The sequence below is a fragment of the Pseudomonas sp. NFACC24-1 genome (assembly GCF_900115235.1).
Classification (GTDB): Bacteria; Pseudomonadota; Gammaproteobacteria; order Pseudomonadales; family Pseudomonadaceae; genus Aquipseudomonas; species Aquipseudomonas fluorescens_AA.
On the sequence record NZ_FOVS01000018.1, the window covers coordinates 1 to 57,671 of the forward strand.

Annotated in this window: 48 protein-coding genes, 1 tRNA gene and 7 pseudogenes (1 of these 56 running past the window's edge); 21 read left to right on the forward strand and 35 right to left on the reverse strand. The window is 56.5% G+C overall.

Annotated elements, in window-relative coordinates; genetic code table 11:
* From BM317_RS31160 to BM317_RS31170, 6 genes and pseudogenes are all read right to left on the reverse strand, one after another.
* Positions 1 to 207 (reverse strand): annotated as a pseudogene (locus tag BM317_RS31160) (IS4 family transposase); the annotation flags it as partial.
* Between the two features lie 605 nt (positions 208 to 812).
* Positions 813 to 1,043: pseudogene (locus BM317_RS31355) on the reverse strand (DNA polymerase V subunit UmuC); the annotation flags it as partial.
* Between the two features lie 30 nt (positions 1,044 to 1,073).
* A complete protein-coding gene (locus BM317_RS17405) occupies positions 1,074 to 1,634 on the reverse strand; it encodes a plasmid pRiA4b ORF-3 family protein (RefSeq protein WP_256572757.1) in 561 nt (186 codons plus the stop codon).
* A 27-nt stretch (positions 1,635 to 1,661) separates the two neighbouring features.
* On the reverse strand, positions 1,662 to 3,167 hold the full coding sequence (locus tag BM317_RS17410) for an IS66 family transposase (RefSeq protein ID WP_092475423.1): 1,506 nt from the start codon (positions 3,165 to 3,167) through the stop codon (positions 1,662 to 1,664).
* Positions 3,168 to 3,202: 35 nt separating this feature from the next.
* Positions 3,203 to 3,547 carry an IS66 family insertion sequence element accessory protein TnpB gene (tnpB, locus tag BM317_RS17415; RefSeq protein WP_092143378.1) on the reverse strand — a complete coding sequence of 115 codons (345 nt, stop codon included), beginning with the start codon at positions 3,545 to 3,547 and terminating at the stop codon, positions 3,203 to 3,205.
* A gap of 197 nt (positions 3,548 to 3,744) precedes the next feature.
* Positions 3,745 to 3,933, reverse strand: a pseudogene (locus tag BM317_RS31170) (transposase); the annotation flags it as partial.
* Between the two features lie 602 nt (positions 3,934 to 4,535).
* Here BM317_RS31170 and BM317_RS17425 point away from each other — a divergent pair.
* Positions 4,536 to 5,261 (forward strand): hypothetical protein, encoded by a 726-nt coding sequence (locus BM317_RS17425; RefSeq protein WP_092475425.1) that lies wholly within the window; start codon positions 4,536 to 4,538, stop codon positions 5,259 to 5,261.
* A gap of 626 nt (positions 5,262 to 5,887) precedes the next feature.
* On the opposite strand, the gene BM317_RS30185 is transcribed toward BM317_RS17425, so the two are convergent.
* Positions 5,888 to 6,088 carry a hypothetical protein gene (locus BM317_RS30185; RefSeq protein WP_139236041.1) on the reverse strand — a complete coding sequence of 67 codons (201 nt, stop codon included), beginning with the start codon at positions 6,086 to 6,088 and terminating at the stop codon, positions 5,888 to 5,890.
* 1 nt (position 6,089) lies between these two features.
* Positions 6,090 to 6,821, reverse strand: a complete 732-nt coding sequence (locus BM317_RS30190; protein ID WP_139236042.1) for a hypothetical protein — start codon at positions 6,819 to 6,821, stop codon at positions 6,090 to 6,092.
* 1,017 nt (positions 6,822 to 7,838) lie between these two features.
* On the opposite strand from BM317_RS30190, the gene BM317_RS17435 reads away from it, so the two are divergent.
* The 4 genes and pseudogenes from BM317_RS17435 to BM317_RS17450 all read left to right on the forward strand — a co-directional run.
* On the forward strand, positions 7,839 to 8,171 hold the full coding sequence (locus BM317_RS17435; RefSeq protein WP_256574161.1) for an IS66-like element accessory protein TnpA: 333 nt from the start codon (positions 7,839 to 7,841) through the stop codon (positions 8,169 to 8,171).
* Positions 8,168 to 8,503: an IS66 family insertion sequence element accessory protein TnpB gene (gene tnpB / locus BM317_RS31175; RefSeq protein ID WP_139236043.1), complete on the forward strand. Its 336-nt coding sequence runs from the start codon at positions 8,168 to 8,170 to the stop codon at positions 8,501 to 8,503. The genes BM317_RS17435 and tnpB (BM317_RS31175) overlap by 4 nt, the downstream gene beginning before the upstream one ends.
* A 61-nt stretch (positions 8,504 to 8,564) precedes the next feature.
* Positions 8,565 to 8,945: pseudogene (locus BM317_RS17445) on the forward strand (transposase); the annotation flags it as partial.
* A gap of 3 nt (positions 8,946 to 8,948) precedes the next feature.
* Positions 8,949 to 9,613 (forward strand): annotated as a pseudogene (locus tag BM317_RS17450) (IS5 family transposase); the annotation flags it as partial.
* Between the two features lie 402 nt (positions 9,614 to 10,015).
* Here BM317_RS17450 and BM317_RS17455 read toward each other — a convergent pair.
* From BM317_RS17455 to purU, 16 genes are all read right to left on the reverse strand, one after another.
* Positions 10,016 to 12,166 carry a methyl-accepting chemotaxis protein gene (locus tag BM317_RS17455; RefSeq protein WP_092170163.1) on the reverse strand — a complete coding sequence of 717 codons (2,151 nt, stop codon included), beginning with the start codon at positions 12,164 to 12,166 and terminating at the stop codon, positions 10,016 to 10,018.
* Between the two features lie 178 nt (positions 12,167 to 12,344).
* Entirely contained in the window at positions 12,345 to 13,298 is a 954-nt protein-coding gene (locus BM317_RS17460; RefSeq protein WP_092170167.1) for a PDR/VanB family oxidoreductase, read from the reverse strand.
* 84 nt (positions 13,299 to 13,382) lie between these two features.
* A complete protein-coding gene (locus BM317_RS17465; RefSeq protein WP_092475428.1) occupies positions 13,383 to 14,351 on the reverse strand; it encodes a SphA family protein in 969 nt (322 codons plus the stop codon).
* Between the two features lie 83 nt (positions 14,352 to 14,434).
* On the reverse strand, positions 14,435 to 15,670 hold the full coding sequence (locus BM317_RS17470) for a cytochrome P450 (protein WP_092170175.1): 1,236 nt from the start codon (positions 15,668 to 15,670) through the stop codon (positions 14,435 to 14,437).
* A 99-nt stretch (positions 15,671 to 15,769) separates the two neighbouring features.
* Positions 15,770 to 16,936, reverse strand: a complete 1,167-nt coding sequence (locus tag BM317_RS17475; RefSeq protein ID WP_092170178.1) for a serine hydrolase domain-containing protein — start codon at positions 16,934 to 16,936, stop codon at positions 15,770 to 15,772.
* Positions 16,937 to 16,980: 44 nt separating this feature from the next.
* Complete coding sequence (locus tag BM317_RS17480) at positions 16,981 to 17,790, reverse strand: SDR family NAD(P)-dependent oxidoreductase (protein ID WP_092170182.1); 810 nt, start codon at positions 17,788 to 17,790, stop codon at positions 16,981 to 16,983.
* Positions 17,791 to 17,911: 121 nt separating this feature from the next.
* The gene (locus BM317_RS17485) at positions 17,912 to 18,838 is read right to left on the reverse strand and encodes an MBL fold metallo-hydrolase (RefSeq protein ID WP_092170186.1); all 927 of its coding nucleotides are present in this window, start codon (positions 18,836 to 18,838) and stop codon (positions 17,912 to 17,914) included.
* Between the two features lie 92 nt (positions 18,839 to 18,930).
* The gene (locus BM317_RS17490; RefSeq protein WP_092170190.1) at positions 18,931 to 19,758 is read right to left on the reverse strand and encodes an SDR family NAD(P)-dependent oxidoreductase; all 828 of its coding nucleotides are present in this window, start codon (positions 19,756 to 19,758) and stop codon (positions 18,931 to 18,933) included.
* 37 nt (positions 19,759 to 19,795) lie between these two features.
* Positions 19,796 to 20,974, reverse strand: a complete 1,179-nt coding sequence (locus BM317_RS17495) for a cytochrome P450 (RefSeq protein ID WP_092170195.1) — start codon at positions 20,972 to 20,974, stop codon at positions 19,796 to 19,798.
* Positions 20,975 to 21,072: 98 nt separating this feature from the next.
* Complete coding sequence (locus BM317_RS17500; RefSeq protein WP_092475429.1) at positions 21,073 to 22,713, reverse strand: GMC family oxidoreductase; 1,641 nt, start codon at positions 22,711 to 22,713, stop codon at positions 21,073 to 21,075.
* A gap of 44 nt (positions 22,714 to 22,757) precedes the next feature.
* Positions 22,758 to 24,185, reverse strand: coding sequence for an aldehyde dehydrogenase family protein (locus tag BM317_RS17505; RefSeq protein WP_092170202.1), 1,428 nt, complete (start codon positions 24,183 to 24,185; stop codon positions 22,758 to 22,760).
* Positions 24,186 to 24,256: 71 nt separating this feature from the next.
* Entirely contained in the window at positions 24,257 to 25,246 is a 990-nt protein-coding gene (locus tag BM317_RS17510; protein ID WP_092475431.1) for an aminopeptidase, read from the reverse strand.
* A gap of 182 nt (positions 25,247 to 25,428) precedes the next feature.
* On the reverse strand, positions 25,429 to 26,217 hold the full coding sequence (locus BM317_RS17515; RefSeq protein ID WP_092170208.1) for a glucose 1-dehydrogenase: 789 nt from the start codon (positions 26,215 to 26,217) through the stop codon (positions 25,429 to 25,431).
* Positions 26,218 to 26,269: 52 nt separating this feature from the next.
* Entirely contained in the window at positions 26,270 to 27,145 is an 876-nt protein-coding gene (gene folD / locus BM317_RS17520; RefSeq protein WP_092170212.1) for a bifunctional methylenetetrahydrofolate dehydrogenase/methenyltetrahydrofolate cyclohydrolase FolD, read from the reverse strand.
* A 13-nt stretch (positions 27,146 to 27,158) separates the two neighbouring features.
* Positions 27,159 to 28,436, reverse strand: coding sequence for an aminomethyltransferase family protein (locus BM317_RS17525; protein WP_092170215.1), 1,278 nt, complete (start codon positions 28,434 to 28,436; stop codon positions 27,159 to 27,161).
* Positions 28,437 to 28,469: 33 nt separating this feature from the next.
* On the reverse strand, positions 28,470 to 29,333 hold the full coding sequence (gene purU / locus BM317_RS17530; protein ID WP_218189425.1) for a formyltetrahydrofolate deformylase: 864 nt from the start codon (positions 29,331 to 29,333) through the stop codon (positions 28,470 to 28,472).
* 261 nt (positions 29,334 to 29,594) lie between these two features.
* Here purU and BM317_RS17535 point away from each other — a divergent pair, with 261 nt between their 5' ends.
* From BM317_RS17535 to BM317_RS17550, 4 genes and pseudogenes are all read left to right on the forward strand, one after another.
* Entirely contained in the window at positions 29,595 to 30,551 is a 957-nt protein-coding gene (locus BM317_RS17535; protein ID WP_092170218.1) for a LysR family transcriptional regulator, read from the forward strand.
* Positions 30,552 to 30,565: 14 nt separating this feature from the next.
* A complete protein-coding gene (locus BM317_RS17540; RefSeq protein WP_092170222.1) occupies positions 30,566 to 31,171 on the forward strand; it encodes a TetR/AcrR family transcriptional regulator in 606 nt (201 codons plus the stop codon).
* A gap of 139 nt (positions 31,172 to 31,310) precedes the next feature.
* Positions 31,311 to 31,517, forward strand: coding sequence for a hypothetical protein (locus BM317_RS17545; RefSeq protein WP_092170225.1), 207 nt, complete (start codon positions 31,311 to 31,313; stop codon positions 31,515 to 31,517).
* A gap of 154 nt (positions 31,518 to 31,671) precedes the next feature.
* Positions 31,672 to 32,668 (forward strand): annotated as a pseudogene (locus tag BM317_RS17550) (transposase); the annotation flags it as partial.
* Between the two features lie 332 nt (positions 32,669 to 33,000).
* Here the strand turns inward: BM317_RS17550 and BM317_RS17555 are convergent.
* The 7 genes and pseudogenes from BM317_RS17555 to BM317_RS17585 form a co-directional block, all read right to left on the reverse strand.
* Positions 33,001 to 34,841 (reverse strand): annotated as a pseudogene (locus tag BM317_RS17555) (tyrosine-type recombinase/integrase).
* 222 nt (positions 34,842 to 35,063) lie between these two features.
* A tRNA-Gly gene (locus BM317_RS17560) sits at positions 35,064 to 35,139 on the reverse strand.
* A gap of 63 nt (positions 35,140 to 35,202) precedes the next feature.
* The gene (gene pgsA / locus BM317_RS17565; protein WP_092475433.1) at positions 35,203 to 35,763 is read right to left on the reverse strand and encodes a CDP-diacylglycerol--glycerol-3-phosphate 3-phosphatidyltransferase; all 561 of its coding nucleotides are present in this window, start codon (positions 35,761 to 35,763) and stop codon (positions 35,203 to 35,205) included.
* A gap of 32 nt (positions 35,764 to 35,795) precedes the next feature.
* Positions 35,796 to 37,619, reverse strand: coding sequence for an excinuclease ABC subunit UvrC (uvrC, locus tag BM317_RS17570; protein ID WP_092475435.1), 1,824 nt, complete (start codon positions 37,617 to 37,619; stop codon positions 35,796 to 35,798).
* 2 nt (positions 37,620 to 37,621) lie between these two features.
* Positions 37,622 to 38,263, reverse strand: a complete 642-nt coding sequence (gene uvrY / locus BM317_RS17575; RefSeq protein WP_003182764.1) for a response regulator transcription factor GacA — start codon at positions 38,261 to 38,263, stop codon at positions 37,622 to 37,624.
* Positions 38,264 to 38,389: 126 nt separating this feature from the next.
* Positions 38,390 to 38,824 carry a GNAT family N-acetyltransferase gene (locus BM317_RS17580; RefSeq protein WP_092475437.1) on the reverse strand — a complete coding sequence of 145 codons (435 nt, stop codon included), beginning with the start codon at positions 38,822 to 38,824 and terminating at the stop codon, positions 38,390 to 38,392.
* A 7-nt stretch (positions 38,825 to 38,831) separates the two neighbouring features.
* Positions 38,832 to 39,593, reverse strand: coding sequence for a carbon-nitrogen hydrolase family protein (locus tag BM317_RS17585; protein ID WP_092475439.1), 762 nt, complete (start codon positions 39,591 to 39,593; stop codon positions 38,832 to 38,834).
* Between the two features lie 614 nt (positions 39,594 to 40,207).
* Between BM317_RS17585 and BM317_RS17590 the strand changes: the two genes are divergently transcribed.
* A complete protein-coding gene (locus BM317_RS17590) occupies positions 40,208 to 41,278 on the forward strand; it encodes a 3-deoxy-7-phosphoheptulonate synthase (protein ID WP_092475441.1) in 1,071 nt (356 codons plus the stop codon).
* A 157-nt stretch (positions 41,279 to 41,435) separates the two neighbouring features.
* Here the strand turns inward: BM317_RS17590 and BM317_RS17595 are convergent, their stop codons facing one another.
* Complete coding sequence (locus tag BM317_RS17595; protein ID WP_256574162.1) at positions 41,436 to 42,497, reverse strand: hypothetical protein; 1,062 nt, start codon at positions 42,495 to 42,497, stop codon at positions 41,436 to 41,438.
* A gap of 323 nt (positions 42,498 to 42,820) precedes the next feature.
* Between BM317_RS17595 and BM317_RS17600 the strand changes: the two genes are divergently transcribed.
* The 6 genes from BM317_RS17600 to BM317_RS17625 all read left to right on the forward strand — a co-directional run bounded on the left by BM317_RS17600 (position 42,821) and on the right by BM317_RS17625 (position 49,744).
* Positions 42,821 to 43,690 (forward strand): lipase family alpha/beta hydrolase, encoded by an 870-nt coding sequence (locus BM317_RS17600; RefSeq protein ID WP_092170251.1) that lies wholly within the window; start codon positions 42,821 to 42,823, stop codon positions 43,688 to 43,690.
* A gap of 96 nt (positions 43,691 to 43,786) precedes the next feature.
* Positions 43,787 to 44,068, forward strand: coding sequence for a peptidylprolyl isomerase (locus BM317_RS17605; protein WP_060738094.1), 282 nt, complete (start codon positions 43,787 to 43,789; stop codon positions 44,066 to 44,068).
* Positions 44,069 to 44,194: 126 nt separating this feature from the next.
* On the forward strand, positions 44,195 to 46,063 hold the full coding sequence (locus BM317_RS17610) for an extracellular solute-binding protein (protein ID WP_092475445.1): 1,869 nt from the start codon (positions 44,195 to 44,197) through the stop codon (positions 46,061 to 46,063).
* Positions 46,063 to 47,121: a microcin C ABC transporter permease YejB gene (locus BM317_RS17615; RefSeq protein WP_092170259.1), complete on the forward strand. Its 1,059-nt coding sequence runs from the start codon at positions 46,063 to 46,065 to the stop codon at positions 47,119 to 47,121. Before BM317_RS17610 ends, BM317_RS17615 begins: the two co-directional genes overlap by 1 nt.
* Positions 47,121 to 48,143, forward strand: a complete 1,023-nt coding sequence (locus tag BM317_RS17620) for an ABC transporter permease (protein ID WP_092170264.1) — start codon at positions 47,121 to 47,123, stop codon at positions 48,141 to 48,143. Before BM317_RS17615 ends, BM317_RS17620 begins: the two co-directional genes overlap by 1 nt.
* A gap of 26 nt (positions 48,144 to 48,169) precedes the next feature.
* Positions 48,170 to 49,744 (forward strand): ABC transporter ATP-binding protein, encoded by a 1,575-nt coding sequence (locus BM317_RS17625; protein WP_092475490.1) that lies wholly within the window; start codon positions 48,170 to 48,172, stop codon positions 49,742 to 49,744.
* A 5-nt stretch (positions 49,745 to 49,749) separates the two neighbouring features.
* Here the strand turns inward: BM317_RS17625 and BM317_RS17630 are convergent, their stop codons facing one another.
* Genes BM317_RS17630 through BM317_RS17640 form a run of 3 tightly spaced genes read right to left on the reverse strand, consistent with a single transcriptional unit; the run spans position 49,750 to position 51,970 of the window.
* Positions 49,750 to 50,613, reverse strand: coding sequence for a class I SAM-dependent methyltransferase (locus BM317_RS17630; RefSeq protein WP_092475447.1), 864 nt, complete (start codon positions 50,611 to 50,613; stop codon positions 49,750 to 49,752).
* 26 nt (positions 50,614 to 50,639) lie between these two features.
* Complete coding sequence (locus BM317_RS17635) at positions 50,640 to 51,020, reverse strand: antibiotic biosynthesis monooxygenase family protein (protein WP_092170273.1); 381 nt, start codon at positions 51,018 to 51,020, stop codon at positions 50,640 to 50,642.
* A gap of 56 nt (positions 51,021 to 51,076) precedes the next feature.
* On the reverse strand, positions 51,077 to 51,970 hold the full coding sequence (locus tag BM317_RS17640) for an NAD(P)/FAD-dependent oxidoreductase (RefSeq protein WP_092475450.1): 894 nt from the start codon (positions 51,968 to 51,970) through the stop codon (positions 51,077 to 51,079).
* A 108-nt stretch (positions 51,971 to 52,078) separates the two neighbouring features.
* Between BM317_RS17640 and BM317_RS17645 the strand changes: the two genes are divergently transcribed.
* The 5 genes from BM317_RS17645 to BM317_RS17665 form a co-directional block, all read left to right on the forward strand.
* A complete protein-coding gene (locus BM317_RS17645) occupies positions 52,079 to 52,738 on the forward strand; it encodes a TetR/AcrR family transcriptional regulator (protein WP_092475453.1) in 660 nt (219 codons plus the stop codon).
* A complete protein-coding gene (locus BM317_RS17650; protein ID WP_092170285.1) occupies positions 52,738 to 54,153 on the forward strand; it encodes a sigma-54 interaction domain-containing protein in 1,416 nt (471 codons plus the stop codon). The genes BM317_RS17645 and BM317_RS17650 overlap by 1 nt, the downstream gene beginning before the upstream one ends.
* Positions 54,154 to 54,445: 292 nt before the next feature.
* A complete protein-coding gene (locus tag BM317_RS17655; protein ID WP_092475456.1) occupies positions 54,446 to 55,837 on the forward strand; it encodes a GntP family permease in 1,392 nt (463 codons plus the stop codon).
* A gap of 7 nt (positions 55,838 to 55,844) precedes the next feature.
* Complete coding sequence (locus BM317_RS17660) at positions 55,845 to 56,621, forward strand: 3-hydroxybutyrate dehydrogenase (protein WP_092475458.1); 777 nt, start codon at positions 55,845 to 55,847, stop codon at positions 56,619 to 56,621.
* A 195-nt stretch (positions 56,622 to 56,816) separates the two neighbouring features.
* Positions 56,817 to 57,671: the 5' portion of an acetoacetate--CoA ligase gene (locus tag BM317_RS17665; RefSeq protein WP_092475466.1), read on the forward strand. The gene runs 1,101 nt beyond the window's last position; the window shows 855 of its 1,956 coding nt (coding positions 1-855); the start codon lies at positions 56,817 to 56,819; the stop codon falls past the right edge of the window.

Genomic DNA, 57,671 nt, shown 5'->3' on the forward strand with positions numbered 1-57,671 from the left:
GTCGGCGCTCATTGCCTGGGACAAAAACATGGACAGCGTTTCGGTCGGGGGAAATAGCCGCTGGCGATGCTTGGGTATCGATGACTCGACACCCCGCAATAACTCAGGATCGGAGAGCAGCTTGAAGAAAGCATGAGCATTGCTGTTCGTGGCGTGCTGGCGCATACGGTGCTGTTGATGTCGGACGATTTGGCGTCTACGATTCACTCGGGCTGTGTCCTTGCTTGATCGGTGTGTGTTCGCAACTATCACCGTAGACCAAGGCCAGCCTTTTTTCATTTTTTCGCAGTCGTATCAGCTAGTTAGCTGTTAAGTAAGTGCCATTCAGGCCGAAGCCTCTTTTTTTGGATTTCTACCTACTTCAATGGAAGTCTATAGAAAATAATTGGAGCGGGAAACGAGACTCGAATTTAGTTACCCTACGGAATATGAGGTTTCCCATTATTTGTGGGAGTAGATAGTGATTCCTAGACTTGTAGATCACGCTGTACAGGTAGCAGAGGCATTAACGGATGATCGCCTTCCTAATGCCCAGGTTCTGGCCCGATAAAAAGACCGCACGGGTTCTATGATGACACCAGCCTAAATGTCCCTCCCTCGAACTCCGTCCGCGATAAACGCTCACGCAAATCGGCATCCAATCTCGAATCTTCGGGCCGGTACAATCGAGTCCTCTTCAGCGCATCCTCCTGATCAATATGAGTGCCCAAGAAATCCCACACCACACGCGTGCATGTCGGTGCGCGCTGGTCTGTAGCCGATACGCCTAGCTTCAGTCCATTGAGCCGAGACAAACGGCTTTTGTAGCTAGGAGACACATCAGTATTGCGCAGCATCCAGTCGCGCTTGAACGAATCGCAGATATCGACCACCCCACCCGTCTGCCCCTGCAAACGCTTGGCCGTGTGATTCGCCAGCTTTGCCAAGGTCTTGGTACGAGCAATGCCAACCCCAACCGGAATTCCCGTGCAGCGCAGCACATGACTGCGGATCTTACGGCCGAGAGCATCCAGCCCCTCAATACCCGTCAGGTCCGCAAAAGCGTAAGCGTCCGCCCGACACCCTCTTGCTGATCAGGCCTTCACCTGCTTCTTCAGCCATTGGTTGACCCAATCGCAGTCAAACGCCGTCGGATCAAATCCATCATCCCCATACCACTCCGACATTTCTTCATGTTCGGGATGATTCGGATCTGCCAACGCTGCCAGAAACTCTTCATAACCAGCCACACCGCCAATATCTTCCGGCGGGCATCTATTGGCCCCATCGATGCAACACGGCACCTGCGGGAAAATAATCGCGGGCAAGGTTTTCTCGACTTTGATGCGCAGTTCCCAGTTATCGCCAAAGTCGTAGACATAACGAAACGTCTTCTTCCCGTACAACACGTTGATCAGCTTTTTACGCTGCTCAGAAATCACCGGCGGGCCCCAATCCGGGTCAGGCACACCGTAACTTTCACCATCAATTTCAAACTCATGCAGATGCGTGTCGCTCCAGCCAAACACAGCCTGGATCACCTGATGCAACTTGCTCAAGGTGATGTTTTCAGGCACTGCAACTCGACGCCAGATCGAAGGTTTTATCCATTTAAATTCGATGTGCAGCACCAGAACCTGATCGGTTTTAATCATGGACGGAGAAATCGTTTTGGGCATGAGTCAAGCAGCCTCGCTGTGTTCGAGGGGGTTAAGGGAAACGTTCCAGGGCAACAGTTCCTCTACCCGGTTGATGGGGTGCTCGGCGATTCGCTCCAGCACGTGGGTCAAATAGGCTTGCGGGTTCAGGTCGTTGAGTTTGGCAGAGCCCACTAGGCTATAAATCGCAGCAGCTCGCTCTCCACCGGCATCGGAGCCGACGAACAGATAATTTTTTCTGCCTAGCGCGACGGCGCGCAATGCTCGTTCGGCAGCGTTGTTGTCGATCTCAATCCGCCCGTCATCGCAGTAGCGCACCAGTGCCTGCCACCGATTCAGGGCATAGAAAATCGCACCACCCAATGCCGATTTTTTCGACAGCTGAGTCAGTGTTTGGCTAAGCCACACGTGCAATTGCTGCAACAGTGGGCCGGCTCGGCTTTGCCGAGCTGCTTTTCGCCGGTCGGGCGGTTGACCGCGAACCTCACTTTCAATGGCATACAACGCCGCAATTCGTTGCAACGCTTCGGCGGCAAGCGGCGAGGACTGGTCTTTGTAAACGTCGTAAAACTTACGCCGGGCGTGAGCCCAGCAGGCGGCCTCTTGAACGCTGCCCGAGCTATATAACTGAGCAAAACCAGCGTAGCCGTCCGCCTGCAAGATCCCGCTGAAGTTCTTGAGGTGAGCGCGGGGATGTTGTCCTTTGCGATCCGGCGAGTAGGCAAACCACACTGCCGCTGGCGTTGTGGATCCGGCGGTACGATCGTCGCGGACATACGTCCATAGGCGCGCCGTTTTGGTTCTGCCGGTGCCAGGTGAGAGTGCGCCAATGGGTGTGTCGTCGGCGTGGACCTTATGGGCACTCATGATGTGAGATTTGAGCGCGTTGACCAACGGCCTGAGTAACTGGCTGCTTTGGCCGACCCAGTCGGCCAAAGTCGAGCGCTCCAGATCCACGCCCTCGCGGGCGTAGATCTCGGACTGCCGATACAACGGCAAATGATCGACAAACTTCGAGACCAGCACATGGGCCAACAACCCTGGGCCTGCGAGGCCTCGGGCTATCGGACGACTCGGCGCCGGCACTTGGGCGATGTGCTCGCAGCACTGGCAAACCCACTTTGGACGGACATGGCGAATGACTTTGAAACGTGCCGGAACATACTCCAGCACTTCGGACACATCCTCACCTAAATGGCAAAGCTTCCCACCGCAGTCAGCGCATTGCGACTCGGGCTGATGGACGTGGATTTCGCGAGGCAGGTGTTCAGGTAACGGCTTGCGCCGAGGGACGGTACGAAGTGGCGGTTCGGTTGGAGGCGTTAGTGTTGTCTGGCTGACTTCCAGCTCCTCCAGACTCAACTGGAGTTGGTCGATCATGGTGTCCAGTTGCTCGGAGCTGCGACCGAACTGTGTGCGACGCAGTTTGGCGATCATCATCTTCAAGCGCTCAATCTCTGCCCGCTGGGCAGAGACCAGAACCTTCAAAGCTTGAAGATCATTGGGCATAGAGTCGGTCACGAGAGTCATGACCGCATGTTACTGGGGTTTTTCAGTGCGGCAAGTCAGACCGCAAGGACAGGTGCTGTACGAATTGGCCTGCGCCAATCAATGCCCTCCAACAGCATCGACAGTTGCGCGCTCGTCAGCGACACGCTGCCGCTGGTTGCTTGCGGCCAGACAAAGCGCCCTTGTTCCAACCGTTTGCAAAACAGGCATAAGCCGTCGCCATCCCACCACAACAACTTGATCCGGTCACCGCGTCGTCCACGAAAGGCGAAGATCTGACCGGAGAAGGGATCGGCTTTCAGCTGGGTCTGCACCAAAGCCGCCAATCCGTCGAAGCCACGGCGCATGTCAGTGACGCCGGCGGCGATCCAGATACGGGTTCCAGCAGGAGGAGCAATCATCGCAATAACTGCTGCAAGACGAGTTGCAGCGTCTGCGGATCGGGTGCACCCGTAATACACAGCTTGGCTTTTCCTACTTCAACTGCGATCTCGGAATAATGCTCTGCCGGTGGCTGGACGACTTGCGCCAGATCCATTGGCGTCTCGATCATCTGAACGGGCAAGAGCGTTATACCCTGGCTAACCGGGCCGAATAATCCCTCCTGATACTGTTGCCGCCAGCGAAATACCAAGTTGGCATTGACGTCATGTTCGCGAGCGATCAACGACACGGAGGCGCCGGGCTGGAAGGTGGCTTCGACGACTCGGCGTTTAAAGTCGAGCGGGAAGTTGGGGCGACGACCCGCTCGACGGGCTGGGGCAACCGTATCCAAGATAGTGTCCACTAAAAAATGGTGTCCACTATCTTGGCCAATTTGGAGGGCTGTCAGGAGAGGGTGCTGGGCGGACGGTTACGCAAAAGCCTCATCGATGTAAAGGAAAGATGTCAACCCATGGACATGAGTGAAACCCGCGCCGACTCTAGTTTCCCGCTGAATACACCATGGCCATGGACATCCCCCTGTGAAGGGCTTTCAGAGTCTAATTTGTCCATACCGAAATCTACTGTTGACCGCGGACAGCACAGCTCGTTGCCTAGTGGAATCATTCGTGACAGGCAGTTTTCGGCCAAAAGCGGACAGATTTAGGCTCCGGGATATAATGAAACGAAAGCTGAAGCCGGGATGCTGCCCCCCCCTCCAGCAGCGGCTGACTTCTGCGACATTGCTGCCAAGCCATAGATGCAGGTTTTATTCCACGTAGCGACCAACACATACATCTTTAAGGATATTGGACAGGACGGCGGCTGGATGTTCATCACTGGATCGTTCATGATGCAGGGCGCTGGCCCAATGTCTCTTTACATCGAACTAAAACATTGAATGGTCTGCGTTAAGATTTATATAAAACATAATATACGCACTATCAAGGATAGGAAGTAATTACTATGCCAGAGGAATTCATTGAGGACGAATTCGATATTGATGAGTCAATGCGGGAGCTTGATGCTCTAGATGCAGAAATTCAGGAGATTCTCAGATTCGAGGAAATTCAAAGCGCGGCATATGATAAAGCTTTCGCGTGGTGGGATGTAGTCGATGGATCGCCATCTATACTCAAACGTTATAAGTCAAGCATCGTATCACTGGAGAAGATGTTCCCTACGCTCAGCGATAGCCCAGAGGACAGGTTTTCACGTGGGACTCTTCTTGTAGGGTTGGTCTCGGCGTATGAGGGACTGGTTCATGATTTTTTTCTCCTTTGCTGCCAGTCCTACGCTCTTGCGACCAAGGCTGCATCAAACTTGAAGAATCTTCTGCCCGAAGACAAGAGTTATCTTGGGCTTAAGGTCGATTGCCCCCGTGATGAATTGATTTTAAAGTTGAAGAAAAAAACCTTTCATGACCCGACGCAGGTGACGCGGCTGTGCAATGTGTTGTTCGAGTTGCCACTCCCAAAGGCTCATGAGAAGGAAGTTCTTTATTACAACGCTCTATTAAAGGCCAGAAATTCTTACACGCACAACGGCGGTTATGAAGACGGCAAGGAATTCAAAGTCTCAATGAAAACTTTGCGCTTTTCTTTCAAATATTTTCACATGCTGGCTGATTCCTATGAGCGGCATATCGGTGAGCGGGCGGTAACCGCCGCAGATGAGGCAGACAAGACTTAAAACAAAGGTCTTCGTGTACATGAAGGGCAGCATCACCTGTTCAGGTGGGTAATTGCATTGATTTGACCACCTCTTGGCATTCGAATTGACCAAACATTTGCATCGGATATGACAAGCGCACGGGTAAGTCTTAGCCGCCAAAAATCGGCCCAAAGCGGTCTCTCCCAAAAGGCAGCAATCAGCTAGGTCAGTACCGGGGAAGATCCACATCTTCAGCGTAATCGGCGTGTTGCTGCGCTCGAACTTGTAGCGCATGAAGGTCTGCTTTTGGCCGACTACTGCCCTTCGTAACGGGCAGCCATCGGCCAATAGCGGTCTTTCGCGGGTGTCCGCTAAGCGACCGGACGTAAGAGGTCATGGTGCATGAGTCGGTGATTAGAGGCGATCCCCCATCGCGCGCATTAGCTCTGGCATAAAGATAGGACGGCGCTGCCGTACTCAGAGTCCTGTTTGGGGTGAAAAAACTCCTGCTTCCGCAGGAAAGATCAACTAGCGTTTTCATAGACACAAACGAAACAGGATGATATTGGAACGACGGCATTTGGTTTTCATGGCTTCCCCCTCATTGAGTGCTTGTGTCAGCGCAACCTTACTCAGCATGTGTGTAATGGTAATGAGTGATTTAGCTATTTATACACTTGCACCACCCACACACGGTCATCGCCGTCTTGGTCACCGAAGACTTCTATCTCTCCTGAAGGGGCTATCACTGAAACAGTTCTTACACTAAAAATTGGCTCAACCTTGCATCCGGCCAGGTGGTAGAAATCTGCTTGGGTTTTTGCTTGGTCTTCGGAGTCACAGATCTGTATTGCTAACTGAGTCATTTTATTGCTCTCCGCTTAGGGCGTCATTTAGTGGCTTGGCGGTTCCGTTGTATGAAAGAAGCAAAAGATCTCTAAAGTTAGGGCCAGACGTCTCCCGCAATAGCGCTTGTTTGGTATTCTCGCTGGAGAAGGTTGCCTTATTTACCAACGCATCCTTCTTCGTTTTATCGAGCTTTCCAGTTGCATCTGAAATGTTTGCCATTATTTTATTAATTACGGCAATCTGAGATTGCTGTTTTAGTCTGTTGGCTTCATGTATTTCCGGTGAGACTGAGTTGGCGGGGATGGAATTACCGGCAGTATTCACAACTCCAGACCCGCTGCCTGCGAGCAACCTTGCCGCGAAACCGGTCGCGAAATACTGCGCTAGAGAACCGCCTGCCTTTGCGTTAGGTACGGACGCGGCAGTACCTGCTTCACCAGCAGCTTCGCCTTGAAATGTTGCCAGAACAGAATATGTGTCTTCGGCATCCGGACCTGCGCCGCCGCCGCCACCACTAGTTCCGACGAACCGTTTGCAGTTTTCGCTAGAGCAGTCTTGAGGGACAAGCTTACCTCCACTTTGCTTGTTAGCGAGTAGTGGCATCCATACTGCTTCCTGGCGCTTGTACCCTAAGGTGACTCCAACGCCGTTAACGGGATCTTGGGACACGTCTAACGCGATTTTTGTGTTTGTCCCAAAAATCAGTGTATTGGAATGTTTTGGTGTGCTACAGCCAGTAGTAGCGAGCAATAACACTCCTATGTAAGTTAATGCTACTGTCGTCCCGTGCATGTTCCTTCCCTCTGAAGTTTTTCCAGCGTTTCAAGTGCCTGGTTTAATTGCTGCGTATCGTTCACTAAAATAACAAGGCGGCAATCAAATGGTATGCTTAGTATTTTTTCGTGAACATATCCGATTGCGATTCCGTTATCAGCGCGCACACCGACCCCAGAAATTTCATATGTGCCCAACCGACCGCCGTCCATTACCTGATTGGGTGCGGAGGTTTTAAAAAAACCGTAATATCGCGTGACAGGTTCGCCATCTGCTACGCCCCGGCCCTGCGACTGACACCCGCTAAATATTAATGCTGCGCACAGGATCACCCCGCATTTAGTTCGCAACTTTGCATCCTCAAATTTAGCGCCACCTAACTGCTTTCTAATGTCTCACTATTGATACACCTATGTTAATTTCGGTGGTGTACTCTAGGCAGTTTTGAGCGTAGATCTATTTGTTTTTTTTTCAATAGTATCGAATAAAAATATTTTTCTCGTTGGTTTGCACGACATAGAGGACATAGAGTCAGGTCCATCCAAAAGGCTGTAGAACAACCCTGTTTGAAAGGGTTAACTGACCGGCTAGGGAGGCGATTGCCCACGTTATTCGCAACGGCTTGTAAATACCCAAGAAAATCAGTGAGGGGTAGCTATGACTCGTTTTTTGCCCGTCGCGCAGGACGGCAACCGACCCAAAGCTGCACCTCATGGAGGGCAGGAATCGGCCAAAAGCCGCCGGTCGGGTCAGGCGACTTCCGACCCGCTTCCGTCATTCAGAACTGGCTAATTGGCAAAAGTCAGACAATTGAGCGCGTCTATGAAATCAGGGGCGATTCACAGCTTCGACGAATACGCTCAGTGGGAGAGTGAGATTTTTCATTGGGTGGTAACCGTCCGGCCAACTCACCTTCCTGACTCCGACGCCAAAGGCGATGGTGTCCACCTAATTTAGGTGGACACCATTTCTAGCCTTTTAAGCGGGTCTTTCATGCAGCCACAACGCCGATCCTATTCCAAACCCTTCAAGGCCCAGGTAGTCCAAGAGTGCGCTCAGCCCGGCGCGTCGATTGCCAGCGTCGCGCAGCACCACAGCCTTAACGCGAACCTCGTCCATAAATGGATTCGGGTACAAACGAACAAGGCCATGGAGCTGCAACCTGCTTTCATTCCGCTACCTTTGCAGCTCGCCGGAGGGCATTCCCAGGCTCCGTCATCGAGCATCTGCGTTGAAATCCAGCACTCGCGTGGCACCGTCAAAGTAAACTGGCCGACCGAAAGCGCTGCCGCCTGTGCCTCCTTTCTGCGAGACCTGTTGCGGTGATTCGAATCGATGCGATTTGGCTCGCCACCGAACCGATGGACATGCGCGCCGGCACCGAAACGGCGTTAGCCCGGGTAATTGCCGTGTTTGGTGCGGCGAAGCCGCACTGCGCTTATCTGTTCGCCAATCGCCGCGTCAATCGGATGAAAGTTCTGGTGCATGACGGCGTGGGTATCTGGCTGGCGGCGCGACGATTGAATCAAGGCAAGTTTCACTGGCCCGGCATTCGGCACGGATCGGGGGTCGAACTCGATAACGAGCAACTTCAGGCTTTGGTACTGGGCTTGCCATGGCAGCGGGTCGGTGCTGGCGGCTTGATCACAGTGCTGTAACGCCTGCCATTAGCCCATCGGTTTATCGCTGCTGACTTCCGGCTCTGGCACAATCTGCAGTATGACTTCCTCGCCCAATCTCGATCAAATGACGCCGGAACAGCTACGTGCCTTGGCCGAACAGGCCTTGCAGTTGCTGTCCCAGGTCGACTCGATGGGCCAGAAAATCCACCGCCTTGAAACGGTCAACGAGCAACTCGCTCATGAGATCGCCATCCTCAAGCGACACAAGTTCGCCAAGCGCAGCGAACAGCTAAGCCCTAACCAAGGTAGCTTGCTCGACGACCTGCTCGACACTGATATCGCGGCCATCGAGGCCGAGCTGAAGACGGTCAATCCGCCACCTGCACCGGACGAGCTACGTCAGAAACCCAAGCGTGCGCCGCTGCCACCGCAGTTCCCACGTACAGTGATCCGTCACGAGCCAGAAAACACCCAGTGCGGGCGCTTTCGTGACTGGCGCAATCGCGGGACATTCGACCGGATGCTTAAGCGGCTTCACATTAGATTGAACGAGCAAGGGTTAATTGATCTGGAGACTTGAATGATCGATTCCACGGCGGTACGCGCAACCCGGGCCTCTTCTGGTGCTGGGAAAAAAGGGGCCTGAAGAACCGCAAGACCATGCCCTCGGACGAAGCCGGGGCGGCCTGACGACGAAGATACACATGCTGTGCGATGCCAAGGGCGTACCGCTGAACTTTCTACTGTCCGGCGGGCAAGCTAGCGACATTGCCTATGCACAGCCGCTGCTGGATACCGCTCACATCCCAAGTTTGCGAGGGCGCCCTCGCAAGCGCTGCCGATGGTTGCTGGCCGACAAAGGCTACGACGCCGAAGCGTTGCGGCGCTAATGCGACCGCTATCAGATGCAGCCGGTCATCCCGCTGCGCACGATGAAGCGCAAACCCAAGCCGGGATTACCGAGACTGTTTGATCGCCCCAAATACCGACAGCGCAACATTATTGATTGAGCGCATGTTCGGCTGGCTAAAGGAGAACCGCCGCATCGTCACGCGCTTCGACAAGCTCGCGAAAAGTTATGCGGCGATGATCTCACTGGCTTGCGCCATGCGGCGTTTGAGACAGTATTTTTCGTACAGTGCCTAGGTCGGCTAGGCGCGCATACTGTCGCTATGTGACTGAAAGAGATTAGAGAGTGCATCGAAAACCGAGCGTATTCAGCAGGCAAAACTGGGTGATTACACAATCAAACTCAGATTAGCACTAGCGTAAAAGGATGCACACAATGGCAACGCACAACGATGCTACCGGCTGTCTCTTCTCCTATCGCGATATCGTCATTGGGGTGTGGTTCCACGCCATCTGCAATCACGCAAACCGCAACAGCTTCTTATAATTGCTTGCGATGAAACTCTCAGAAATCATAGCAATGATTTGGCTCGACGTTTTTACACACTCAGGGCGGAAAGGGAGGGCGCGGCTTTCACCAAAAGCTCGGTGTATTAGTATTATCTGAGAGCTTTGAAAAACTCGGCACTCCGTCAACCTTCAGACTCGGAACTGATCCATCAGATTTTGCTGATGGTTCGCCAAGCTGTCCAACGAGTGACTAATACGTGCTGAGTCTTTGGCCTGATCCGATAACAAACTGGTCAAGTCGCGAATGCTATTCACGCTGCGGTTGACCTCCTCGGCCACAGCAGTTTGCTCCTCAGCAGAACTGGCAATTTGCAGATTCATGTCAGAAATAACGGTTACTGCATCTTCGATCTGACGCAGAGAAACCACAGCCTGACTAACCTGTTCGACACTGACATTAGCGAGTATTTGAGTATGCCCCATTGCGCTGACTACAGTCTCTGTTCCTTGCTGGAGGTGCACGATAACATTTCGGGTGATTTCAACTGACTCTTGGGTACGGCGTGCAAGGCTACGCACTTCATCCGCAACCACAGCAAACCCGCGGCCGGCATCTCCCGCACGAGCAGCCTCAATAGCCGCATTGAGGGCAAGGAGGTTTGTCTGCTCTGCAATTGAGCGGATGACTTCCAGCACGGAACCAATTTTCTCGCTGCTGACCGCCAAGCTTTCAACTTGGCCCATTGAGTTCCCCATTTCCTTTGCCAACTGCTCAATACCGGCTGTAGCTCTATCAATGACTTCTAAACCCACACGCGTGGCTTGGTCAGCATCTCGGGCTGCTTGCGCAGCGAGGGCAGCGCTTCGCGCGACGTCATGAGCTGTTGCGCTCATTTCTTGAGAGGCAGTGGCAACTTGATCAATCTGACGGTACTGCCGTTCCATACCAGCGCTGGCCTGGCTGGCGATGGAAGCACATTGGGTCGCCGTCACCCTAGCATCGGCAACTTGCAGCTTCACATCCGCAATAGTCGGTTGGAGCTTGTCTAGAAACCGGTTGAACCACGTGGCCAACTGCCCCAGCTCATCCTCCTGGCTGTACCGCAGGCGTGAAGTAAGGTCACCCTGCCCGCTGGCGATATCCCTCAACATCTCAGAAATGTTGAGTATTGGACGAGTCACTTTTAGAGCCATCAGCCATATCAAACCCAGGCCAATAAATGCCACCACCATTCCGGCACCTAGCTCGACCAGACTGCCAGTTTCGTTGATCTTCAGAAGCTCATTTTTGAGTATCTCAGCAGGCTCCAGGAGAGCTTTTTCAGGAACATCCAAGAGAATCCCCCAAGGTGCTCCATCAGGAATCGGCGTGAACGGTACAAGAATTTTTAATCGCGACTGACGTTGAAGTGCAGTGATACCTTTCTCTCGTCCCAGAGCAGTAACAAGAGATGCTCCGTCGATAGCGTCAACCTGTTGAAATGACTCTCCCAGCCTCGAAACGTCCAAGCTATAACCGGCCAACTTCCCAGTAGCGCTCAAAATGCTAATTATGCTTTGTCCGTTATAGAGATCACGACTGGTTGATCGGCTTAGGTCCTGCAAACTATCCAGACCAATATCAACAGACAGTGTAGCTATTAACTCACCATTTTCAACCAATGGAAAACGAATACTCGCTATCAGAATTTTCTGCCCATTAATGACCGAAAAATAAGGCTCTTTAACACAGGGCTTAACACTTTCGCGCGAGCAAATATTAGAATTAACCACCCCAAAGACCTTTGACTCCGAATTATCGCCGGATATCTGGCTCTCAGAGATGGATCTAAATAATAACTGCCCTGTCGCTGACTGAGACCATGAAAAGGCATACCTACCAATTTCATTGCTGCCAAGCTGAGAATCACCTACAAACGAAGCATCTTTCTTATCGATTGAATCATTCTTAAATACTAAGGAAATCCCTAGCAAACCAGGATTACCCTGAAGAACGGTTCTAGTTTGAATAATTAAATTTTTACGCAGGAAAGTAGCGTCATTTAACCGAGCCTCCGAATGCTCCTGCAAGAACTGTTGCAAGTGGCGGCTGAATCCGTTCCCATATTGATAGGCATCTGTAAAAACCTTGCTTATCATCAACGTTCGCATTTGGCCTTGTGATTCGATTCGTGCCTGAGCAGCCTCTGTAAGCATACGTGCGCTGCTATCCCCTACAAGATCAGAGTTGTACTCCATTCGAAATAATGATACCGCCATTAAAAGCGCAATAACTCCGGCAAGGCTAAGCCCGGAAAGAAAAACAATCTTCCATTGGATAGATAGTTTGGAAACAAACATCGTATTCTCCCAAGATTGCGAATGTAAGGGCGCGAAGTTCCCATGCCGGCTTATTGTTGTGGTAAGGAGGCGAAAATTTAAACCAAAGAGTTACAACAGATACAAAAGTACATCGTTTTTTTTCTGAACTACCGGAACAAAGCCCGGCAGTTCTAGAAAACCAAACGCTAAAATATCCTTATAGATCTAAAACTAATTTGGCCGATTTCGCACGAGAGCAACATGGTGTAAATAGCCTCCCTGACTTTCGCTCGCTTTCACTCAGTACGGAATCCTTATGGTCTGGCTCACCCTCAAGAATATTGGTAATACAAGAACCACATATTCCTTGCTGACATGATACCAAAACCTCGACACCAGCTTCTTCCAAAACGGCGGAAACAGACTTATCAGCTGGAATAAAAAACTTCTGCCCAGTGCTAGCAATCTCCACCTCAAATCCTTCGTCCGTAGGCGCCTCGATTGGAGCAGCGGTGAAAGATTCCCGATGGATGCGATCGTTTGGCATGCATGCTTCAGCAGTGGTAAGTACCCAATTTATGAATCCTGCGGGACCACAAATATATAATCGACTCTTATCAGTCTTAACAATTTCCTCAATATTTAGCCCTGGTGTATTTGTCTCATCATCTATATGTAAGATGACGAAATCCTTGAACTCAGGGCTCTCGAACACATCGAGAAAAGCCCCGGTGCTACGGGAGCGGATGCAATAGTGCACCTCAAAAGTCCTTTCCAATCGGCGCAACTCGCGGGCCATTGCTAAAATAGGGGTTACGCCGATTCCTCCGGCCACCAAGATGAACGTGTCATCGGCATCTTCTAGCGGAAAATAATTACGAGGCTCGCCGACCAAAATCAGCATTCCTTGCTGAAATGTTTCATGAATGGCTTTTGATCCCCCACGAGACACAGGCTCATTGAGCACGGCGATAACATATCGGCTGGTCTCAATGGGATCATTACTCAATGAATATTGCCTGATGAGACCATCTGATACCTTCACATCTATATGTGCTCCAGCGGTAAAGGCTGGCAAGGCCTCGCCGTTGGGGTGACGAAGTTCGAATATACTGATTGAGTCAGTTACGTCATCACGCCTGAAGACTTCAACTTCTAACCATTTTCTCATAAAAATTTTCTCTTTTAGGCAAGAAGGCCACAGATGATATATTCGTCGCTAAGTTAAGAATTCTGCACCTAGCGACGGACGACATCACCAGATCTTCCGTCCAAGCTTCAAAACCACACCTCTTGCCGCGGCGGTATTTTCACCATCAATTCCCACCAACCCTTTGAGCGTGAGGTTCCAAGGAGTGTTGTCCACCATAAAGTCATAAGATACAACTGGACCTAGCGAAAGTGACTTCGCACGATTGCCATTATTTGAAGGAATAATGCCGTTAATATCGTCGTCTTCGATTTGAACAAAGCCAGTTCCTGCAAGACCTACTTGCCACTGGCCAAATCGCTGAGACACTGCAAAGTCCATGCTGACAATATCGCCTGTTTGGTAATTCGTATCACGATTTTCAGTGTATTTGTTATAGAAAACTCGCGCACTGAACTCTGTTGCATCGCCAAATTGATCACCCAAGATACTAGGAACAATATATGTAAGTGCCACGTTCGGAGCAAAGTCGTAGACGTTCGCGCTCACGTTGATCATTTTCGAAGAGTCATATTTACCGGTTGGTAGGGTCACGCCAAAACCAACCAAAACGTTCAAACCGTAGGGAATCCAAGGCGCTGTCTTAGATCGCTCATAACCCAGGGGAAAGTTCCTCGACCACATCAAAACGTCCGAATAGACATCCCCTTGGCCCTCGGAGCACGTCGTCTTTCCGCCCTTGAATCCAAAGCATGTGCGCTCATAGCTAGCGAAAGCAGTAGAGGCAATGTTGCCCCCAAAAACCTCCGTGTCGTAAACAATCGCACCACCAACGCCGAAAACTCGAGAACCGCCTTTGGCGTCTAAGTCTTTGTCTTCAGTCCAATACTCTGGAAACCCAAGACCAACCCCAATGCCTACGGCATACACGCCAGGAGGAGGCAATATGGCTTGTCGAATATCTGTGCCACCGATTGGACCCGCAGGTTTGATGTTTTCCGCAGCATCGGTATAGGTCGCCAAAAAAACCTGAGCTGCCAACAGTGCAACGCAAATTGCATACTTACGACTCATAGAGGATCTTCTCCATCCGTAGAACGGATGTCAGCAAGTTATTGTTTTTATTTAATTCGCTTTCAGAACAGCTTGTTACCTTGTTACCAACACACCTGTAACGACAATCGCACGGGCAACAACGCCATGGGAGCGAAATTCAATGGTTGGTCTGGTACAACTCTAAGATTTGGTAGACGCTCAAATAGCACGCGCAACCCAGTTGCCCCTTGCAGTCGTGCGAGTGGCGCACCAGGGCAGGTATGCCGACCTTTGGTAAACGCTAAATGATCCTGCGGGGATGAACGGTTGATATCAAAATCCATCGGGCAGCCAACATGTCTCGGGTCAGTGTTGGCTGCGGCCAACGACACCCAGACTGGAGAGCCTGCAGGGATCTTGACCCCACGAATCTCGACCTCTTTCGTGGTCACTCGGCCTGCAAAAGGAGCAGATGGACGACGGCGTACGGTTTCCTCGAAGACTCGAGACCAAAGGGCAGCATCAGCTTTAGCTGCAGCAAGCGCTTGGGGATGGCTATCCAAGAACAGAATAGCGTTCGCCATCATCTGCGCTGTGGTATCAGTACCGGCAAATGCAATTTCAACAAGGTGCAGGGCAATCCGCTCTGTGGTCAGCGCCGGATTCCCGCTGCTGTCCTTTTGGGATGCCATAGTCGAAATGATGTCGCGCGCTTCCGAATTCCGGCGAGCCTCTACCAATCGATAGAAGTATTCGTATCCAGAGACATACTCGTCCCATACCTTCGACTTCTCAGGCTCGTGCATCGGCTCGAAAGTACTTGCCAATACCTTGATGGAAACGTCACGGATACGCTCAAACAGGGGGCGGTCCTCAGACGGCAAATCATAGAGCGCCATCAGGGTTCGAGTCGTTAGCTCCAAGCAGTAGTTGGTCATGATATCGGTCGAGTTTTCCCCAACCAAACCGTCAAGAATGTCGTTCGCACGTGCCTCAATAATGGGCTCAAGTGGATCGATCTTCTGCTTCATGAACCCGCGCTGGATCACAATTCTGGCTTCGGTATGTCGAGGTGGATCAATTGCCACAATGGAGTCAGCCATTACCGAAGGTGCAAAGCGCCCGCGAAACTCTTCCGGCACCTCAGGGCAATTGGCGAGCGAGGAGAAGGTCTCCCACTCACTGAGCACCTTTTCGGCATCCTCGCGGCGAGTCACTATCCAGACACCTAGCGGCTGGAAAAAGAACACTGGCGTTTCTTCTCGCGCTCGCTGGCATATCGAAGCTGGATCTTTGAAACCTTGCTCACTTAACGGATTGAAATCCGCGGGCGGAGCTGGTCTATCGAGCTGTTCCATTCTTATTGTTCTCCGGTCGTGTTAAGTCCAGGCCAGCCTATTCCATCTCACTGAGCTAATAGTGAGTGATTTACTGACCACGGATATTGGCTAATTAGGTTAGAGCGCTGCTGAAGCAACCAAGTCGGATAAACGTTGGAATCTCAAAATGTTCTCGCTCTCTTCCATCACTTTTGCAGTCAGGCACACAAAGGTAATTTGCGATTCTGGATCCACCCAGAACAGAGTCGATCCCGCTCCGAAATTGCCATAGGTTCCTGAGGATGTGAGTGTCCCAAACTGAGACACCGTCAACCCATCGCCGGCCAAGGCGTAACCCAGCCCCATGTTTCCTGGCGGAACATCCCAGTGGCGCATATCTGCAAGTAGTTTGTACAAATCGTTAATCGCATTCCCGGTTTGCAGCGTCGTTGCTTTGCGGATTACAGCCGGCGAGAGAACGCGCTCACCGTTGCCAGTACCGTTCTGACGAAGCATTTCAGCAAATACAAAAACATCCGGTGCAGAAGTCATGGCACCAACCCACGGCATCTGCGAGCCTGGTGCTTCAATCGCATCAGCAACAGCCTTGATGTCAGCATTGGTCAACCAACCACCGTCTGGGAAGTTGGAAGTCAGCGGAACACGGCGCTGAGCGGTTTGGGGAATTGGTCCCAACGATGTGGATGCCATGCCCAAGCGACGGAAGAGGCGTTTGTCGAGCAGGTCAGCGAAGCTTTCTGCGCCGTGGACGCGCCGAACCATTTCACCCAACAACGCATGATTGACGGTGGGTGAATAGCTGAAGGCTTTTCCAGGTTCGCCGACCACATCCAGTTCGCAAACTGCCTGAATCGTTTCGCTCAAGACATGAAGTCGATCATAAGGAAGCGGCTGCGGCGTAGGCGAAAGACCAGCACGGTGGGTCAGCAGGTGCCCAACGTTTACACGCTCTTTTCGACCGCTGCGGAATAGATCTCTGCCCCAAAACTCAGGAATTACATCCACCACGCGAGTGGTAAGGGAGAGCAAGCCAAGGTCAATGGCTTCGAGTACCAGTGTGGTCGTAAATGCTTTGGTCAGCGACAACACCTTGAAAACGGAATCCTCACGCATCGGCACTGCTGCGTGGCGATCCGCATAACCTACTGCCGAGTCGAGTACGACTTCGCCGTGCCGAGCAACTTTGATCACAGCACCGTCGATGAGACCACGCTCAACGTCTTCACGAAGAGACGACTCGACTCGTTCGAGAGCACGAGCGTCAAACCCTGCTTTGAAAGACATGGTTAAAACCCCTACGTTTTTATAGTTAGAAACTGCAGCAGCCTTTACATGTACATCCCGCCGTTAGGCGAGAGCGTCTGACCAGTGATGAAGGACGAGTGCTCACCTGCCAAGAATAAAATGCTCTGGGCTAGCTCCTCGGGTTTGGCCAATCGCTTAATCGGCTGCATGCTGACGAGGAACTGGACAACCTCAGGGGGTTGCTCATGCATAAGGGGGGTATCAACTGAACCTGGGGCAATCGCGTTGACGCGAATGTTGTACGGCGCCAGTTCGGCAGCAGCGGCGCGCGTCAAACCCAGGACTGCTGCTTTGGATGCCGGGTAGTACAGAGGCATCGCAACCCCCATCAGCGCAGCAACGCTGGAAATGTTCACGATGCTGCCGCCGCCAGAACGGCGCATGAGCGGTACACCTTCGCGGATGCAGTAGAACTGGCTGAACAAGTTCACTTCCATCACACGACGGAAGTCTTCGTCCGAGGTGTCTGCCAGGAAGTCAAAGACTGGGGCGCGGCCACTCTTCATCGCGTCGAGTGCTGCAACGTTGGCATCGACCATTTTCTGATTGGCTTCGCGATTTGGCGCGTTGATGCCGGCGGCATTGACGATCACATCCAAGCGACCCAATGTCGATTCAATGGTTTGAAATGCCGCGCGCACGGCATCGCTGTTACTAACGTCGGTTGGAATGCACAGTACGCGTGGATCTTTCCCGAACGCCTCCAGCAGTTGCTCGCCTTTGAGGTCCAATGCAGCCACCTTGGCACCTTGCTCGATTAACAGCTGAACCGTTGCTTTCCCGATGCCGGAAGCAGCGCCAGTGAGAACGACCACCTTCTCTTGAAACGACATACTCCTACCTCTCTTGTTATTGCAGGCGTAGGTCGCCTGCGTTTTGGTATTTTCCGATACACTCACTGTACTATGGTACAGTTAAATGTCTAGTTGCTTATTTCCTATATCGAGAGAGCCTTTAGATCAGATAGGTATAGATAGGAGCAGCAATCCATCGATACCCCTCATCTTCCTTCACGACATGTCCAAGGCCAGGCCATGGAAAGTGATAACCGTGTGTTAACAGCTTCTGATCAGCGAGCATGTCGAAGATGCGCCGACGTGATTGCACTGCCATATCCGAATTCGTGTCGTAGCTGATGCGCCACTCTGGATGCTTCATGGCAAGGATGTAGTGATGTGCCAGGTCGCCGGTCGTTACCAATACATCCTCGCCCGAACTGATGACGTAGCCGCTATGACCTGGAGAATGGCCAGCGCAGAGCAGAGCTTTAATCCCAGGAACGACCTCTTCGCCATCACGCACAATGATCAGGAATTCGAGGTAGGGAGTGAGGTTTTTGATTGCGCCATCAACGCTCACCTCAGCAAAGTACGAAATGGACCGATTGTTCTTATCGAACCAGTAGTCGAGTTCTTCCTGCGCGATGGCCACCTGGGCATTTGGAAAAACTCGCTTACCTTCGTTGTCCACCAGCCCCCAACAGTGGTCTGGATGTGCGTGCGTGATCGCCACGACATCAATGTCTTCAGGGCGGAATCCAGCAGCTACAAGGTTGGAGAGAAGATGGCAGGTAGAGGGGCCAAACATATGGCTCAACTCGCCCATGCTTTCGCCCATTCCGGTGTCGACCAAAACCACACGTTTTCCGGTATTGATCACGAGAGCATTCATGCCAAGCAGCAGCTGATCGGTCGGCAAAAAGTTCTCTGTCAGGAGAGCATCCACTTCGTCCAACGGCGCGTCGGAAAAACCGGAAGACGGAGGTTTCAAAGGCATAGGCCCATCTGACACGACCGTAATTTCAAAACTACCCAGCTTGAATCGATACCAGCCTGGGTTCACAACTGCACCCGTATCAAGTGCGGACATTTTATCGTTCATTGTTCGTCCTCTCTAATCACGTGGCAAAGCGGTTGCTACAAACCCTGAGCGAGCTCATGGGGTCTTGTAACGTTGCGTAGTGTTTGGAGCGATCAAGCCCTGGCAGCAGACAGGGAAAGGCCACCGTCAATTACGAACTGTTGCCCGGTTACAAAACCTGATGCACGGGAAGCCAGATAAAGCGCCAGGGGTTTTATTTCCTCCACATCAGCGACCCGCCCCATTGGCACGCCAGCAGCCATCTTTGCCCGGATCTCATCCTGGTGCATGAAGCCGCCGCCGATGTCGGTTTCAAAGGGGCCTGGGGCGATGGCATTGACTCGTACCCCGTCGCCTGCCAACTCCAAAGCGGTAGCACGAACCAACTGTGCGGCTCCTGCTTTGGCCGCCGCGTAAGCAGCACCTAGCGTGACGGCTGGCCTCAATGCCGAAACCGATGTGGTGACAATGATCGAACCAGATTTACGGGGTCTCATATGGCGCGCTGCCGCTCGAATTGAGTAGAACACCGCGTCCAGACTGACGGAGATGACCTTCTGCCACCTGACATCCGCGTACTGTTCCAGGTAGTTGGCAGAATCACGTTCACCGTTTTCGTTGAGCGCAGCAAACCCTGGCCCAGGATCAATACCTGCATTCGAGAAAACCACATCAATGCCGCCATACGTTGCCGCAACCTGATCGTAGATAAGGTCGACGGCTTTTCGGTCAGTCACGTTGAGGACGTGAGACGCTATCGAATACCCCAGGTCTTTTAGACGATCAGCCTGGGTACTCAGCCGTCGAGGGTTCAAATCGAGCATTACTACGTTCGCGCCGCCCACCGCCATTGCCTCGGTGAACGCGAGTCCTAGCCCACTGGCCGCACCGGTCACGATGACAGTGGCACCTGCTACCGAAAAAGCCTCTTCAAACTTCATGATCAATCTTCCGCGAGTTCATCGAATTACTGCTCGATTAGCCGACCAGCCTCAATGGCAGAGACTTCCAACCACTGGCCTGGTTGTTGATATTCCGAACAGGCTCGCCCACTAGCTCGATTCGTCGAACTCGCTTCGCCAGTGCAGAAATGATTGCCTTGAATTCCATCCGCGCGACGGCTTGCCCCAAGCATGAATGCAGGCCGAACCCAAACGATGTGTGGCCCATAACCCCTTTACGGGCGATGTCGAATGCGTCGTGACGCTCCCACTTACGGGAGTCACGCCCTGCCGCTCCCAAGAAGCACGCAATACGATCACCGGCCTTCAATGCGACGCCGGCTAGCTCGGTGTCAGTCGTTACACCACGACCTAAAAATCTGGACGGAGGATCCAGACGGATGACTTCCTCAAATGCAGGGCGCATCAGATCTGGGTCGACACGCAGCTTGTCCCATTGCTCCGGGTTATCCGCAAATGCCTTGAGGCCAGAAGCAATCGACAGCACAGTTGTATCGAATCCACCCGTGAATACACCTCGAACCAGAAGGTAGGCGGTATCAGCAGAAACTTCGCCCTTGTCTCCGAGTGCATAGATTTCAGAGGCAATACCATCAGTAGTGATCGCAGCACGCACACACTGTTGGTTGAACCACTCCAGCACATCTCCACTGCGAGCCTTGCACTCTTTGTAGAGATCATTCATTGGCATGGTGGAGTTGAAAGCAAGATCACCGAAATCCAGCAGACGCCGACGCTCTACGGTTTTCAGACCCAGGACATCGGGAAACACCTTCAGCACGTAGCTGGCCGCAATGTCAGAGAAACCGTCCACGTACTCTCTCCGAACCAAGTCCTCAACCAGAACATCAGCGCACTGATCGAAATAGTCCTGATACTTGGCCAAGGCAACGGGAGTGAACAGTTTCATAATAGGATCACGATGGGCGGCGTGATCCGGTGGATCCTCCGCAACCAGAATGTTCGGGATATGTTCACGAGGCCCAAAGGCTTTGATGGTCGAGGTAAAGGTTTGCCAATCGCGGAGGATCTTCTGAGTGAGATCGTGGCGACCCGTGCAATACGCCTGATACTTCTCAAGCCAGATGATGGGTGCGGACTCACACAAGTCGATCAAAAACTGCGGTCCCGCTGCAATTGCCTCTTCCGAAAAAGGGTCCAACGACGAGCTGGGCACATGAGTTGTCGAAGACATTTTGTTTCTCCGGTGTATCGTCGATACCAATGAGTTCTGGCTTTTTTGTTATGGGAAAAACTGGCCTACGTCGGGGTTCGCCCGTCGTACTTCCAGGCTTACGTTGAGCTGCCTATTGCCATTGGCCGCACCTGAATCTCTGCCCACGCATGCCCTCGATCTTCTAGGATCATTGCGGCACCTTTTTCACCGATCATGATTGTTGGAGCATTAGTGTTCCCGGAGGTGATGGTTGGCATAACAGACGCATCAACCACTCGCAGCCCTGCTATGCCGTGGACGCGCAAGCGCTCGTCCACCACAGCCATGGCGTCCGAACCCATCTTGCAAGAGCCAACCCAGTGCATCATCGAGTTCGCGCCTTCTCGCCTGATGTAATCTGCGATCTCCTGATCACTTAGCGAATTTGGCGGCGTTACGTTCTTCACGTGTTGGGCTAACGGCCCTTTCGCAACGATCTCTCGGACCTTTCGAACAGCCGCGATAGCTGCAGCCATATCGCGCTCGTCACCGAAATAATTTGGGTAAATTCGAGGAGCGTCATCGGGGTTGCTGGAGGCGAGCGTAAGCCGGCCACGAGAGCGGGGATTTAGCTGGCACGTAGAGATGGTGACTGCATTGTCCTTTCCGATTTCGACGAGCCCTTGCTTGTTGAAATGCCAACTCAATGGCCGATAGTTGATCTGCGTATCGGGGCGGTTAGAACCTGACAAAACCCTGGTCAGGGCGACGGCCTGAGAGGCCCCCATCGTTAAACTGCCTTTGCCTCTGAGCAGATAATTCGCGCCCTGTAACAAGGATCGAATACCGCGCAGGTCTTTGTTCAATGAAGCCTGGCGGTCGGTCTCGATACCCGAGTGCACATACACATGGTCGTGTAGGTTCTGGCCGACGCCACGCAGGTCACTGATCAACGGAATACCGTTGCGCTCCAGTTCCTCGGATGGACCGATACCCGAAAGCATCAACAGTTTCGGTGAGTCAATTGCACCTGCCGAGAGAATCGTCTCGAAGGCGTTAGCGACCACCTTTTCGCCTTCACGTCTGTACTCGACGCCAATGGCGCGACCGTTTCCCACGATCAGCCTTTCGACTGTCGCGCCAGTAACGACATGCAGGTTGGGCCGATCCAGTACCGGTGTCAGGAAGGCAGCCGCTGCCGAATGGCGTCTACCATCCTTGATGGTGAACTGAAGGAAACCAGTTCCTTCAGGAACGGGAGAGTTCAGGTCTTCGAGTCGTTCAATACCGGCTGCCACACATGACTCAATAAACGCTGCCGAGGACCGATGTTTGAAGACAGGGTCCGTAACCCACAGCTCACCATCTCGGCCGCGAAACCGAGAATCGCCCTCGGCACGGTGCTCAATTTTCTTGAAAAATGGCAGGACGTCATTCCAACCCCAGCCTGGATTCCCAAGCGCTTCCCATTGGTCGTAGTCAGCCCGATGTCCTCGAAGAAATGCCATTCCGTTGATCGCGCTGGAACCGCCCAACGCCTTCCCGCGAGGAACATAAATCGTCCGCCCCCCCAGGCTGGGGTCCGGTTCTGATTGGTACGCCCAGTTCAGCGGCCCAGGCAAAATGATCCGAGACACCCCGGCTGGCATAGAAGCCCACAACCCCTTTGGCTTCTCGCCGGCCTCCAACAGAAGGACAGAATGGCTTGGGTTTGCAGACAGCCGATTGGCTAACACGCAACCGGCTGAACCTGCTCCAATGATTATGTAGTCGTACACCCGCGGCTCCTCATTCCAGACGCAATCGAATCTGCTCTTCGCGATTAAATTCGGATGATGGTCGTCTTGGTTTGGGTGTAGTGGTGGAGCGCCTCCAGGCCTTTTTCACGGCCATAACCACTCTGTTTGAATCCACCAAAAGGCGTTTCAACACCACCGGAAGGGTATTCGTTGACATACACCTGACCGGCCTCAAGTTGCGCAGCGACTCGGTGCGCGCGAGCCAAATCAGAGGTCCATAGCCCTGCAGCCAGGCCGTATTCCGAGTCGTTTGCGATGACCACCGCCTCCTGCTCATCTTTGAACGGCATCAGGACCAATACCGGACCAAAGATCTCCTCCCGCGCGATACGCATGGAGTTGTTCACATTGGTGAAAACGGTCGGGCGGACATACCAACCCGCTTTGTCGCTCGGCACATCGCCGCCTACCAGTTGTTCTGCGCCTTCTTGGATCGCCAGCTTGTTGTAGGCGTGTACCTGTTCGTACTGGGCCTTGGTTGTCAAAGGCCCCAACCCGAAGTTCTCACCATCACTGAACTCGAGAGCCTCCACCGCGCTGGCAAGCTTTTTGGCGAACTTTTGGTAGATCGATTGGTGCACCAGGCAGCGAGTGCCAGCCAGGCAAACCTGGCCTGTGTTCACCGTAAATGCGAACACGCTGCCGGCAACTGCACGATCCAGGTCTGCATCTTCAAAGACGATGTTTGGCGACTTACCGCCCAACTCAAGGGAAAGCGGAATAATGCGATCTGCGGCGAGTTTGCCGATCTCTTTACCCGCGCGAACCGAACCTGTGAACGCGACTTTTCGAATCAGGGGGTGCTTAACCAACGGTTCGCCGATCTCCTTACCGGTACCGGTAATCACGTTCAGGACTCCAGCAGGCAGACCCGCTTCTTTCACAGCCATTTCAGCCAGCTGCAGCATGGTGATAGAGGTGAATTCTGAAGGTTTCACCACAACCGTATTACCGGAAACGAGTGCCGGGGCAATAGCCCGGCCAGCCTGATTCAGCGGGGAGTTCCACGGCAGAATCACCCCTACTACACCGAATGCTTCGCGGGTGGTGTAAGCGTGATAGTTGGGGCCCAAATTGATGGTCTCGCCCTGGATCGCGGTTGCCAAACCACCGTAGTACTCGAAGTACTGAGCGCAGGCCTCGATTTCAAATGCAGCCATCTTCACCGGTTTCCCGGTTTCTTCGGCTTCCTTTGTGCAAAACGCAGCAGCGTTTGTTCGAATCAAACGCGCGATTGCGAGAAGGACACGCCCACGTTCAATGGGTTTACGAGCATTCCATGCAGACTGGGCGGCGGCGGCAGAGCTAACCGCGAGGTCCACGTCAGCAGCAGAGCCACGGGCAATTTGATCACCCTGAAGCCCAGTCGTAGGAACGAATTCATAAATGAACTCGCCCGACGAAGGAGCAATAAAATCGCCGTTGATGTAATGGTTCCATTGAGTAGTCATAGCGTTCTCACAAAAAATCGTCCGCCAATCAGGCGCGACGTAGGCAATACGAAGCTCGTAGCGCTGGTTAACTAATCGAGCAGAATTTTCCCGGCACGAGTGATCACGACGCCGTCCACGCTGATGCAGGGTTCGCGAATGACGCCCTCAAGACGCAACTTGGCCTTGCAGGTACCACCTAATGCAGTGGTATCCCCAAGCCCAATGTGAGAGGTCGCGTACATCTTTTTATCGGTGCGCATCGAGCCGGTCGGGCGAACCTTGGGGTTCAACCCAATGGCAATCTCGGCTGGGCAGTTAAAGCTTTCAGGGTCACCGTGTTGCGCAAAAATCTCGCGCCAAGCAGCCGCTTGCTCACCACCCTCGATGGCGACAGCCATGCCGTTCCTCACAGTGACAGTGATGTGCTCTCGCAATGCACCAACGGAGTGAGCGGTCAAGTCGAAAACGACAGTTCCCTCGCCTGTACCTTCAACTGGACAGACGTGTGTTTCGCCATCTGGGAAGGCACAGCCGCTTCCTCCACCAGGGCGCATAACTACCGGGAGCCCGGTAATAGCGCGTCCGACCCGCCCCTCGATGCTCGCAGTCAAGTTGGTACCGTTAGGACAAGTCACTGTGACCTGCCTTCCGTTGGTAAAAATGTCGGCGATTTTCTTGCCGAGAACGTTCAGCGCGAAGTAGTCCGCACCTGCCGGACCGTCCTTCGCCAGCATGGATGCGGTCAGTTCTTCCATCAGCACGAAACGACGCCCATGCTCAATTAGAAGCTCTGTGATCGGAGCATGCGCAAGTGCCGTGCTGGTGAGATAAACAACCAAATCGTTGCTGGGATCAAGAGCACCCGCGACCACGGCAGGTACCGGGTCTTGAGCATGAAAAGCTCGCGGCTGCATGATCGCCACGGTGGGCTCCATGGATAGACTGAGCGCAGCATCGGCAAGCGCCTGCCAAACCTCTGGCTCCATAGAAGTGTCAGTGATGATGTAGATTTTCTCGCCCGGCTTCGCATTCAGCTTCAGGGGCGTTTCCAATACCCGCACTAAATCTTGACTGCTCAACTCTTGAGTCTCCGTTTGCTTGCGGTACAAAAAAGGCGGCAGAAGGCCATCAACGCCATTACGTCAATGCGCAGCGCCGCCTGAAAACAGAAATAACGAGAACTTCGCAGCGAAGTCCGTCGGGGTTTGCAGCAATAACGACGACAGATCCGGCGTTTACCTTCCTGCTTACAACTCAGTGGTTAGAACAAGTCGTCCATACGGGTGCCAACTGCAGTCACCGCAACACCGCCATCCACAGAAAGGGAATGACCGAGTACGTATTTGGAGTCATCAGAGCACAGCCAAAGGACGGAGCGCGCTATTTCCTCAGCAATTGCCAAACGACCGATGGGGGTGCCAAACAGCAGACGATCACGCATCGGTTGAGGCATGTCTTTGAGGAACGGAGAATCGACCGGGCCAGGGCAAACTGCGTTGATGCGAATGTTCTGGTTGGCATAATCAATTGCCGCTGCCTTCGTCAGACCAACGACGCCATGCTTGGTAGCGGTATAACCTGAGAGGCGGTAGCCACCAATCAAACCGGATGCAGAGGCGGTATTTACGATGGCACCGCCGCCCCGAGCGAGCAGCAGAGGAATCTCGCCTTTGAGGCAGTAGAAGATCGAGGACAAATTGACATCGATAACGCGACGCCAGTTGTCAGAATCCAGCTCGGCCAACGGAACAATATTGGCTTCAATGCCTGCGTTGTTGTGAGCAAAATCAAGACCGCCGTACTGATCTACAACACCGGCCAACATCGCCTCAACGCTTTCCTCTGACCCTACATCTACATAAAAAAATGTGGCCTCGCCACCAGCTCGCTTGATTAGTCGAACGGTCTCTTGACCGTGCTCTGCCGCAATATCTGCTACCGCAACCGAAGCACCAGCCTGAGCAAAAGCAAGCGCCGTAGCACGTCCTATACCTGAACCTGCACCAGTTACCAAAGCAACTTTTCCAGAGAAATCATATTTAACGTTCATAGCGACCTCGTTGTTTTTATTAGTAGATCTGGGTGTTCAACTGCGTGACGTCTCAGACTAAGCCGACAGAGGCTTTGGCGGCTTGCAATGTATTAGCTAGCAGACACGCGATAGTCATCGGACCTACGCCCCCTGGAACAGGGGTAATTGCGCCTGCTACCTCCACAGCTTCGTCGAATGCGACATCACCGGTGAGTTTGTCTTTACCGCTAGGGAGCCTCACACGGCTGATCCCGACATCGATCACCGTTGCTCCAGGCTTAATGAAGTCGCCGCGAATAAGCCCGGGAACACCTGTAGCAACGACTAGGATATCTGCTTCTCGGCAGCGTTTTTCAAGGTCTGTCGTCCGAATGTGAGCGATAGATACCGTGCACTGCGCTTGAAGTAGCAGGCGCGCTAGAGGACGGCCTACCACGTTCGAAGCACCGACTACCAAGACGCCAAGACCGGCTATATCATCATGTACCGAGCGTATAAGGCGCATGACCCCCATAGGGGTGCAGGGTGTCAACCCTCCATCTAAGCCCGCCGCCAAACGACCGACGTTCAGCGGATTGAAGCCATCGACGTCCTTTCCGGGATCAATCGCACTGATTACATTGGCTACGTCAAACTGCGGCGGCAACGGGAACTGCACCAGAATTCCGCTTACCGAATCGTCAGTGTTGAGCTTATCAATCAATGCAAGCAGATCGTTTTCACTAGTGTCCGCAGGCAGTACGAAGCGCTGCGAGCGCATCCCAACGGCTTCTGTCTGCCGGACCTTATTCTCGACGTAAACTTCGCTTGCCGGATCTTCTCCGACAAGCACAACCGCTAACGCAGGAATGGGCCAGCCAGCAGCGACGAAGGCAGCAACGCCTTCTTTGACTTCAAGTCTGACTTGAGCCGCAATGGCCTTCCCGTCAATCAATTGCGCCGTCATGAGCTGCCCCCTATCAAACTTTGCTCAAATCTGAGCGCCGGTTGTCTTGCTTGTAGGGAGCAGTTGCAACTGTCGCGCGAATCTCTTTCTGCGGCTTGCCTGGGTCACCCCAGATCACACTCACTTCATTGCCTATGTCCGCATGCTCCACATCGATGGTGCAAAGCGAGAGCATTTCGCGGAAATAGAAGCTATATCCGCGCGAAGTGGTCACGCCTACGTCTCGTCCATTTCGCAATACCCGATCTGCGTACATGAAGCCGCGCTGATCTCGCGGCATTTCCATGTACTGGAACGGCGTCAGTTCCTTCTGGAACAGAGACGCGTAAACCGCTGCGACGTCATCACCATTCCAAACCAAAGTGCGCATGACACGACGCGGCTGAGCGACTTCCTTTTCCAGGGCTGCTCGCCCAATGAATTCGTGGTCAAACTTGATTGTTTTTGCCCAACCAAGTTCGACAGGGCTACGGTACCAGTCGCTGACGTTGTTGGATTCAAAGCTACCGGCGACATTAAAGGTCGAAGCAAAGCTCGGCATAGCCGAACGAAATTCCTTTAAATAGCCCTCCATCTCCGAGTCGAAGATTGCTGGCATATAATCCGTGACGATGGTTGGGAAGCAGGCTTCAAGATGGTTGATAAACACCGCGCGCCCACCGAGACGGCGAAGACCATATTCCTGCCCTGCCGCGACAATGGTCTCATAGACCTTGGCGGCATCAGCCTTTGGCCCCTGCAACTCAAACCCGATCTCGCCCGACATGCCCTGGCGCAGAGCCAACATTCGGCAACCGGCGATTTCAATCTCAGCGGAGTGCATGAATTTCACGTCTCGCAACGACTGCCCCGAAACCTGCTCGATCAATGGAAGAGCGGTAGGACCAGCAACCTGGAAATTGAATCCATCCTGGACTTCAGAGACGACGCTGTAGTTTCCGTTGCGGCGAACGTACTCGGCCCAGAAAGTGCCACGCCCGAACAGCAGGAACTCATCTCCAGTAAGTCTAGTGAGAATGCCTTCAGCAATCACCTTGCCGGCTTGAGTCGTATGTGTAACGTGCTTCGATTGCAGGATGTCGAATTTTTCGAAGCTGTTAACGGAGATATCAGAGAACAGCTTAAGCGCATCAGGACCTTTAAACTTACGCTCCCAAAGGAAAGACCAGTCGCCAATTGAACAGGTCTGTTTCCAAGACATGCTCTCGTCGATCCAGTCGGTGTACTCGGGTTGCCCCCAACGACTGGTGAAGTATCCTTCTGGCGTTTTGCGCATGCCATTAGTGCTCATGAATTAGCTCCTGACTTATTTTTTTTGGCGTGATCAGTCGGCAAATACGACGGTTCGCCGACCGTTTGCAATGAGTCGATCCTCAAGGAAAAGCAACACTGCGCGAGACAGCACCCGACGCTCGATATCACGCCCTTTGCGGACTAGATCTTCAGCGGAATCCCGATGGCTTACTCGTTCAACGTCTTGCTCGATGATCGGACCTTCATCCAGGTCGGCAGTGACGAAATGAGCCGTTGCCCCGATAAGCTTTACGCCACGGGTATGAGCTTGGTGATAGGGCTTTGCTCCTTTGAAACCAGGCAAGAAGCTGTGGTGGATGTTTATGCACCGGCCCGACAGAAAGACAGAGAGGTCATCCGACAGAATTTGCATGTACCGAGCAAGTACCACCAAATCAGCTTGACTCTCAGTCACAATCTTCTTGATTTGTGCTTCTTGCGAAGACTTAGTTTCTGCGGTAACAGGTAAGTAATGGAAAGGAATGCTGCCAACTAAACTTACACTCAATGACTCGCGTGGGTGGTTGGAAACAATACCAACAACATCCATATTTAACTCACCTAGGCGATGGCGATAAAGCAAATCACCCAGGCAATGGTCAAACTTTGAAACCATAATCACGACTTTTTTACGATCAGTACGCGCTCTAAACCACCACTCCGCATTGTACTTTTTAACAATCTCTGAAAAAGTGCGCTCAATGTCACGAACTGCGGGCTCATCTATTTCGACGACCACTCGCATGAAGAATTTTTTACTTTCCTCATCATTGAACTGCTCCGCCTCAACGATATTCGCTCCATGCTTGAAGAGGTAGGTAGTAACCTCAGAAACAATCCCTGGAGCGTCCAGACAGGCCAGCGAAAGCACATATTGATTATTTTTGTTCACGATTGATTTCACCAACAATCTCAATTATATTTGGCTTTATACACTTAAATCGATCATCCTCAGAACAGATCGAATAATTGATTTAAGTAGATCACTTATAGTATTATATGAGGCATAGACTCACTCTATGAAAGAAAAATTCAGAACCAATATGGCCTTGCAATACTCTTTCTGCCCAACACCTGCGCTCCCTATGTGGCAACACCCTACGACATACCGAAAACATTGAGAATCCCTTAAAAAACAATAAGAGATATAAGCAGGATGGATATCAGACGGCTTGACCTCAATTTGCTGCTTTTGCTGGATGAGTTGAACAGGGAACAGAACCTTTCGGCGGCTGCACGTCGACTGGGGATGAGCCAGCCGATGGCCAGTGCTAGCTTGCGACGCCTGCGTGACTATTTCGAAGATCCTCTGTTCCAATCGACAGGGAGGGGCATGCGGGCGACCCCTTTCGCCCTTTCAATCGCATCAGCCGTATCCAATGTCTTGCAGTCCATAAAAACCGACATTCTCTCGAAGCCGATCTTCAAACCCACCGATAGCGACAGGCTTTTCACCATCAGCACGTCTGACATCGGAGCACTTATCTTCGTCCCCCCCATCCTGAGGCGTCTTGGTGAAGATGCGCCTCATACCGATCTCCGATGCGTATCTCTACCTCATCAGCAGTTGGAGTCAGCCCTGGAGCAAGGCAGCGTTGATCTCGCCATAGGTTATTTCCCCGATCTTTCTGGTAGCGCTGTCATTACTCAGGATCTTTTCGACCATTCGTTCACCTGCATCGTACGCAGTGACCACCCAACGATTAAGGACTCACTGAGCCTGGAACAGTTTTTAGGGGCAGATCATCTTGTGGTGAACCAAGAGGGGCGAAGCCAAGAGATTTTTGAATATCACTTGAGGGAGCTGAAACTACATCGCCGTATCCATTTGGAGGTTCCCCACTTCATGAGCGTCCCCCAATTGATAGCCAGTACAGACATGATTGCTACGGTGCCGTTATCATTAGGCATATGGTTCGCCAGCAATCAGATTAGGTTATTGCCGCCGCCCGTTGAGGTTCCAAAGTTTGAGCTGAAGCTTCATTGGCACAAGAGAATGGAAGATGAGCCTTCGGTGAGCTGGTTGCGACAAGTTGTGCGTGAAGAGTTAAAGAACCTGGACCCTTCGCTAGCGATGTCGCCAACTTATGCCGAACGTAAAAAATCGAATTGAGATGAGGTTTTGCTTTGATTAACAAGAAGTTAAGAAAGCCCGCAACGCTAAGAGCAGAGCAACAGCAAGAAACTCGCGAGCGCTTACTCAAAGCGACAATTGATATAATTAGCTCAAAAGGCTATCAGAGCGCAACCATCGACAACATTACCTCTTATGCAGGTACCGGCCGCGCTACTTTCTATCTGCACTTCCGCAGCAAGCCTGAGGCTTTGATGGCCGGTTGGCAAGAAATTTACATGCCTCAAATGCTGTCTCTCTTGTTAAAGCTTGACAGCGAGTCCCCTCTTTCGAAAACCGGCATTGAAGACTGGGTAGCAGCTCTTGTTATTTTCTGGGAAAACAGTCGATCTATCGCATTAGCGTCAAATGAAGCAATTGCGCTTGAGCCTGAACTTTCAAGAGCGTGGTTTAAGCGAATATGGGAAGTATCCTCTCAATTACCAGCTTGGTCGGGTCGCAACAGCCATAATCTTGAGAATGCAAAACTTCGCTTGTTTATGCTTGGCACTTACACTGAGCATGTGTTGATGATGTGGCTGAGTGGGTCAGCTCCCATCAGCCGTACCCAAGTTGTCCAATCTCTCGCAACACAATGGTTTGCTGAGTTTGGCGAGTAAATCGAGCAATTTCACGCCTTGGTATTGGGGTTGCCTTGGCAACCGGTTGGTACAGGCGGCGCGATCAGAGTGTTTTTGCACCTGCCATCAGCCTATTGATTGATCGCCGCCGATCGCCTGCTCTGGCACGATCAGGGGCATGAATTCCTCGCCCAATCCCAATCAGAAGACACCGGAACAGCTATACGTTTTGGCTGAACGGACCTTGCAGTTGCTACTGTTCGCTATCTGGCAACTTTTTGCAGCAGCCCACGGAGCCAGTTTTCTGATCCTTGGCTTCACGTGTACGCAAGTCCTTAGCCTTCTGGTCTCGATGCGCAATAAACGCAATATCCGCTTCGGGTGAATTCTTTTTTTGAAAAAGTCGGTGTTTTCATAGGATCGGGCGGTGAAAGCGCCTTTTCAGCACGTTCCTACGTGAAGTCTCAGCCTGAAAGGCGCTGCGGACATTCAAGGTTTCAACCTCCGACGCGTAGTTTGATGCCCCAAAAACTACCACCAACCTATTTCAAGCTGTGGCTTCCAGCCGCAAACATCTGACACCGAAAAAGCTCCAGCAACGGGAAGCGGCGCTCGACAAGAAAATTGCGCATTATCTGGCGCAACTCGATGAGGCCGATCGTGACGAAGAAGGCGAGTCGATTGATCGTTCAGCGGTGCAGGCAGCGCTGGCGGAGTTGCAGGTAAAAAAGGCCAATAACCAGACCTGCCAAGTGCTGATGCAAGCTCAAGGTCTGGTTCAGCACGTTGTGGGTGAATCCGATGCGCAAAAAATGCGAACAGCGTCCGGGCCGCTCGTGGCCTACAACATTCAAAGTGCGGTGGATGCCAAGCATTGCCTGATTCTGCACCACGAAGTGACTCAGGAAGGCACCGACAACCGTCAGTTGGAACCGATGGCCAAAGCAGCCAAAGAGAAGCTGGATCAATCCGAACTTTGCGTCACGGCGGATGCCGGTTATTCCAATGGTGCCCAGTTCCAGGCCTGCGAAGACGCGGCGATCACGGCTTTTGTGCCTCCCAATCGGGCGATCAACACCACCGGTGGCGACGAGCAATACTTTGACCGCACCGAATTCAACTACGACTCGAACACCGATCAGTACCAATGCCCCGCAGGCAACCGGTTGACACTCAAGCAACTGAGCAAGGGCGACCGAATCTATCAGGCGGCCATCAGCGACTGCCGAAGTTGTCCGCTGAAAAACCGCTGCACCAAGGCAGAACGCCGGTATCTGATGCGCCACGCCCATGAAGCAGCATTTGAGCGAATGGAAGTGCGAATGAAGGCGCACCTGGAAATGATGGGGCATCGGCGCTCCATCGTCGAACATCCCTTCGGCAACCTGAAGCAATGGATTTTCGGCAATGGCCGGTTTTTGCTGCGCCAGTTACAGGGTGCTCGCGCAGAAATGGCACTTGCAGTACCAGGCCTACAACTTGAAAAGAGCTATCCAGGTGCTGGGAGCACAGAAGCTGATGGCGCTGATGGGCTGAAAGGCCCTTCATTTTTCAGATTGCAGAAAAGCAAATGCCCCGACAAGTCGGGCATTTGCTTTAAACCGCGGCGGACTGCGTTTTCACACAGTCTGACGAGGCCGGGTGATTACCCGCCCCTCAAAAACACAGCCCCAAAATGAGAGGGATGGAGGGCTGACAAAAGAGTGCGGGAGCGGGATATTGCCAAATGGCGTCTTCCTGCGCAATAGAATCCTCTAGCCAACCAGCTCCGAAACATCAGGCGACTTGCGTAGCCCACACATTCAGGAGTAGCGCTAGACGGGCCCAAGAAAGCAGCAACATTCGTTATCACCGCACGAGACAGCACCTCAGCTTGAGCCCAGCGCGCTACAAACGATCCGCACAGTCACTTCGAAATTCTCCAGAGTGAGTACATCGATTGGCGAATGCCCCTTCAGTCGCTCATGAGGCTCACAGACCGTCCGGTAAAGCCTCCATGCATCGACATCCGGAAATCGCGCTAACACAGCAAGTACCAACTTGTGCCGCAGTGGATCAAGTTGCCAATCGGGAATGCGCTGACCGCGATTCCCTAGGCTCAGGGATAGCAGGCGCCGAGCCTTGATATCGCGGTTGATCTGATCTCGGGATTTTCCTGCCAGTTTGGCGAAGACAAGCAGCGGCAAATTATTCGAAGCTTCATAGGTAGCTAGCATCTCGGCGCGCTGACGTTGTATGTCAGATACTTGAGGTTCGCGCAGCTGTTCAGCCTGCGTTGGAGCAGGTAGGACAGGTGAATACTGAGCCGCGTGATGGACCGGTTCGTTGCTGACGGACATTTCGGAGGCAGAGACAGTCGTCGGTGGGAAGCCACTACTGTACAGAACGGCGTTGGCATTCGCGTTTTCCAACGAAGGTAACGACGCTGCACCTTCTAAACGAATAGTCAGTGGAGAGCTTGCCGCTTTCAGTTGGCCCTGCCCCCAAAGATCCAGACGATTCGCCCAGTCCTGCATCATCGTTCGGCGCTGCTCGACATACTCCGCGTGGTTGTAAGCCGCACTCACCTTATCCGGATCCGCATGAGAAAGCTGAGCATCCACCCACACCTTCGGGTATCCGATCTCGTTCAACGCCGTCGAGATCGTCGCCCTCATTCCATGACCGGTGAGTTGATCGGCGTACCCCATCCGGCGTAGCGCGCCACTCAGCGTGTTCTCACTGATGCGCTTGCTCAGGTCGCTTCGATGCACAAATAAGTAGCGCTGTGCGGGGACAACCTGATCCAGCAAGTGACGCACGATCTCGAGCGCCTGCACCGACAGCGGCACGATGTAGGGCGGTACGTTTTGGATCTGCTTACCCGCCTTTCGCATCGCTAACTGGAGCTGCTTCACCACCTCCGCCGGTATGACCCACAAACGCTTCTCCAGATCGAACTGGTCGGGCGTCGCCAACCGCAATTCGCCCGTGCGGACACCGGTCAGCAACAACAACCGAAGGCCAAGCCGAGTTTGGTTGACGCCACCGTAATTTCGAAGAGCAGCCATCAATCCCGGAAGCTCGTCCATACGAAGAAATGGGTTGTGCGTAACAGGCGGTTTGGGGAGTGCAACAACATCAAGGTCTGAAGCCGGATTGTGTTCCAGCCCCTCGATCTTCACCAGCGCATAACGGAACAGTTGGTTGAACCAGGTTCGGCATTTTTCGGCGGTGGTTAAGGCCTTGCGCTGTTCGATTCTGCTCAGTAAATCCAGCAGATCGTGACGATTGATATCGTAGATAGACCGTCCACCCAGTATGGGCAAGACGTCTTTATTGAAGATTCGCAAGATTTGCGAGAGCGTGCTCTGGCGTCCTTCCTTTAGGCTCAACCTGCGGAACTCTACCCACTGATTGAACACGACCTCGAAGGTATGCTCTGTCGCAAAACGAACAGCAAGCCGCTGTTGTTTACGATGCTCATAAGGGTTGATGCCCTGGGCAACCAAGGCGCGCGCCTCGTCACGTCGAGTACGTGCTTCTTTGAGAGAGATTTGTGGGTAGCAACCCAAGGACATGCGCTTCTGCTTGCCTGCCCAGTAGTAACGGAAGAGCCAGACTTTTCCGCCGTGGCCGTCACATTGAGAGTGAGACCATCACTGTCACCGAGGGTGTAGTCATTACCGGTGATTTGGGCATGCCGAACTGTCATTTCTGAGAGTGCCATCGCGAGCTCCTGAACAGAGTCAGGGCCAGATGCTCATCTCGCTACACAATCTGCTCCAGCATTAAACCGATTCAGAGCCCGTCAGAATCCTGGACTCAATTCTGGACTTAAACGTACCGGATAGTGCTGGATTTCAGTGCTTCCCGCTGGAATGAAAAAAGGGCCTAAAGGCCCTGATTTCAATCACTTACAGAATTCAGTGGAACTCTGCAGCGCAATATTTGGAGCGGGAAACGAGACTCGAACTCGCGACCCCGACCTTGGCAAGGTCGTGCTCTACCAACTGAGCTATTCCCGCGTCTTGGTGTGGCGCATTCTATAGGTTCAGATTACGCCGTCAACCCTTTGATTCAAAAAAGTTTTATTTCGACTCTACATCCGTCCGCAGATGCGGCCACGCAGCACGCAGGTATTGGACCATCGACCACAACGTCAGCCCAGCGGAAACCAGCAGCAGTGCGTAGCCCAACAGCACCCAGAAGCTGAAATCCGACGGGTTGGCCAGCAGGATCACCAGTGCGAGCATCTGCGCGGCGGTTTTCCATTTGCCGAGGTTCGACACAGCAACCTGGGCACGAGCGCCCAGCTCGGCCATCCATTCACGGAGCGCCGAGACGACGATTTCGCGGCCAATGATCACCGCCGCCGGCAAGGTCAGCCAGAGATTGCCATGTTCCTGCACCAGCAGCACCAGGGCCACCGCGACCATCAGCTTGTCGGCCACGGGGTCGAGAAAAGCACCGAACGGCGTGCTCTGCTCCAGGCGTCGGGCCAGGTAGCCGTCCAGCCAGTCCGTCGCGGCGGCGAAGGCGAAGACCGAGGCGGAGGCCACGTAGCTCCAGTGGTACGGCAAATAGAACAGCAATATGAAGATCGGGATGAGCAGGACGCGTAGAACGGTAATCAGGTTTGGGATATTCATCGGCACAACTGGCTACGAGGTTGACGGGCATTCTACTCGCTATGCAAGTTTGCATAAATCGACTCTGCGAGCTTTTTACTGATACCGGGTGCTTTGGCTATCTCCTCGATGCTGGCACGAGACAGTTCCTGCAATCCACCAAAATGTTTCAACAAGTCGCGACGGCGCGTCGGGCCAACGCCTGCCACACCCTCAAGTGTAGACGTGCGGCGCGTCTTGCCACGGCGAGCACGGTGCCCGGTGATGGCGAAACGGTGGGCTTCGTCGCGAATCTGTTGGATCAGGTGCAGCGCTGGCGAATCGCCCTTGAGGGTGAACTCATGGGCGGCATCGTTCAGGTACAAGGTCTCGAAACCCGCCTTACGGGTTGCGCCCTTGGCCACGCCCAACAGGATCAGGTCCGGGACCATCAACTCATTGAGCACATCGCGGGCCATGGACAACTGGCCTTTGCCGCCGTCCACCAGGAGGATATCCGGCAACTTGCCCTCCCCGTCCTTCAGCTTGCCGAAGCGCCGCATCAACGCCTGATGCATCGCCGCATAGTCATCGCCCGGCGTGATGCCTTCGATGTTGTAACGGCGGTAGTCGGACTTGATCGGGCCTTCCGGACCGAACACCACGCAGGAGGCCACGGTCGCCTCGCCGCTTGAGTGGCTGATGTCGTAGCACTCCAGACGCTGCGGCGGCTCATCCAGGTTGAGGACATCGGCCAGGGCATCGAACCGCGCCGCCACGTGCTGACGATTGGCCAGGCGCGCGCCCAGGGCCTGTTCGGCGTTGGTCACGGCCAACTGCTGCCAACGGGCACGGGTGCCGCGAACGCGGTGGCTGATGGTCAGTTCACGACCGCGGAGCTTGTCGATGGCTTCGATCAGGGCCGGGAAATCCTCATGGACCACGTTGACGATCAACTCGGCCGGCAAGTCCCGTTCCGGACTGCTGATGTAGTACTGGCCCAGGAAAGCCGCCATGACCTCGGCTACGTCCTCCTCGATACCCACTTGGGGAAAGAAGTTCTTGCTGCCCAGCACACGACCACCGCGCACGCTGATCAAATGCACGCAGGCGCCGCCCGGGTTGATGAACGCCGCGATCACATCGACATCACCGCTGCCGCCTTCCATGCTTTGCTGGTCTTGCACGCGGCGCAGCAGACCAATCTGGTCGCGCAACTCGGCGGCCCGTTCGAATTCAAGGTTGACCGCCGCGTCCTCCATGGCTGCCGACAGCTCATCGGTCAGCGCATTGCTGCGGCCCTCCAGGAACATTACCGAGTGACGCACGTCCTCGGCGTAAACCTCGGGCTCGACAAATCCTACACACGGCGCCTTACAGCGCTTGATCTGGTACTGCAGGCAGGGCCGGGTGCGGTTCTTGTAGTAGCTGTCTTCACACTGGCGAACGAAGAAGGTCTTCTGCAGCAGGCTGAGGCTTTCACGAATCGCCCCGGCGCTGGGATAAGGGCCGAAATACCTGCCCTTGGCCTTCTTGGCCCCCCGATGAATGCTCAGGCGCGGAAACGCCCCGTCGGACAGAAACACGTAGGGGTAGGATTTGTCGTCGCGCAGCAGGATGTTGTACGGCGGGCGCCATTCCTTGATCAGCGTCTGCTCAAGCAGCAGGGCCTCGGTTTCATTGGCGGTGATCGTCGTTTCGATTTGCGCGATGCGCCCCACCAGAGCAGAGGTCTTCGGGGCCAGGCCGGTCTTGCGGAAGTAGCTGGCCAGGCGTTTCTTGAGGTTCTTGGCCTTGCCGACATAAAGCAGGCGCGCCTCACTGTCGAACATGCGGTACACGCCGGGGCGACCGCTGCAGGTGGAGAGGAACGCGCTGGGATCAAACAATTCAGTCATTTTCAGGCGCTGGCATCGACCATGCCGTGGCGCACCGCCAACAGTGTCAATTCGACGTCACTGCTGATCGAAAGCTTCTCGAAGATACGGTAGCGGTAGGTGTTGACGGTCTTGGGGGACAGGCACAGCTTGTCGGAGATGATCTGTACCTTCTGGCAACCGACAATCATCAGGGCAATCTGGATTTCCCGTTCCGACAGCGCATCGAAAGGCGAATCGTTGGTCGGCTGGAATGACTTGATCGCCAACTGCTGGGCGATTTGCGGGCTGATGTAGCGTTGCCCGGCAAAAACCAGACGAATGGCCTGGACCATTTCGTTCAAGCCCGCGCCCTTGGTGAGGTAGCCCGCCGCGCCCGCTTGCAACAGCCGGGTGGGGAATGGGTCCTCTTCGCAGACGGTCACCGCGACCACCTTGATGTCCGGGTGACTGCGCAGCAGCTTGCGCGTGGCTTCAAGGCCGCCGATGCCAGGCATCTTGACGTCCATCAACACCACGTCGGGTTTCAACTCACGCGCCTTGATCAGCGCCTCTTCACCGGATTCAGCCTGACCAACTACCTGCAGGCCGTCGATGTCAGCCAGCATTCGTGTAATGCCCGTACGGACGAGATCATGGTCATCGACCACTAACACCCTAATCAAGCAGACACCTCACGATTTGGTCTTATTTGGATTGCACAACACCTTAGCAAAAAGCATCCGGCAGACCTAGCGCAAAGGGACAGATAAAAGTTACAACGCATCTTTATCGGCACGACATCCGAGGCGTCAAGCACCGGCGTCTCGCTGCATCCTCAGGAAACACTCGTCCTCGCCCACGACACGCAGGCCCATGCGTTCGTACAAGGCCCTGGCGGGATTGTCCTTGAACACCGTCAGGCGCAGCGCCGGGCGTCGTTCCAGCTTCACCAGGTCCCAAACCTGTCCGATCGTCCAGGTACCGGCGCCTTGCCCGCGGAACGCCTCGTTTATCTGCAGCTCACGGATATACAACGCCCGGGCATCACGACTGAGGCTGACAAAGCCCAGCGCCTGGCCTTCACGACTGATTATCCAGTTCTGGCGAATGATCCAGGCCAGGTCGAACGCTTCGTCCTGCCAGAGCAAATCATGCCTGAGGTAATAGGCAAGCATGTTGTCGCAGGTCAACTGCCGGGCGAAGTCGATATCCCCGTTCGTTGCAGCACGCCACTCGAAACTCATGAAGACCTCATTGAAGCACTGTCACCGGCACGACTTGCCCGCCCCAACCATTGACGTCACGGCGGGCAATCACCAACGACTCGCCCGTACCCGGCGCCGCCGCGAGCAGCGAACCGTCCGGGCCCCAGATGGCACTGCGGCCAGCCGACTCCCAGCCTCCGGTGACGCCGCCATGATTAGCCATCAGCACGGTCATGGCATGCTGCCGGGCATAGCCTTGCAACAACGTCGTATCGGGCAGGTAGCCACCCTCGGTGATCAATACCCCCGCTGCATAGAGCGTAGCGCCCTGCCCGGCTGCCGCAGCCGCATGACTGGCGTGGGAAAAATCGGCACACACCGCCAGCGCGATGCGATCCTGCCCCATTGTCAGCGTCGAGCCACCGTGACCCGGGGCGAAGGCGACTTCTTCCCCCGGGTGCAGATGCTGCTTGCTGTAGACCCCGAGGGAGCCGTCGGCACCCAGGACCAACGCGCCGATCACCACCGGAGCGTCGACCGACAGCCGAATGGGCATGCCCACCACGGCGGTCAGGCCGAGCGCTTGTGCCAGGTCACGCAGCGGTTGCAGCACGGCGTCCTCCGGCAGGATCGACAGATCCGCCGCCAGGCTGCGTTCGTAGCCGGTGAGCGACAGTTCAGGGAATACCAGTAACTGCACTCCCTGCTCAGCGGCAGCCTCCATGAAACGCTGATGACACGCGAGGTTGGCGCGAAGGTCCCCCGCGACAGAAATCGACTGGGCGGCGGCGAAGACTGGAGCGGTCATGGGTCATCCCTGGAAGGCGGTGCGAACCTGAAGTTTGTCATAAAGCCCAGCGGACTCAAGCCAGGGCGAACAATTGCATGCCCTCGATAGAATTTTCTGATTGAACCGCCGCCCTGCCCTCTAGTAAGCTCAGGGCCATTCATCGGAGACAGACCATGTTCAACGCCCTCTCAGCGCTTCAAACCGCCAGCGCCCCGCGCTCGGTTGCGGCTGCCCGGGCGAACAGCGTTCAAACTCCGGTCAGCTTTTATTTTGGGTATTGGTTTAGCCACTGGCGCGCCTGATACCCAACCGGCGCCCACTTTAAAACGGGTCGCCTTCCAGAGTTTTCCAAACCCCCGGTCGGCCTCCCGACCGGGGGTTTTGTTTTTCCAGCCCCCTACATTTGCAGCACCAGACAACTTGAGGATTGAGCCATGAACTACGCCACTTATTACCGTTACGACAGTTTTTCCGCCTGGCGATTTACCAGCCACCGCTCGGGACAGCCTGCCGCCTCCGATCGGTCACCTACCGGTGGCAAGTCTCAATTGCGGGCCCATACGGCCAATTGTCGAACACCCCACTAGGACCGGCGCGGGAACGAACCCGCTGCCCGTCCAGGAAGCCAGATCATGAATTCGTCCGTCTCTGCTTTGCCGCTGTCCACGCTCAACCCTGCCAACGAAGCCCTGACCCTGCGTCTGCCAAGCTCGTTGCAACTCAAGCATCAATTGCCGCTCAGCACCGCGTTGAGCCACCAAGTGAGCGCCCATCGCCAGGCCATCCGCGCGATCCTCAACGGCGAAGATGCCCGCCTGCTGGTCATCGTCGGCCCCTGCTCGATCCATGACCCCGAATCCGCCCTCGAATACGCCTCCAACCTGGCCCGCGTGGCCCACGAAGTGAGCGACAGCATGCTGTTGGTCATGCGCGCCTACGTGGAAAAGCCCCGAACGACTGTGGGTTGGAAAGGCCTGGCCTACGATCCCGGCCTGGATGGTAGCGACGACATGGCCACCGGCTTGACCTTGTCCCGGGAGTTGATGCGCGAAATGCTGCAACTGGGCCTGCCCGTCGCCACCGAACTGCTGCAACCCATGGCCGCCAGTTACTTCGATGACCTGCTCAGTTGGGTCGCCATTGGCGCTCGCACCACCGAATCGCAGATCCACCGGGAGATGGCCAGCGGGCTGGGCATGCCGGTGGGGTTCAAGAACGGCACGGACGGCGGGGTCGGCATTGCCTGCGACGCCATGCGCTCAGCGGCCCACCCCCATCGGCATTTCGGTGTCGATAGCCAGGGCCATCCGGCGATCATCCAGACCCCAGGCAACCCCGACACCCACCTGGTGCTGCGCGGCGGCCATCGCGGGCCAAACTATGATCGCCAGAGCGTCACGCAGATACACAGCGACCTGACCCGCCTCAAGATACCCGCCCGGATCATGGTGGACTGCAGCCACGCCAACAGCGGCAAGGACCCGCTGCGTCAACCGCAGGTGTTCAATGACGTGCTGGAACAACGGCTGCAAGGGAACCGCTCCCTGATCGGCATGATGCTCGAAAGCCACCTGTTCGAAGGCTGCCAGCCGCTGGGCCCGTCGATGCGCTACGGCGTCTCGGTCACCGATGGCTGCCTGGGCTGGGAGTCCACCGAGCAGTTGTTGCGCGAGGCTCATCGCAGGTTGCAATTGCCAGCCTGAGGTCCCGAACCCACCTGTCCCTGGAACCAGGGGCAGCATGGGGCCCTTTGTGGGAGCGAGCTTGCTCGCGATGGCGTCAGTTCAGCCAGCCTTGGGTTGCCTGACACACCGTCATCGCGAGCAAGCTCGCTCCCACAAGGATTGCGCGGGACTAGCCTCAGCCCGACGTGCTGGAACGCACCCGGACCGTCACCCACTCGGATCGCTGGCTGACGTCATCCAGGCGCTCGACCTGATAGAACATGCTCACAGACCTGTCGCGCTGGTCCTGCCAGTAACTTGCGGGAATCACAAACATGAGCGGTTTACCTGCCGTGGCCTCGGTGATTTCGCGCTCAAGCACATAAGCGGAGTTGCCATTGCACTGCAACCAGACCAGCTCGCCCGCCTCAAGCCCGGGATCATCGATGACAATCGTCACCCCCTCTTGCAGGTCGTCGACCGCCAGCCAGCCGTCGTTCATCTCCCGAATCTGAAGGGCCTTCAAGGCTGGGCGCTGCAGCGGACCGATGTGCAACGACAAGGGCTCAGCCCGACGCACCGAGTGTCCACGCCTGACGACATAGGTCAGGGCCAGGTCGTGTCCCGAATGGGGCGCGATCAGCGAATGATCGATCCAGAGCGATACCTCACGACCCACCGCATGGGCTTCTATGTCCAGCACATCGCGCCACAGCGCTTTGAAATCCTTGCTGGCCGTCAGGATCAACCGATCGCCGATCGCCATCCTGGCGTAGGGCCGAATGCTCACCCACGTTCCTTCAGGCACCCGACTCGGATCGAGGCTGCCCCTCACCGCATCGTTGGCAATGGCAGGCAGCAGTTGCGGCGAAGCATCGCCGATCTCCAGTTGCAGGTGTTCCGAAAACAGTGTGGCCGGCAACCGCTTGCTCGTCACGTGGTAGGAGATCTCCAGCGAGCCGCCGTCCAACTCGGCGATATGCGGTTCGCGCACGACGAACACGACGTCTCGCCCCACTTGCCGCTCCGTGACGAACCCGGCCACTTCATGCCGGTAGGGTTCGCCATCGTTGTTGAGGCCGTGCCAACGCAGCAACACCTCATCCCCGCAGGTCATCATGGGATAAGGCTTGACAGTCACCACGGCGTTGCGCCAGGCGGGGTTGATCACCCCGTCCCTGGCCGCTGCCAGGACCGGTGGCGGCAGTCTTGTTGCTGGGGTTGAACGGGATCGTTGAAGCGATGGATAGGTGATCATGTACAGGCTCCAGTCCTTGGATGAAGGCACCGTTTGAATAACGGCGCCCAGCGGAACCATTAAAACCCGCTCGCACCAACCCCGCAGCCAGACAAGACGACAGCGCGAGTGGTCCTTGGCGCTCGAACCTGTAGCCGCAAACGACAGCGGTTATAGGAGGCCTCCTACATCCTCAAGTACCGCCGGGTTAGCTCCCATTCTTCCCACTTTTTTTATTCCGGTTTCCCTGGATCAGGGCGGTTTCTTCCTACACCGCACAGGATGAGCCTGCATTAGAGTGAAGTCGCAAACTCAAGGTGAACCTCCTCGAAAAAGGTACGAACATGCAACGGAATGCAACCACTCAATTTCCCATCCTGCTGGTCCATGGGTTGTTCGGGTTTGACAAGATCGGCGGCTTCGAACTTTTCCATGGCATCAAACAGGCCCTACGCGCAGGCGGTGCCCGGGTGTTCATCCCGCACTTGTCAGCCACCCATTCCAACGAAGCCCGGGGCGAACAATTGCTGGTTCAGATCGATCGGGTTCTGGCCGGCACCGGCGCCACCCGGGTCAACCTGATCGGCCACAGCCAGGGTGCGCTGGCCGCCCGGTATGCCGCCGCCCTGGCCCCCGACAAGGTGGCCTCGGTCACCTCGGTCAGCGGCCCCAACCATGGCTCCGAACTGGCCGACTTCCTGCGCAAGGCCCTCACGCCCGGACGGCTGCCAGGACACGTGGCACGGGGCGTCGCCACGCTGTTCGCCGATTTCATCTCGCTGCTGGACGGCCAGGCGCAGCTATCGCCGGCCGCTGTCGCCGCGCTGCCGGCGCTGACCACCGAGGGCGTGGGCGCCTTTAATGACAAGTACCCCCAGGGCCTGCCGAAGCACTGGGGCGGGAACGGTCCGGAACGGGTCAACGGCGTGCGTTACTACTCATGGAGCGGCACGTTGCCAGAGGCGACGGACAAAGAACGAGAGCCTTTGCAGGTTTTCTGCCGCGCCTTTTCCGAATACTTCATCACCGAAGCCGGGCAGAACGACGGCCTGGTCGGGCGCTTCAGTTCGCACTTGGGCAAGGTCATTCGCTCCGACTATCCCATGAACCACCTGGAGGCGATCAGCCCGGGAGGCGGCAAGGCATGCCAGGGGGCAGACCCCACAGAGCTTTACCTGCGCCACGCCGAGCGCCTGCGCAAAGCCGGCCTTTAATCGCCAAGCCCAAGGTTTTGACGCAATTTTGACAACACCCCGTCAATGAATCCGGTAGGCTCAACACCTTTAAATATATCGAAAGGAATTTGCCCCATGGCCAAAGCCACTGCCCGCCACATCCTGGTTGCCACCGAAGACAAGTGCAACGAACTCAAGGCCCAGATCGAAGCCGGTGCCGACTTCGCCGAAGTGGCCAAGGCCAACTCTTCCTGCCCGTCCAGCCGTCAGGGCGGCGACCTGGGTTCGTTCGGCCCGGGCCAGATGGTCAAGGAGTTCGACACCGTGGTGTTCAGCGCACCGATCAACACCGTCCAAGGCCCGGTCAAGACCCAGTTCGGCTACCACCTGCTGGAAGTCACCAGCCGCCAGGACTGATCCCGGTTTATCGGCATAACGGCCCGCCCTTCGGTGGGCCGTTGTGCTTGGGTCTCGCGGGACTGGCGATTCAAGCGCCGCTCGCGTACAAATCGTGTCATCGATCACCCGGCTCTAAGGCTGACAATGCGACTGGCGTTCCCTTCACTGCTATTGATTGCCATGGTCCTGCTGACAGGCGCCGCCGGCGTCGATGCAGCACCGCAACATGCCCTGACCGTCTATGGCGAACCCGCCAAATATGCCGAAGGCTTCGGCCACTTCGCCTACGCCAACCCCCAGGCCCCAAAAGGTGGGACCATGCGCCGCTCGGCCGTGGAGATTGGCCACTTCGACCACATCCTGCCCTACATCGACAAAGGCATCGGCGTCAGCCAGATCGACGGGATGCTCTACTCGCCACTGGCCCAGCGCTCGCTGGATGAACCCTATACCGTCTATGGCCTGGTGGCGCAGAAGATGGAGCGTGCCGACGATGGCCTGTCCCTGCGCTTCTACCTCAACCCCAAGGCCCGCTTCGCCGATGGCAAGCCCATCACCGCCCAGGACGTGCGCTACAGCTTCGAGCTGTTGATGACCCAAGGCAGCCTGCGTTATCGCACCCAGTTCGCGGCGGTCAAGGACGTCGTGGTCGAGGACGAGCGCACCGTGCGCTTCAACTTCAAGAACAACGAAAGCCGCACCCTGCCCTTGGACATCGCCACCCTGCCGGTCCTTCCCGAACATTGGTGGAAGACGCGCGACTTCGCCAACGGCGGCGGCTACGAGGCGCCACTGGGCAGTGGCCCCTACCGGGTGAGCAAGGTCGATTCCGGGCGCAGCATCACGTTCGAGCGCAATGCCGATTGGTGGGGCAAGGATTTGCCGGTCAGTCGTGGGCTCTACAATTTCGACCATTTCAGCATCGAGTATTTTGGCGACACTGACGTTGCCCGCCAGGTGTTGCGTGGCGGCGCCTATGACTACAATCGCGAATTCTCCGCCACCGGCTATGCCATCGGCTACGACGGCCCGGCCCTGCAGGACGGCCGCCTGCAAAAGGCCCACCTGGCCAAAGAGGCGCCCCAGGCCGCCCAGGGTTTTGTCTTCAACCTGCAAAAACCGCAGTTCCAGGACCGCCGCGTGCGCCAGGCCCTGGCCATGCTCTGGGATTTCGAATGGAGCAACCGCCAGATGATGCGCAATGTCTATGTGCGTCAGCAGAGTTACTTCTCCAACACTGACCTCGCCGCCCGAAAACTGCCCGATGCCGGCGAGCTGGCGATTCTGGAGCCGTTGCGCGGACAGATTCCCGACGAAGTCTTCACCCAGGTCTTCCAGGCCCCGAAAACCGATGGCAGCGGGGTGATCCGCGACAAACAATTGCAAGCCCTGGCCCTGTTGGAACAGGCCGGCTGGAAACCCGACGGCGACCGCCTGGTGAATGCCGAGGGCGAACCGCTGAGCTTTACCTTCCTGAACAGCCAGAACGGTATCGACCGCCTGCTGCTGCCCTACAAACGTACCCTGGCGCAAATCGGCATCGACATGAGCATTCGCCGCATCGACGCCTCCCAGTACGTCAATCGCCTGATGAGTCGCGACTACGACATGATCATCACCGGCTACCCCGTCAGCACCTCGCCGGGCATGGAACTCTACAATTACTTCGGTTCGGCGGCCGCCAACGATCCGGGGGCCAACAACTACATGGCCTTGAAGAACCCGGCGGTGGACGCGCTGATCGACGGCCTGGTCAAGGCCAGCACCCAAGCCGACATGCTGCGCCATGCCCACGCCCTGGACCGGGTGCTGCAATGGAATTACTACTGGATCCCCAACTATTACCCGCCGGGCAGCTCGACCGTGTGGTGGAACCGCTTCGGCATGCCCAAGGTTCAGGCCAGCAATGACGAAGCCATCGAAAGCTGGTGGGAAGTGAGCACCACACCGTTGACCAACGAGCAGATGCGCGCCGAACGCATCAGGCGCGGCACACCTGGAGGGCCGCATTGATGTGGGCTTATATCGCGCGGCGCCTGCTGCTGATCATTCCCACGCTGGTGATTATCCTGCTGGTGAACTTCGTCATCGTGCAGGCCGCACCCGGCGGGCCGGTGGAACAGGCCATCGCCCACCTGCAAGGCATCGGCGGCACCAGCGTCGGCGGTTCGGGCAGTGAGATGAGCGGCAATTCCCGCGCCAGTCGCGGCCTGGACCCGCAACTGATCAAGGACATCGAGAAACAATACGGCTTCGATAAACCGGCCCACGAGCGCCTGTGGCTGATGCTCAGCAGCTATGCGCGCCTCGACTTCGGCAAGAGCTTCTTCCGCGGCGCCACGGTCACCGACCTGATCCTGGAAAAGATGCCGGTGACCATCTCCCTCGGGCTCTGGGCGACCTTGATCACGTACCTGGTGTCGATTCCCCTGGGCATTCGCAAGGCCGTGCGTCACGGCTCGGCATTCGACGTATGGAGCAGCACCGCGATCATCATTGGCTACGCCATGCCGGCGTTCCTCTTCGCGATGTTCCTGATCGTGGTGTTCGCTGGCGGCACCTCGCTGAACTGGTTTCCGGTGCGCGGGCTGGTGTCGGACAACTTCGAGTCACTGTCGACGCTGGGCAAGATCGCCGATTATTTCTGGCACCTGGTGCTGCCGGTCACCTCGCTGGTGATCGGCGGCTTCGCCACCCTGACGATCCTGACCAAGAACTCGTTCCTCAATGAAATCACCCGCCAGTACGTGGTCACGGCGCGGGCCAAGGGCATGAGCGAACAGCGGGTGCTCTACGGTCACGTGTTCCGCAATGCGATGCTGCTGGTGGTCTCCGGCATTCCCCAGGCGTTCATCAGCGTGTTCTTTGCCGGCTCCTTGCTGATCGAGGTGATTTTTTCCCTCGATGGGCTGGGGCGCATGAGCTACGAGGCCGCGGTGTCCCGGGATTATCCGGTGGTGTTCGGCTCGCTGTTCATCTTCACGCTGTTCGGCCTGCTGATCAAACTCATCGGCGACCTCTGCTACACCCTGGTGGACCCGCGCATCGACTTCGCCGCGAGGAGCGCCTGATGTTCAAGCTTTCCCCCTTGGGCCGCCGACGCTTCGAGCGTTTCAGGAAAAACCGCCGGGGCTGGTGGTCGTTGTGGCTGTTCATCGGCCTGTTCATCCTGAGCCTGGGCGGCGAGTTGATCGCCAATGACAAGCCACTGGTGGTGAGCTACCAGGGCTCGCTGTATTTCCCGGTATTCAAGCGCCACACCGAGCAGGAATTTGGCGGGCAACTGCCGTTCCAGGCCGACTACCGCAGCAGCTACGTGCAGAACCTGATCCACAAGGACGGCGGCTGGCTGTGGTTTCCACCGATCCCGTTCAGCGACGACACCCCCAACTACGACCTCAACCAACCCGCTCCGAGCCCGCCCTCATCGGTGAACTGGCTGGGCACCGATGACCAGTCCCGGGATGTGCTGGCCCGGGTGATCTTCGGCGCCCGGGTGTCGATCCTGTTCGCCCTGGCCCTGACCGCCATCAGTGCGCTGATCGGCATCGCCGCCGGTGCGTTGCAGGGGTATTACGGCGGCTGGGTGGATCTGCTCGGGCAGCGCCTGCTGGAAGTCTGGTCCGGCCTGCCAGTGCTCTACCTGTTGATCATCCTGTCCGGCTTCGTCGAGCCGAATTTCTGGTGGCTGCTGGGGATCATGGCGCTGTTTTCCTGGCTGGCCCTGGTGGACGTGGTCCGCGCCGAGTTCCTGCGCGGGCGCAACCTGGAGTACGTCAAGGCCGCCAGGGCCCTGGGGCTCAGTGATCGCAAGGTGATCGTGCGGCATATCCTGCCCAACGCGATGAACGCCACCCTGAGCTACCTGCCCTTCATCCTCACCGGGGCAATCTCCACCCTCACCGCCCTGGATTTTCTTGGCTTCGGCATGCCGGCCGGCAGCGCCTCCCTGGGCGAGTTGATCGCCCAGGGCAAACAGAACCTGCAAGCGCCATGGCTGGGGCTGACGGCGTTTTTCACCCTGGCCCTGATTCTTTCCCTGTTGGTGTTTATCGGCGAAGCGTTGCGAGACGCGTTCGACCCACGCTCTTGAAAACAGCCATGAAGCGGAACCTTGAGATGAGCGATAACCTGATCGAAATCCGCGACCTGAGCGTGGCCTTCAACGACCAGACGGTGGTGCGCAACCTGTGCCTGGACATCCGCCCCGGCGAATGCCTGGCCCTGGTGGGCGAGTCGGGCTCGGGCAAGTCGGTGACGGCCCATTCGATCCTGCAATTGCTGCCCGAGAACGAAGCCCACACCAGCGGCAGCATTCGCTATCGCGGCCAGGAACTGGTGGGGGCCGACGCCAAGACCCTGCGGGAGTTGCGCGGCAACCGCATCGCCATGATCTTCCAGGAACCGATGACTTCGCTGAACCCGCTGCACAGCGTCGAAAAGCAGATCGGTGAAACCCTGATGCTGCACCGGGGCCTGGGCGGCAAGGCGGCACGCGAGCGCATTCTGGAGCTGCTGGCCCTGGTGGGGATTCAGAAACCCGCCGAGCGGCTCAAGGCCTATCCCCATCAACTGTCCGGCGGCCAACGGCAACGGGTAATGATCGCCATGGCCCTGGCCTGCGAGCCGGAGCTGTTGATCGCCGACGAACCGACCACGGCGCTGGACGTGACCGTGCAACGCAAAATCCTGCTGTTGCTCAAGTCTTTGCAGCAACGGCTCGGCATGTCCTTGCTGTTGATCAGTCACGACCTGAACCTGGTGCGCAGCATCGCCCAACGGGTGTGCGTGATGAAGGCCGGGGAAATCGTCGAACAGGCGCCTTGCGAAACCCTCTTCAGCGCGCCGAAACACCCCTACAGCTGCGAGCTGTTGCACGCCGAACCGGAAGGCGAGGCCCTGCCCCGGGACGACCGCGAGGACGTGTTGCAGGTACAAGACCTGCGCGTGAGTTTTCCCCTGGGGGGCGGGCTGTTCCGGCGCAAGGAATACTTGCGCGCCGTGGACGGTATCAGCCTGAGCATCCAGCGCGGCAAGACCCTGGGCATCGTCGGCGAATCCGGCTCCGGCAAGTCCACCCTCGGCCAGGCGATCCTGCGGCTGATCGAGTCCGAAGGCAGCATTCGTTTCCAGGGCCAGGCCCTCGATCATCTGTCGCAGAAAGCGCTGCGGCCGTGGCGCAAGCAGATGCAAGTGGTGTTCCAGGACCCGTTCGGCAGCCTCAGCCCACGGATGTCGGTGCAGCAGATCATCAGCGAGGGCCTGGAGGTCCACCAGCCTTCCAGCCCCGAACAGTGTGAAGCCCGAGTGATCCAGGCCCTCAAGGAGGTCGGCCTCGACCCTTCGACCCGTCATCGCTACCCCCACGAGTTCTCCGGCGGCCAGCGCCAGCGCATCGCCATTGCCCGGGCCCTGGTGCTCAAGCCAGCGTTGATTTTGCTGGACGAACCCACCTCGGCACTGGACCGCACCGTGCAGAAACAAGTCGTCGCCCTGCTCCGTCAGCTCCAGCAGAAGTACGACTTGACCTACCTGTTCATCAGCCACGACCTGGCGGTGGTCCGCGCCCTGGCCCACGACATGATCGTGATCAAGGACGGTAAAGTGGTCGAGCAAGGCGCCAGCCAGGACGTGTTCGACTCACCCCAGCATCCCTACACCAAGGAGCTGTTGGCGGCGGCGCATCCCGGGTAATCCTGTCAGCTTGCCGGATTGCGTGCCATGACGATCCACGCCGCGCCGTCCATCATCACCGACCGCTCGCCAGGGAGGCCCGCGAAGACGGCACGAACCGCGGCCCAGGCGCGGGCGCGAATGTCGTCGGACTGATCAGCTAACACAAGCGACAATGGGCCGCCCTCGAACGCCATCTTCACCGCGTCGTCGATCGCCGCGTCCCGCGTCCCGCCCTCGCCGAACGGGATGGCAGCATCAAAGGGCGCGATAGTGATATCGGTGAAGCCGGCCCTCGTCAGGATGCGTGTCAGCCGCCCCCGGTCGCCGAACGAGAACGGGCCGGGAGCTTCGGGACCGGGCGGCGCGGGGAGCGGGACGATGTCCTTGATTGCGGCCATCGGCAAGCGCACCCAATCGTTCTCGGCCACGCCACGCCAGCAGACGAAAGCGACCCGCCCGCCCGGCAGCAGCGCGTGTCGCATATGGGCGAAGGCCCCTGTGGGGTCGTCGAAGAACATGACTCCGAAGCGCGAGAACAGGATGTCGAACGCACCCTCGGGCAGCTCGGCGCTGCTGGCGTCGGCGACCCGGAACTGGGCCGGCGTATCCTGTGGCGCCAGTGCGCGCGCTCGACCGATCAGCGGTTCGGATATGTCCACGCCCAGCACATGGCCGCCCGCGCCGACGCGGGAGGCCAGAGCCAGACTCGACGCGCCCGCGCCGCAGCCGATATCCAGCACGCGTTCGCCCATGGCGGGCGCGGCGGCTTCGATCGCGGCCTGGCCGAATACCGCAAACATGGCGTCGAGCCGGGCCTGGTTGGCGGCCCAGTACTCACCGCTTTGGCCATTCCAGTCGGCGACTTGATGGGCATTTTGCTCTGTCATGACATCTCCTCGTCTTGAGTCGTTCTTCAGGCCACGCAAAAGCCGGGGACGGCGACCTTCTGGAACAGGTGCGGGCTGGCCACAACGGATGACGGATATGCAGGAAGTTTCGCGAGGAACGCGGGATCAGTGAAGGCGGCGCGGACCGCCTCGGTGGATTCCCACACCACATAGTTCAGGTAAGTCGGGCTATCGCCGATCGCTCGATGCAGTTGCATGGAAATGAAGCCCGGTTGCTTCGTTATGACCTCGGCAGCTGCCTTGAAAGCGTCCAGGAAGCCCGCTTCATCGGCGGGATCGACGACCGTGAAGAGGTTGATCAGCACGAGAGGCGCGGCCGCGATACCGAGTTGGCGGTCAAATGGAAATTTCTCGTCTAGAGGTTTGAATGGTTTTATGGCGGGCATGGCGGCGCTCCTGTTTATTGTGCAATTGAAACTGGGGAGATCGATGCTGCTTGCCCTCAAACCAGCATCGACTGCTGAGCGGAGATGCCCGCCGTCGCGCCCTGCCATGATGCCGTGGTGACCGAGGGCATTGCCGGGTTGGCGAGGTCGCCGGCGGCGTAGATGCCGGGCACGCTGGTTTCGCGGCGCTCGTCGACCTTGAGGACGATGCCTTGGGGCGTATCGACCGTGGCGAGGCCCAGCGATTCATGCAGGCGTGCGGACGGCTTGTTGCGCGGATGCGCGAACAGGATGTCGACCGCGACAGAGGGGCCGACGTCGAGCCTGACGGTGGCGTTATGGGTCTCGTCATGATCAATTTCGGTGATCCGGCCATCGACGACAGGGATGCCACGGCGCGCCAGATCGGCCCGGATGTCGGGTGAAATGTCGTGACCATTGGCGAAGACCGTCAACGTGTCAGTCCAATCGTGGTACAGCCTGACGTAGTTGTGCGACATTGGGCCGGACCAGACGAGGCCCCAATGCCGGCCGGCAACTTCAAAGCCGTCGCAATAAGGGCAAGGCACGATGGAGGAGCCCCAGCCTTCGGTAAAGCCAAGAACTTCAGGCATCTGGTCGACGACGCCATAGCTCAGGATCAGGCGGCGCGCCCTGAGGGTTTCGCCCTCGCTCGTGAGGACGGAGAAATCGTCGATGGCGCCGGAGACGCTCTCGGCCCGGGCATTGACCAGTTGGATCGTGGAATAGCGTGCCAACTGCTGCCGCGCCTCGGCCAGGATCTCCAGCGGTGGCTTGTGGTCGTGGCCGAGCAGGCCATGGGAGTGGTCGGCGAAGCGATTGCGCGGCAGGCCGGTATCGAGAACGGTGACCTTGCGGCGGGCACGGCCGAGCTGCAGGGCGGCGGCGAGCCCGGCAAAGCTGCCGCCGATGATGATGACGTCATTCATGGTGATGGGCTCCGCGTATGGATGAAGGAAGATCGGCTTGCAACTTTAAGATACTTAGAAGTACCGTAATTCAAGAATTAGAATACTGTCAAGTACGGGAATTTTTTTATGACCGAAAACAACCAGACCCGGCGCGGCCGTCCTGCCAACGAGGCGCTTGGCCAAACGATAGTCGACGCCGCGGGCGAACTTTTTGCGGAATTGGGTTTTCAAGCGACGACCATGGACAAGGTCGCCCAGCGGGCGAAGATCTCCAAGCTCAGCATCTATCGGCACTTCGAGAACAAGGAGGCGCTGTTCAGTGCGGCCATCGCGGCCCACTGCCATCAGTTTGCACCACAGGCCCTCATTGAAGGCGTCGGCGGTTCGGCGGCAGATCAGCTCATGGCGGTGGGAACTTCCCTGCTGCGCACGTTGTTGAGCCCGGATGTGCGCAGTGTCGAAGCCATGATCGTGGCCGCCAATACCAATCAAAAGTCGCTAAGCAAGCTCCATTACGAAGCCGGCCCCGCCTATGTCATCGCCCAGATCGAGGCGCTGTTGGGTCAGTTGCACGCGAAGGCGGTTCTGAACGTGCCCGATCCTCTGGGGTCCGCACGCTTGTTTGCCGCGCTGTTCAAAGGATCCGATCTCCTGATGATCGCCCGCTTCGATGAGGCCAGAGCAGAGGACGACAACGAAATCGAATCCTATTGCCGGGCGGCCGTCGCCATGTTCATCGCCGCGCACGGTGGCGACGACAAACCCCTCCTCTCTGGAAATGCCTGATGAACACCACCGAAAGCCTCAAGGATTACAAGCGCGTGCGCACGCTGGCGATCCGTTCGTTGTTCGAGATCATCGAGCAGTCCAGCGAAGGCACGGTGATTGTCGACCGTGATGCGAATATCGTCTGGATGAACGAACGCTACGCCCGCCGTTTCGGCCTGAACTCGGCCCAGGAAGCCATTGGCCGGGCGTGCGAAAGCGTGATTCCCAGCAGCCTGTTACGCGAAGTGGTGCGCACCGGGCGCCCGATCCTGCTGGACATGCAGGACACGCCCAAGGAGCCGCTGGTGGTGATGCGCCTGCCGATACACGACAGCGCGGGCGCGGTGATCGGTGCCATCGGCTTTGCCTTGTTCGATGAGTTGCACAGCCTGTCGCCGATGCTCAAGCGCTACCTGAGCATGCAGGAAGAACTGGCCTCCACCCGCTCATTGCTACGGGCGCGGCAAACCAAGTACAACTTCGCCCATTTCATTGGCACCAGCAGTGCCGGCCTTGAGGTCAAGCGCCGTGCCCGGCGTAGCGCCAGCGCCGATTCGCCGGTGCTGCTGCTGGGCGAAACCGGCACCGGCAAGGAACTGCTGGCCCAGGCCATCCACAGCGCTTCGCCGCGGGCGCACAAGGCGTTCGTCAGCATCAACAGCGCGGCGATTCCTGAATCGCTGCTGGAAGCCGAGTTCTTCGGCACCGCCCCGGGGGCCTTTACCGGGGCCGACCGCAAGGGCCGTGCCGGCAAGCTGCAGATTGCCCAGGGCGGCACGCTGTTCCTCGACGAGATCGGCGACATGCCGCTGCCGCTGCAAAGCAAACTGTTGCGGGTGCTCCAGGAAAAAGAGTACGAACCGGTGGGCTCCAACGAGGTGCTGCAAAGCGACGTGCGAATCATCGCCGCCACTTCCATGGATCTGGAAGCGGCGATCAAGCGCGGAGAGTTCCGCGCCGACCTGTATTACCGCCTCAACGTATTGCCGATCCAGGTCCCACCGTTGCGCGAACGCCTGGATGATTTGCCAGCCCTGGGCGAAGCGATCCTGGAGGAGTTGCGCAGCCAGCACGAACTGAACCCCGCCGCACTCGACCTGCTGCGACAACACGCCTGGCCGGGCAACATCCGCGAGCTGCGCAATGTGCTGGAACGGGCTGCGCTGCTCAGCGATGACCTGGTGCTCACGGCAGCGGACATCCGCGCGGCCATCGGGACCTTCATGCCGGTAACACGCCCAGCGGACGTGAGCTACGAACCCCTGCCCCAGGAAACCTTCAGCCAGGCCCGGGCGCGCTTCGACCGACAACTGATCGAAACCACCCTCGCGCAATGCGGCGGCAAAGTGGTGGAAGCGGCCGAGCGGTTGGGGCTGGGGAGATCGACGTTGTACAAGAAAATGGTGGCATTGGGGATTGCCGAGTCTCAATAGAGAGACTTGAATCTCAAAATATAGACTGCCGGTTTTGGAGCGCTTTGCGCTCCATCGCGAGCAAGCTCGCTCCCACAGTTGACCGCGTAACTCAAGAACCTGTGGGAGCGAGCTTGCTCGCGATGAGGCCAGCCCACCCCCTAAAAATCTCAAAATAGAGACAAAACCCTCACTCCCGCCCTACAAAATAAAACAATTTCCTTATATTTCAAATAGTTACACACCTGGCACAAAACTCGCTACAGCCTCTCCCACAGCGTCACCACAACAATAACAATCCAGGAGACACACCATGAGTGTGATCATTGCCTTGGCAGCCCTCGCGCTGCTGATGGTCGCCGCCTACCGTGGCTACAGCGTTATCCTCTTTGCCCCCATCGCCGCCCTCGGTGCCGTCCTGCTCACCGACCCTTCCGCCGTCGCCCCCGCATTCACCGGGGTGTTCATGGAGAAAATGGTCGGCTTCATCAAACTGTATTTCCCGGTATTCCTGCTGGGCGCGGTGTTCGGCAAGCTGATCGAGCTGTCGGGGTTCTCCCGCTCCATCGTCGCCGCGGCGATTCGCTTGCTGGGGACGCGCCAGGCCATGCTGGTGATCGTGCTGGTCTGCGCCTTGCTGACCTATGGCGGCGTGTCGCTGTTTGTCGTGGTGTTCGCGGTGTACCCGTTCGCCGCCGAGATGTTCCGCCAGAGCAATATCCCCAAGCGTCTGATCCCGGCCACCATCGCCCTCGGCGCATTCTCCTTCACCATGGACGCCCTGCCCGGCACGCCGCAAATCCAGAACATCATCCCCAGCACGTTCTTCAACACCACCGCCTGGGCCGCACCCTGGCTGGGGGTGATCGGTACAATCTTCGTGTTCAGCCTCGGCATGCTGTTTTTGCAACGCCAGCGCAACAAGGCCCAGCGTCTGGGCGAAGGCTATGGCACCGAACTGCGCAACGAGCCGGAAACCGCCGAAGACATCAAGCTGCCGAACCCGTGGATCGCCGTTTCGCCACTGCTGGCGGTGGGCATCATGAACCTGCTGTTCACCCAGTGGATCCCACAGTGGTACGGCAAGACCCACAGCCTGGCGCTGCCGGGCATGGCGACACCGGTGACCAGCGACATCGCCAAGCTCACTGCCATCTGGGCAGTGCAGGCGGCGTTGCTGGTGGGCATCATCATGGTCTTGCTGTTCGGCTTCCGGGCCATTCGCAGCAAGCTGGCCGAAGGCAGCAAGAGCGCCGTGGGCGGTGCGTTGCTGGCGGCGATGAACACCGCTTCGGAATACGGCTTCGGTGCGGTCATCGCCTCCTTGCCAGGCTTCCTGGTGCTGGCCGACTGGCTCAAGAACATTCCCAACCCGCTGGTCAACGAAGCGGTGACGGTCACGCTGCTGGCGGGCATCACCGGCTCCGCCTCGGGCGGCATGAGCATCGCCTTGGCGGCGATGTCTGAAAGTTTTATCAGCGCCGCCCACGCCGCCAACATTCCCCTGGAAGTGCTGCACCGGGTGGCTGCCATGGCCAGCGGCGGCATGGACACCCTGCCCCACAACGGCGCGGTGATTACCCTGCTGGCGGTAACCGGGCTGACCCACCGCGAAGCCTACAAAGACATTTTCTGCATTACGCTGATCAAGACCCTCGCGGTGTTCTTCGTGATCGCTGTGTTCTACGCCACTGGCATTGTGTGAGGTTCCCATGACAACCCCTCTTTCGGGCAAGACCGCCCTGGTCACCGGTTCTACCAGCGGCATCGGCCTGGGCATCGCCCTGAGCCTGGCCAAGGCCGGCGCCAACCTGATCCTCAACGGCTTCGGCGATGCCTCGGCGGTGATCGCCGAGGTCAAACAATTCGGCGGCAAGGTCGGTCATCATCCGGCCGACGTCAGCGACCCGGCGCAAATCGCCGACATGCTCGCCTACGCCGAGCGCGAATTCGGCGGCGTGGACATCCTGGTGAACAACGCCGGGATCCAGCACGTGGCCGCCGTGGAGGATTTTCCGGTGGAGCGCTGGGACTCGATCATCGCCATCAACCTGTCCTCGGTGTTCCACGCCACCCGCCTGAGCCTGCCGGGCATGCGGGCCAAGGGCTGGGGGCGGATTATCAACGTCGCCTCGGTGCACGGCCAGGTTGGCTCGGTGGGCAAGGCGGCGTATGTCGCGGCCAAGCATGGGGTGATCGGCCTGACCAAGGTGGTCGGTCTGGAAACCGCCACCAGCAACGTGACCTGCAACGCCATCTGCCCGGGCTGGGTGCTGACGCCACTGGTGCAAAAACAGATCGACGACCGCATTGCCGCCGGCGTTGACCCGCAACAAGCGCAGCATGATCTGTTGGCCGAGAAACAACCGTCCCTGGAATTCGTCACTCCGCCGCAACTGGGGGAACTGGTGCTGTTCCTGTGCAGCGAAGCCGGCAGCCAGGTGCGGGGCGCGGCGTGGAATATCGATGGTGGGTGGTTGGCCCAGTAAGGTCCTGCGACTCCTTGTGGCGAGGGGATTTATCCCCGCTGGGTTGCGCAGCGACCCTAAAAACTGGCACCTCGATCTGTCAGGCAAATTGAGTCTGCAGCTTGAGGGCTGCTTCGCAGCCCAACGGGGATAAATCCCCTCGCCACAGGATTGGCTCGCTCTATAGTGTGTACATAAGAAAACAAGAGGCCCCCCATGTCCGACCTCCTCTGGCAACCCAGCCCCGAACGCATCGCCCAGTCGCGCATGAACGCCTTTCGCCAGTTCGTCAACGCGCGGCATCACCTGCAACTGAACGACTACCCCGCCCTGCACGCCTGGAGCATCGACCAGCGCGGGGCCTTCTGGCAGGCCATCGTCGACTTCTTCGAGATTCGCTTTCACCAACCGCCCAGCGAGGTCCTGGTGGAAGGCCCGCAAATGCCCAGCGCCCAGTGGTTCCCTGGCGCCACGCTGAACTTCGCCGAACACCTGCTGCGCCGCCGCGATGACGCCGTCGCGGTGGTGGCGCTGGGCGAAAACGGCGACCAGGAACAACTGACCTGGGCCGAACTCGCCGCCCATGTCGCCGGCCTGCAGAAGAGCCTGCAAGCCGCTGGCGTCACCCGGGGCGACCGGGTCGCCGCCTGCATGCCCAACACCTGGCAGACGTTGGTGGGCATGCTCGCCAGCACCAGCCTGGGCGCCATCTGGTCATGCTCGTCACCGGACTTCGGCACCCAGGGCGTCATCGACCGGTTCGGCCAGATCGAGCCCAAGGTGCTGATCACCTGCGCCGCTTATCGCTACGCCGGCAAGGTCATCGACCAACGGGCCAAGGTCAATGAAATCCTCGAACGGCTGCCGTCGCTGCAACAACTGATCGTGTTGCCTTATGCCCAGCCTGACGCCCGCCTCGAAGACTTCAAGACCCCGGCCGCGGTCGCGTTGTGGAACGACTTTTATCAACGCGGTGGCGAACCGGCATTCGTCAGCGTTCCGTTCGACCACCCGCTGTACATCCTGTACTCCAGCGGCACCACCGGCGTGCCGAAGTGCATCGTCCACGGC

Excerpts from the sequence above, each read along its gene's own strand:
- BM317_RS17625 (WP_092475490.1), top strand. The coding sequence starts at position 48,170 with ATGAGCGATAACCTGATCGAAATCCGCGACCTGAGCGTGGCCTTCAAC.
- BM317_RS17580 (WP_092475437.1), bottom strand. The coding sequence starts at position 38,824 with ATGAGTTTCGAGTGGCGTGCTGCAACGAACGGGGATATCGACTTCGCC.
- BM317_RS17470 (WP_092170175.1), bottom strand. The coding sequence starts at position 15,670 with ATGGAACAGCTCGATAGACCAGCTCCGCCCGCGGATTTCAATCCGTTA.
- BM317_RS17660 (WP_092475458.1), top strand. The coding sequence starts at position 55,845 with ATGACAACCCCTCTTTCGGGCAAGACCGCCCTGGTCACCGGTTCTACC.
- BM317_RS17620 (WP_092170264.1), top strand. The coding sequence starts at position 47,121 with ATGTTCAAGCTTTCCCCCTTGGGCCGCCGACGCTTCGAGCGTTTCAGG.
- BM317_RS17610 (WP_092475445.1), top strand. The coding sequence starts at position 44,195 with ATGCGACTGGCGTTCCCTTCACTGCTATTGATTGCCATGGTCCTGCTG.
- BM317_RS17460 (WP_092170167.1), bottom strand. The coding sequence starts at position 13,298 with ATGAGAAAATGGTTAGAAGTTGAAGTCTTCAGGCGTGATGACGTAACT.
- BM317_RS17635 (WP_092170273.1), bottom strand. The coding sequence starts at position 51,020 with ATGCCCGCCATAAAACCATTCAAACCTCTAGACGAGAAATTTCCATTT.
- uvrC (WP_092475435.1), bottom strand. The coding sequence starts at position 37,619 with ATGACTGAATTGTTTGATCCCAGCGCGTTCCTCTCCACCTGCAGCGGT.
- BM317_RS17605 (WP_060738094.1), top strand. The coding sequence starts at position 43,787 with ATGGCCAAAGCCACTGCCCGCCACATCCTGGTTGCCACCGAAGACAAG.
- BM317_RS17495 (WP_092170195.1), bottom strand. The coding sequence starts at position 20,974 with ATGTCTTCGACAACTCATGTGCCCAGCTCGTCGTTGGACCCTTTTTCG.
- BM317_RS17650 (WP_092170285.1), top strand. The coding sequence starts at position 52,738 with ATGAACACCACCGAAAGCCTCAAGGATTACAAGCGCGTGCGCACGCTG.
- BM317_RS17640 (WP_092475450.1), bottom strand. The coding sequence starts at position 51,970 with ATGAATGACGTCATCATCATCGGCGGCAGCTTTGCCGGGCTCGCCGCC.
- BM317_RS17505 (WP_092170202.1), bottom strand. The coding sequence starts at position 24,185 with ATGACTACTCAATGGAACCATTACATCAACGGCGATTTTATTGCTCCT.
- BM317_RS17405 (WP_256572757.1), bottom strand. The coding sequence starts at position 1,634 with ATGATTAAAACCGATCAGGTTCTGGTGCTGCACATCGAATTTAAATGG.
- BM317_RS17535 (WP_092170218.1), top strand. The coding sequence starts at position 29,595 with ATGGATATCAGACGGCTTGACCTCAATTTGCTGCTTTTGCTGGATGAG.
- BM317_RS17595 (WP_256574162.1), bottom strand. The coding sequence starts at position 42,497 with ATGATCACCTATCCATCGCTTCAACGATCCCGTTCAACCCCAGCAACA.
- BM317_RS17615 (WP_092170259.1), top strand. The coding sequence starts at position 46,063 with ATGTGGGCTTATATCGCGCGGCGCCTGCTGCTGATCATTCCCACGCTG.
- BM317_RS17455 (WP_092170163.1), bottom strand. The coding sequence starts at position 12,166 with ATGTTTGTTTCCAAACTATCTATCCAATGGAAGATTGTTTTTCTTTCC.
- BM317_RS17525 (WP_092170215.1), bottom strand. The coding sequence starts at position 28,436 with ATGAGCACTAATGGCATGCGCAAAACGCCAGAAGGATACTTCACCAGT.
- BM317_RS17465 (WP_092475428.1), bottom strand. The coding sequence starts at position 14,351 with ATGAGTCGTAAGTATGCAATTTGCGTTGCACTGTTGGCAGCTCAGGTT.
- BM317_RS17545 (WP_092170225.1), top strand. The coding sequence starts at position 31,311 with ATGAATTCCTCGCCCAATCCCAATCAGAAGACACCGGAACAGCTATAC.
- BM317_RS17435 (WP_256574161.1), top strand. The coding sequence starts at position 7,839 with ATGCAGCCACAACGCCGATCCTATTCCAAACCCTTCAAGGCCCAGGTA.
- BM317_RS17590 (WP_092475441.1), top strand. The coding sequence starts at position 40,208 with ATGAATTCGTCCGTCTCTGCTTTGCCGCTGTCCACGCTCAACCCTGCC.
- folD (WP_092170212.1), bottom strand. The coding sequence starts at position 27,145 with ATGACGGCGCAATTGATTGACGGGAAGGCCATTGCGGCTCAAGTCAGA.
- BM317_RS17515 (WP_092170208.1), bottom strand. The coding sequence starts at position 26,217 with ATGAACGTTAAATATGATTTCTCTGGAAAAGTTGCTTTGGTAACTGGT.
- BM317_RS17480 (WP_092170182.1), bottom strand. The coding sequence starts at position 17,790 with ATGTCGTTTCAAGAGAAGGTGGTCGTTCTCACTGGCGCTGCTTCCGGC.
- BM317_RS17655 (WP_092475456.1), top strand. The coding sequence starts at position 54,446 with ATGAGTGTGATCATTGCCTTGGCAGCCCTCGCGCTGCTGATGGTCGCC.
- BM317_RS17600 (WP_092170251.1), top strand. The coding sequence starts at position 42,821 with ATGCAACGGAATGCAACCACTCAATTTCCCATCCTGCTGGTCCATGGG.
- BM317_RS17645 (WP_092475453.1), top strand. The coding sequence starts at position 52,079 with ATGACCGAAAACAACCAGACCCGGCGCGGCCGTCCTGCCAACGAGGCG.
- BM317_RS17585 (WP_092475439.1), bottom strand. The coding sequence starts at position 39,593 with ATGACCGCTCCAGTCTTCGCCGCCGCCCAGTCGATTTCTGTCGCGGGG.
- BM317_RS17485 (WP_092170186.1), bottom strand. The coding sequence starts at position 18,838 with ATGAACGATAAAATGTCCGCACTTGATACGGGTGCAGTTGTGAACCCA.
- tnpB (WP_092143378.1), bottom strand. The coding sequence starts at position 3,547 with ATGATTGCTCCTCCTGCTGGAACCCGTATCTGGATCGCCGCCGGCGTC.
- pgsA (WP_092475433.1), bottom strand. The coding sequence starts at position 35,763 with ATGAATATCCCAAACCTGATTACCGTTCTACGCGTCCTGCTCATCCCG.
- BM317_RS17490 (WP_092170190.1), bottom strand. The coding sequence starts at position 19,758 with ATGAAGTTTGAAGAGGCTTTTTCGGTAGCAGGTGCCACTGTCATCGTG.
- BM317_RS17630 (WP_092475447.1), bottom strand. The coding sequence starts at position 50,613 with ATGACAGAGCAAAATGCCCATCAAGTCGCCGACTGGAATGGCCAAAGC.
- BM317_RS17475 (WP_092170178.1), bottom strand. The coding sequence starts at position 16,936 with ATGTCTTTCAAAGCAGGGTTTGACGCTCGTGCTCTCGAACGAGTCGAG.
- BM317_RS17425 (WP_092475425.1), top strand. The coding sequence starts at position 4,536 with ATGCCAGAGGAATTCATTGAGGACGAATTCGATATTGATGAGTCAATG.
- BM317_RS30185 (WP_139236041.1), bottom strand. The coding sequence starts at position 6,088 with ATGACTCAGTTAGCAATACAGATCTGTGACTCCGAAGACCAAGCAAAA.
- BM317_RS17410 (WP_092475423.1), bottom strand. The coding sequence starts at position 3,167 with ATGACTCTCGTGACCGACTCTATGCCCAATGATCTTCAAGCTTTGAAG.